General features: G+C 70.5%; 53 protein-coding genes, 2 tRNA genes and 1 riboswitch (2 of these 56 running past the window's edge). Of the genes, 22 read left to right on the forward strand and 33 right to left on the reverse strand.

The window, feature by feature from the left end; all coding sequences use genetic code 11:
• From ALI22I_RS26355 to mfd, 4 genes are all read right to left on the reverse strand, one after another.
• Positions 1–162, reverse strand: the 5' portion of a protein-coding gene (locus ALI22I_RS26355) for a S41 family peptidase (RefSeq protein ID WP_077008207.1). It extends 3,015 nt beyond the left edge of the window; the window shows 162 of its 3,177 coding nt (coding positions 1–162); the start codon lies at positions 160–162; the stop codon falls past the left edge of the window.
• Positions 163–381: 219 nt separating this feature from the next.
• Positions 382–1,296 carry a MazG family protein gene (locus ALI22I_RS26360; RefSeq protein ID WP_077008208.1) on the reverse strand — a complete coding sequence of 305 codons (915 nt, stop codon included), beginning with the start codon at positions 1,294–1,296 and terminating at the stop codon, positions 382–384.
• Complete coding sequence (locus ALI22I_RS26365; RefSeq protein WP_077008209.1) at positions 1,293–2,237, reverse strand: SurA N-terminal domain-containing protein; 945 nt, start codon at positions 2,235–2,237, stop codon at positions 1,293–1,295. Before ALI22I_RS26365 ends, ALI22I_RS26360 begins: the two co-directional genes overlap by 4 nt.
• A 13-nt stretch (positions 2,238–2,250) precedes the next feature.
• Positions 2,251–5,814 (reverse strand): transcription-repair coupling factor, encoded by a 3,564-nt coding sequence (gene mfd / locus ALI22I_RS26370; RefSeq protein ID WP_077008210.1) that lies wholly within the window; start codon positions 5,812–5,814, stop codon positions 2,251–2,253.
• Positions 5,815–6,093: 279 nt separating this feature from the next.
• Between mfd and ALI22I_RS26375 the strand changes: the two genes are divergently transcribed.
• On the forward strand, positions 6,094–7,224 hold the full coding sequence (locus ALI22I_RS26375; protein WP_077008328.1) for a PQQ-dependent sugar dehydrogenase: 1,131 nt from the start codon (positions 6,094–6,096) through the stop codon (positions 7,222–7,224).
• 7 nt (positions 7,225–7,231) lie between these two features.
• Here the strand turns inward: ALI22I_RS26375 and ALI22I_RS26380 are convergent, their stop codons facing one another.
• Both ALI22I_RS26380 and ALI22I_RS26385 read right to left on the reverse strand, forming a co-directional pair.
• Positions 7,232–7,825 carry a TetR/AcrR family transcriptional regulator gene (locus ALI22I_RS26380; protein WP_033441238.1) on the reverse strand — a complete coding sequence of 198 codons (594 nt, stop codon included), beginning with the start codon at positions 7,823–7,825 and terminating at the stop codon, positions 7,232–7,234.
• 112 nt (positions 7,826–7,937) lie between these two features.
• Positions 7,938–8,900, reverse strand: coding sequence for an acyl-CoA desaturase (locus ALI22I_RS26385; protein WP_077008211.1), 963 nt, complete (start codon positions 8,898–8,900; stop codon positions 7,938–7,940).
• 155 nt (positions 8,901–9,055) lie between these two features.
• Between ALI22I_RS26385 and ALI22I_RS26390 the strand changes: the two genes are divergently transcribed.
• The 8 genes from ALI22I_RS26390 (at position 9,056) to pth (ending at position 17,000) form a co-directional block, all read left to right on the forward strand.
• Positions 9,056–10,201, forward strand: coding sequence for an alpha/beta hydrolase family protein (locus ALI22I_RS26390; RefSeq protein WP_077008212.1), 1,146 nt, complete (start codon positions 9,056–9,058; stop codon positions 10,199–10,201).
• Between the two features lie 287 nt (positions 10,202–10,488).
• A tRNA-Gln gene (locus ALI22I_RS26395) sits at positions 10,489–10,559 on the forward strand.
• Between the two features lie 95 nt (positions 10,560–10,654).
• The gene (locus tag ALI22I_RS26400; RefSeq protein ID WP_443216965.1) at positions 10,655–12,298 is read left to right on the forward strand and encodes a GGDEF domain-containing protein; all 1,644 of its coding nucleotides are present in this window, start codon (positions 10,655–10,657) and stop codon (positions 12,296–12,298) included.
• 69 nt (positions 12,299–12,367) lie between these two features.
• A complete protein-coding gene (gene glmU, locus ALI22I_RS26405; RefSeq protein WP_077008214.1) occupies positions 12,368–13,864 on the forward strand; it encodes a bifunctional UDP-N-acetylglucosamine diphosphorylase/glucosamine-1-phosphate N-acetyltransferase GlmU in 1,497 nt (498 codons plus the stop codon).
• Between the two features lie 44 nt (positions 13,865–13,908).
• Positions 13,909–14,880: a ribose-phosphate diphosphokinase gene (locus tag ALI22I_RS26410; protein WP_077008329.1), complete on the forward strand. Its 972-nt coding sequence runs from the start codon at positions 13,909–13,911 to the stop codon at positions 14,878–14,880.
• 384 nt (positions 14,881–15,264) lie between these two features.
• On the forward strand, positions 15,265–15,870 hold the full coding sequence (locus ALI22I_RS26415; RefSeq protein ID WP_077008215.1) for a 50S ribosomal protein L25/general stress protein Ctc: 606 nt from the start codon (positions 15,265–15,267) through the stop codon (positions 15,868–15,870).
• Positions 15,871–15,928: 58 nt separating this feature from the next.
• Entirely contained in the window at positions 15,929–16,441 is a 513-nt protein-coding gene (locus tag ALI22I_RS26420; protein ID WP_077008216.1) for a DivIVA domain-containing protein, read from the forward strand.
• On the forward strand, positions 16,431–17,000 hold the full coding sequence (pth, locus tag ALI22I_RS26425; RefSeq protein WP_077008217.1) for an aminoacyl-tRNA hydrolase: 570 nt from the start codon (positions 16,431–16,433) through the stop codon (positions 16,998–17,000). The genes ALI22I_RS26420 and pth overlap by 11 nt, the downstream gene beginning before the upstream one ends.
• Before the next feature lie 22 nt (positions 17,001–17,022).
• Here the strand turns inward: pth and ALI22I_RS26430 are convergent, their stop codons facing one another.
• Together ALI22I_RS26430 and ALI22I_RS26435 are read right to left on the reverse strand one after the other, a co-directional pair.
• Positions 17,023–17,832 carry a DUF3626 domain-containing protein gene (locus tag ALI22I_RS26430; protein ID WP_077008218.1) on the reverse strand — a complete coding sequence of 270 codons (810 nt, stop codon included), beginning with the start codon at positions 17,830–17,832 and terminating at the stop codon, positions 17,023–17,025.
• Position 17,833: 1 nt separating this feature from the next.
• Positions 17,834–19,492, reverse strand: a complete 1,659-nt coding sequence (locus ALI22I_RS26435; protein ID WP_077008219.1) for a fatty acyl-AMP ligase — start codon at positions 19,490–19,492, stop codon at positions 17,834–17,836.
• 106 nt (positions 19,493–19,598) lie between these two features.
• Between ALI22I_RS26435 and ALI22I_RS54815 the strand changes: the two genes are divergently transcribed.
• A complete protein-coding gene (locus ALI22I_RS54815; RefSeq protein ID WP_077008220.1) occupies positions 19,599–20,861 on the forward strand; it encodes a DivIVA domain-containing protein in 1,263 nt (420 codons plus the stop codon).
• Between the two features lie 194 nt (positions 20,862–21,055).
• On the opposite strand, the gene ALI22I_RS26445 is transcribed toward ALI22I_RS54815, so the two are convergent.
• On the reverse strand, positions 21,056–22,825 hold the full coding sequence (locus tag ALI22I_RS26445; protein ID WP_077008221.1) for an ABC-F family ATP-binding cassette domain-containing protein: 1,770 nt from the start codon (positions 22,823–22,825) through the stop codon (positions 21,056–21,058).
• 142 nt (positions 22,826–22,967) lie between these two features.
• Between ALI22I_RS26445 and ALI22I_RS53950 the strand changes: the two genes are divergently transcribed.
• Complete coding sequence (locus tag ALI22I_RS53950) at positions 22,968–23,357, forward strand: PASTA domain-containing protein (RefSeq protein ID WP_238598575.1); 390 nt, start codon at positions 22,968–22,970, stop codon at positions 23,355–23,357.
• A 41-nt stretch (positions 23,358–23,398) separates the two neighbouring features.
• Here ALI22I_RS53950 and ALI22I_RS26455 read toward each other — a convergent pair whose 3' ends face one another.
• The 11 genes from ALI22I_RS26455 to rsmI all read right to left on the reverse strand — a co-directional run bounded on the left by ALI22I_RS26455 (position 23,399) and on the right by rsmI (position 36,084).
• Positions 23,399–24,364 carry a 4-(cytidine 5'-diphospho)-2-C-methyl-D-erythritol kinase gene (locus tag ALI22I_RS26455; protein ID WP_077008222.1) on the reverse strand — a complete coding sequence of 322 codons (966 nt, stop codon included), beginning with the start codon at positions 24,362–24,364 and terminating at the stop codon, positions 23,399–23,401.
• Positions 24,365–24,619: 255 nt separating this feature from the next.
• Positions 24,620–25,426 (reverse strand): MetQ/NlpA family ABC transporter substrate-binding protein, encoded by an 807-nt coding sequence (locus ALI22I_RS26460; RefSeq protein WP_077008223.1) that lies wholly within the window; start codon positions 25,424–25,426, stop codon positions 24,620–24,622.
• A gap of 48 nt (positions 25,427–25,474) precedes the next feature.
• Positions 25,475–26,158 (reverse strand): methionine ABC transporter permease, encoded by a 684-nt coding sequence (locus ALI22I_RS26465; protein ID WP_077008224.1) that lies wholly within the window; start codon positions 26,156–26,158, stop codon positions 25,475–25,477.
• The gene (locus tag ALI22I_RS26470) at positions 26,155–27,165 is read right to left on the reverse strand and encodes a methionine ABC transporter ATP-binding protein (RefSeq protein WP_077008225.1); all 1,011 of its coding nucleotides are present in this window, start codon (positions 27,163–27,165) and stop codon (positions 26,155–26,157) included. The genes ALI22I_RS26465 and ALI22I_RS26470 overlap by 4 nt, the downstream gene beginning before the upstream one ends.
• A 233-nt stretch (positions 27,166–27,398) precedes the next feature.
• Positions 27,399–27,491: riboswitch (SAM riboswitch) on the reverse strand.
• 86 nt (positions 27,492–27,577) lie between these two features.
• Entirely contained in the window at positions 27,578–28,456 is an 879-nt protein-coding gene (rsmA, locus tag ALI22I_RS26475; RefSeq protein WP_238598576.1) for a 16S rRNA (adenine(1518)-N(6)/adenine(1519)-N(6))-dimethyltransferase RsmA, read from the reverse strand.
• 358 nt (positions 28,457–28,814) lie between these two features.
• A complete protein-coding gene (locus ALI22I_RS26480) occupies positions 28,815–30,248 on the reverse strand; it encodes a resuscitation-promoting factor (RefSeq protein WP_077008226.1) in 1,434 nt (477 codons plus the stop codon).
• A 278-nt stretch (positions 30,249–30,526) separates the two neighbouring features.
• Positions 30,527–31,363: a TatD family hydrolase gene (locus tag ALI22I_RS26485; protein ID WP_077008332.1), complete on the reverse strand. Its 837-nt coding sequence runs from the start codon at positions 31,361–31,363 to the stop codon at positions 30,527–30,529.
• Positions 31,364–31,376: 13 nt separating this feature from the next.
• On the reverse strand, positions 31,377–33,167 hold the full coding sequence (gene metG / locus ALI22I_RS26490) for a methionine--tRNA ligase (protein ID WP_077008227.1): 1,791 nt from the start codon (positions 33,165–33,167) through the stop codon (positions 31,377–31,379).
• Between the two features lie 61 nt (positions 33,168–33,228).
• Complete coding sequence (locus tag ALI22I_RS26495) at positions 33,229–33,993, reverse strand: HEAT repeat domain-containing protein (RefSeq protein ID WP_143532437.1); 765 nt, start codon at positions 33,991–33,993, stop codon at positions 33,229–33,231.
• Between the two features lie 28 nt (positions 33,994–34,021).
• Positions 34,022–35,242, reverse strand: a complete 1,221-nt coding sequence (locus ALI22I_RS26500; RefSeq protein ID WP_077008229.1) for an MFS transporter — start codon at positions 35,240–35,242, stop codon at positions 34,022–34,024.
• A complete protein-coding gene (rsmI, locus tag ALI22I_RS26505; RefSeq protein WP_077008230.1) occupies positions 35,239–36,084 on the reverse strand; it encodes a 16S rRNA (cytidine(1402)-2'-O)-methyltransferase in 846 nt (281 codons plus the stop codon). Before rsmI ends, ALI22I_RS26500 begins: the two co-directional genes overlap by 4 nt.
• 24 nt (positions 36,085–36,108) lie before the next feature.
• Between rsmI and ALI22I_RS26510 the strand changes: the two genes are divergently transcribed.
• On the forward strand, positions 36,109–37,680 hold the full coding sequence (locus ALI22I_RS26510; RefSeq protein ID WP_077008231.1) for a dolichyl-phosphate-mannose--protein mannosyltransferase: 1,572 nt from the start codon (positions 36,109–36,111) through the stop codon (positions 37,678–37,680).
• Between the two features lie 9 nt (positions 37,681–37,689).
• Here ALI22I_RS26510 and ALI22I_RS26515 read toward each other — a convergent pair whose 3' ends face one another.
• Positions 37,690–38,148 carry an Lrp/AsnC family transcriptional regulator gene (locus tag ALI22I_RS26515; protein WP_077008232.1) on the reverse strand — a complete coding sequence of 153 codons (459 nt, stop codon included), beginning with the start codon at positions 38,146–38,148 and terminating at the stop codon, positions 37,690–37,692.
• A 103-nt stretch (positions 38,149–38,251) separates the two neighbouring features.
• On the opposite strand from ALI22I_RS26515, the gene ALI22I_RS26520 reads away from it, so the two are divergent.
• Positions 38,252–38,644, forward strand: coding sequence for a DUF2000 domain-containing protein (locus ALI22I_RS26520; RefSeq protein ID WP_202971076.1), 393 nt, complete (start codon positions 38,252–38,254; stop codon positions 38,642–38,644).
• A gap of 55 nt (positions 38,645–38,699) precedes the next feature.
• Here ALI22I_RS26520 and ALI22I_RS26525 read toward each other — a convergent pair whose 3' ends face one another.
• Both ALI22I_RS26525 and ALI22I_RS26530 read right to left on the reverse strand, forming a co-directional pair.
• Positions 38,700–40,649 carry a serine/threonine-protein kinase gene (locus tag ALI22I_RS26525; protein WP_077008233.1) on the reverse strand — a complete coding sequence of 650 codons (1,950 nt, stop codon included), beginning with the start codon at positions 40,647–40,649 and terminating at the stop codon, positions 38,700–38,702.
• A 169-nt stretch (positions 40,650–40,818) separates the two neighbouring features.
• Positions 40,819–43,791, reverse strand: a complete 2,973-nt coding sequence (locus ALI22I_RS26530; RefSeq protein WP_077008234.1) for a UvrD-helicase domain-containing protein — start codon at positions 43,789–43,791, stop codon at positions 40,819–40,821.
• Positions 43,792–43,926: 135 nt separating this feature from the next.
• On the opposite strand from ALI22I_RS26530, the gene ALI22I_RS47945 reads away from it, so the two are divergent.
• Positions 43,927–44,640: a response regulator gene (locus ALI22I_RS47945; protein ID WP_238598577.1), complete on the forward strand. Its 714-nt coding sequence runs from the start codon at positions 43,927–43,929 to the stop codon at positions 44,638–44,640.
• A 595-nt stretch (positions 44,641–45,235) separates the two neighbouring features.
• Here the strand turns inward: ALI22I_RS47945 and ALI22I_RS26540 are convergent.
• From ALI22I_RS26540 to ALI22I_RS26560, 5 genes are all read right to left on the reverse strand, one after another.
• Positions 45,236–45,308, reverse strand: a tRNA-Ala gene (locus ALI22I_RS26540).
• 72 nt (positions 45,309–45,380) lie between these two features.
• On the reverse strand, positions 45,381–46,070 hold the full coding sequence (sepX, locus tag ALI22I_RS26545) for a divisome protein SepX/GlpR (protein ID WP_077008235.1): 690 nt from the start codon (positions 46,068–46,070) through the stop codon (positions 45,381–45,383).
• A 158-nt stretch (positions 46,071–46,228) separates the two neighbouring features.
• Positions 46,229–46,885, reverse strand: coding sequence for a GNAT family N-acetyltransferase (locus ALI22I_RS26550; RefSeq protein ID WP_077008236.1), 657 nt, complete (start codon positions 46,883–46,885; stop codon positions 46,229–46,231).
• A 34-nt stretch (positions 46,886–46,919) separates the two neighbouring features.
• Complete coding sequence (gene glp / locus ALI22I_RS26555; RefSeq protein WP_077008237.1) at positions 46,920–48,158, reverse strand: molybdotransferase-like divisome protein Glp; 1,239 nt, start codon at positions 48,156–48,158, stop codon at positions 46,920–46,922.
• 14 nt (positions 48,159–48,172) lie between these two features.
• Positions 48,173–49,054 carry a UTP--glucose-1-phosphate uridylyltransferase gene (locus tag ALI22I_RS26560; protein ID WP_077008238.1) on the reverse strand — a complete coding sequence of 294 codons (882 nt, stop codon included), beginning with the start codon at positions 49,052–49,054 and terminating at the stop codon, positions 48,173–48,175.
• 38 nt (positions 49,055–49,092) lie between these two features.
• On the opposite strand from ALI22I_RS26560, the gene ALI22I_RS26565 reads away from it, so the two are divergent.
• The 5 genes from ALI22I_RS26565 (at position 49,093) to ALI22I_RS26585 (ending at position 51,490) form a co-directional block, all read left to right on the forward strand.
• Positions 49,093–49,656, forward strand: coding sequence for a 5-formyltetrahydrofolate cyclo-ligase (locus ALI22I_RS26565; RefSeq protein ID WP_077008239.1), 564 nt, complete (start codon positions 49,093–49,095; stop codon positions 49,654–49,656).
• A gap of 104 nt (positions 49,657–49,760) precedes the next feature.
• On the forward strand, positions 49,761–50,063 hold the full coding sequence (locus ALI22I_RS26570; protein WP_077008240.1) for an FmdB family zinc ribbon protein: 303 nt from the start codon (positions 49,761–49,763) through the stop codon (positions 50,061–50,063).
• 88 nt (positions 50,064–50,151) lie between these two features.
• On the forward strand, positions 50,152–50,661 hold the full coding sequence (locus tag ALI22I_RS26575) for an SAF domain-containing protein (protein ID WP_077008241.1): 510 nt from the start codon (positions 50,152–50,154) through the stop codon (positions 50,659–50,661).
• Between the two features lie 76 nt (positions 50,662–50,737).
• Positions 50,738–51,130: a large conductance mechanosensitive channel protein MscL gene (gene mscL, locus ALI22I_RS26580; RefSeq protein ID WP_077008242.1), complete on the forward strand. Its 393-nt coding sequence runs from the start codon at positions 50,738–50,740 to the stop codon at positions 51,128–51,130.
• Positions 51,131–51,256: 126 nt separating this feature from the next.
• Entirely contained in the window at positions 51,257–51,490 is a 234-nt protein-coding gene (locus ALI22I_RS26585; protein WP_077008243.1) for a hypothetical protein, read from the forward strand.
• A gap of 19 nt (positions 51,491–51,509) precedes the next feature.
• On the opposite strand, the gene ALI22I_RS26590 is transcribed toward ALI22I_RS26585, so the two are convergent.
• Complete coding sequence (locus tag ALI22I_RS26590; RefSeq protein ID WP_077008244.1) at positions 51,510–51,698, reverse strand: hypothetical protein; 189 nt, start codon at positions 51,696–51,698, stop codon at positions 51,510–51,512.
• The gene (locus ALI22I_RS26595; protein ID WP_077008245.1) at positions 51,695–52,195 is read right to left on the reverse strand and encodes a MogA/MoaB family molybdenum cofactor biosynthesis protein; all 501 of its coding nucleotides are present in this window, start codon (positions 52,193–52,195) and stop codon (positions 51,695–51,697) included. The genes ALI22I_RS26590 and ALI22I_RS26595 overlap by 4 nt, the downstream gene beginning before the upstream one ends.
• 95 nt (positions 52,196–52,290) lie before the next feature.
• Here ALI22I_RS26595 and ALI22I_RS26600 point away from each other — a divergent pair, with 95 nt between their 5' ends.
• Positions 52,291–53,310 (forward strand): NAD-dependent epimerase/dehydratase family protein, encoded by a 1,020-nt coding sequence (locus ALI22I_RS26600; RefSeq protein WP_077008246.1) that lies wholly within the window; start codon positions 52,291–52,293, stop codon positions 53,308–53,310.
• Here the strand turns inward: ALI22I_RS26600 and ALI22I_RS26605 are convergent.
• The 3 genes from ALI22I_RS26605 to ALI22I_RS26615 are packed head-to-tail and all read right to left on the reverse strand — an operon-like array spanning position 53,279 to position 56,254.
• Positions 53,279–54,298 (reverse strand): sensor histidine kinase, encoded by a 1,020-nt coding sequence (locus ALI22I_RS26605; RefSeq protein WP_077008247.1) that lies wholly within the window; start codon positions 54,296–54,298, stop codon positions 53,279–53,281. The genes ALI22I_RS26600 and ALI22I_RS26605 overlap by 32 nt on opposite strands.
• Positions 54,298–55,023 (reverse strand): response regulator transcription factor, encoded by a 726-nt coding sequence (locus ALI22I_RS26610; protein WP_238598578.1) that lies wholly within the window; start codon positions 55,021–55,023, stop codon positions 54,298–54,300. The genes ALI22I_RS26605 and ALI22I_RS26610 overlap by 1 nt, the downstream gene beginning before the upstream one ends.
• Positions 55,024–55,030: 7 nt before the next feature.
• Positions 55,031–56,254 (reverse strand): hypothetical protein, encoded by a 1,224-nt coding sequence (locus ALI22I_RS26615; RefSeq protein WP_143532438.1) that lies wholly within the window; start codon positions 56,252–56,254, stop codon positions 55,031–55,033.
• A 152-nt stretch (positions 56,255–56,406) separates the two neighbouring features.
• Here ALI22I_RS26615 and ALI22I_RS26620 point away from each other — a divergent pair, with 152 nt between their 5' ends.
• On the forward strand, positions 56,407–57,042 hold the full coding sequence (locus ALI22I_RS26620) for a glycosyltransferase family 2 protein (protein ID WP_238598583.1): 636 nt from the start codon (positions 56,407–56,409) through the stop codon (positions 57,040–57,042).
• Positions 57,039–57,671: the 5' portion of a TIGR04282 family arsenosugar biosynthesis glycosyltransferase gene (locus ALI22I_RS26625; RefSeq protein WP_077008249.1), read on the forward strand. It continues 57 nt past the right edge of the window; 633 of the gene's 690 nt are visible here — the first part of the coding sequence; its start codon is at positions 57,039–57,041; its stop codon lies off the right edge, out of view. Before ALI22I_RS26620 ends, ALI22I_RS26625 begins: the two co-directional genes overlap by 4 nt.

The raw sequence follows: 57,671 nt of genomic DNA on the forward strand, positions 1-57,671 counted from the left end.
GGTTCCGGTCGGGTCGAAGCGGGGGAACGACACCGGCACCTGGTCGGCGGTCACCCGCCAGGCCCGGCCGCCGTCGAGGGGGGCGAGCCACACGTCGTCCTCGGCCACGAACGTCACGAGGTTGCCGTGCAGGTGCGGGAAGCGGAGGTAGGCCTCGGTCACCCTCTCGACGTTAGCGTCCCGATCATCCCCGGTTGACCCACCCCGGGAACCTCGCTGCGGCATCGAGACCAAAGGCCGACACCGGCCCGCGCCGATTCTCCGATCGCCGTACCGCCACCCCAGGGCCGTGCGATGTACGCGCTGGTGGTGCGACGTGCGCGCCGAACCGGAAGAGGTCCGGGCAGGAAGGTCCAGGCGGGACGGCTCAGGCGGGACGGTTCAGGCGGGCCAGTGGGCGCGCCAGTCCGCCGCGGTGAGGGTGGTGAGCCCGGCCGCGCGGGCGGATCGCTCGGCGGCGCGCACGTTGGCCTCGAACCGGCGGGCCACCGCGCGCAGCTCGGTCTCCGGGTCCTCGCCGGCCAGCTTCGCCAGTGCCGCCACCGCGAACAACGTGGTGCCGGTGTCGTCGCCCTCCGGGAACAGGTCCACCGGGAACCCGGCCCGCGCGACCCGCTGCGCCAGCTTCCCGGCCAACGCCACCGCGGGCTGCCCGCCGGCCACGCCGTCCACGCTGGACTCGCGTTTCTTCTCGACCTGCTTCAGCTCTTCCCAGCGGTGCTGCTGGGACGTCGCGTCGTGCACGGCCGGGTCGTGACCCTCGAACACGTGCGGGTGGCGGCCGACGAGTTTGGCCACCAGGTCACCGGCCACCTCGTCGATGCCGAACGGGTCCTCGGCGTCCTCCGCGGCGATCCGGGCGTGGAACAGGACCTGCAGCAGCACGTCGCCGAGTTCTTCCCGCAACGCCGCGCGGTCGCCGTCCTCGATGGCTTCCAGCAGCTCGTAGGTCTCCTCGACCAGGTACTGGCGCAGCGACTTGTGGTCCTGCTCGGCGTCCCACGGGCACCCGCCGGGCGAACGGAGGCGGTCCATCACGGCCGCCGCGTCCAGCAGCGGCACGGCCGGGGTGTGGATCACCGGCGAGCCCGCCGAGATCAGCGCGCGGGCGGCGGGTTCGTTCAGGTTCGTGGTGAGCAGGACGACCGAGGGGCCGGGCGTGAAAGCGGAGATCGGCTCGGCCGACCACGCGGAAGCGTCCACGCCCTCCCCCGCGTACACCGCCGCCGCGCCCCGCAGAGCGGGTAGCGCGGCGGCGGGCAGAACCGGGGTGGTGCCGACGAGGACGACGGTCACGAGGACGTCTGCCGCGCGGTCGCCTGGTAGCCGGTCAGTTCGCCCTCGCTGGGCGCCAACGCGATCGCCGTGCCGTCCCACAGGCCGTAACGCGGGTTGATCTGGATCTCCGGGTCACCGGCGAGCATCCGCACGAGCCGCAGCCCGATCTGCTCCAGCATCTGGGGCGTCAACTGCTCGGTGGCCGACTCGCCGGACGACCGCACGTCGGTCTTGCGGTCGGTGATGTAGGCGACCATCCACTGCGCGCTGCTCGGGTCCGGCGCGAACGCCACCACGGTGCCGGGCGCGACGCCGAACAGCGGCCACTGGGCGGTCTGCGGCGACTCGGCCGAATGCACCCGCTGACCCTGCTTGCCCAGCGTCTGGCCCTCGTTGCCCTGCGGCGCGTCGGCGACGAACTCGGCCATCCTCGCCGGGTCCGCGGCCACCTGCTTCGCCTTCTCGAAGGCGTCGGTGTTGTCCTTGGTCAGGAAGTAGTCGAACGTGACTTCCATCCGGTCCACGTACTTGCGCGCCAGCTCGACCATCAGCAGCTGGTCCTTGGCCCGCTCCCGGAACGTCGCCGCGTCGTACACGGTGTTCTGCGAGGCCAGGTCCGCGCCGCCGGCCTGGTCGACCGCCTCGGTCACCGCCTCCTCGGACACCGTCACGCCCTCGCGCCGGGCAGCCAGCTCGACCAGTTCGTGCTGCACGCCGAGCGTCACCAGCTGACGCGCGACCTGGTCGAGTTTGCGCTGGTCGTGCAGCTTCTGGGCCTCGGGCTCCTTCTTGAGCACGATGTCCAGCCGCTGCTGCACCTGCTCCAGCGGCAGCACGGTGTCGCCGACGATCGCGGCCGAGCCGACGTGGCCGGGGCCGGTGCCGCAGCCCGCCACCAGCAGTGCCACCGTCGCCACAGCCGCGCCGATCAGGGTGAAGCGCCTCTGCACAGTCCTCACGACCAGTACCTTCTCACGACCTCGTGACGCCGCTCACGGGAGTCCCCGCCAACGACGCCAGGAATTGCGCGCACCAATCCAGCAGCTCCTGGTCGCGCAGCTGGGGTGCGCCCATCCGGCCGCCGGCCGCGCCCTCGGTCGGCCTAGGCACGCTCACCGTGCCGTTGGCCTGCTTGTAGAGCGCCTTGGGGAACAGCCGGCGCAGCCGTACCAGCTGGCTGTCCTTGAGCTCCAGCGGCGCGAAGCGGATCGTCGCGCCCTGGGTGGCGACCTCGGTGACGCCGTGCGCGCGGCACGTCTGCCGGAACCGCGCCACGGCCAGCAGCCGTTCGACGGGCAGCGGCGGGGTGCCGTAGCGGTCCTTGAGCTCGTCCCACACGGACTGGAGCGACTCGGCGTCCCCGGCGGCGGCGATCTTGCGGTACGCCTCCAGCCGGAGCCGTTCGCCGGGCACGTAGTCGTGCGGGATGTGGGCGTCCACCGGCAGGTCGACTCGGACCTCGGCCAGGTCCTCCTCCAGCTCGCCGTCCGCGCCCGCGTGCTTGCGGAACGCCTCCACGGCCTCGCCGACCAGCCGCACGTAGAGGTCGAAGCCGACGCCCGCGATGTGGCCGGACTGCTCGGCGCCGAGGATGTTGCCCGCGCCGCGGATCTCCAGGTCCTTCATGGCCACCGCCATGCCCGCGCCGAGCTCGGTGTTCTGGGCGATGGTGGCCAGCCGGTCGTGCGCGGTCTCGGTGAGCGGCGCCTCGGGCGGGTAGAGGAAGTAGGCGTAGCCGCGTTCCCGGCCGCGGCCGACGCGTCCGCGCAGCTGGTGCAGCTGGGCCAGGCCGAGCAGGTCGCCGCGTTCCACGATGAGGGTGTTGGCGTTGGAGATGTCCAGGCCGGTCTCGACGATCGTGGTGCAGACGAGCACGTCGTACTCGTTCTCCCAGAACCCCTGGATGATCTTCTCCAGCTTGTCCTCGTTCATCTGGCCGTGCGCGGTGATCACGCGGGCCTCGGGGACGAGTTCGCGGATGTGCCGGGCGGCGCGTTCGATCGAGGACACGCGGTTGTGCACGTAGAAGACCTGGCCGTCGCGCAGCAGCTCGCGGCGGATGGCCGCGCCGACCTGCTTGTCGTCGTAGCCGCCGACGTAGGTGAGGATCGGGTGCCGTTCCTCGGGCGGGGTGAGGATGGTGGACATCTCGCGGATGCCCGCCAGCGACATCTCCAGGGTGCGCGGGATCGGGGTCGCGGACATCGTGAGCACGTCCACGTGCGTGCGGAGCGCCTTGATGTGCTCCTTGTGCTCGACGCCGAAGCGCTGCTCCTCGTCCACGATGACCAGGCCGAGGTCCTTGTAGCGCAGGCTCTTCTGGAGCAGGCGGTGCGTGCCGATGACGATGTCCACGTCACCTTCGGCCAGGCCGGTGATGGTCTGCTCGGCCTCCAGCGCGTCGGTGAACCGGGACAGGCCCTTGATGTTCACCGGGAACGCGCGCATCCGTTCGGTGAACGTGTTGAGGTGCTGCTGGGCGAGCAGGGTCGTCGGCACCAGCACGACGACCTGCTTGCCGTCCTGCACCGCCTTGAACGCCGCCCGCACCGCGATCTCGGTCTTGCCGTAGCCGACGTCGCCGCAGATCACCCGGTCCATCGGGACCGTGCGCTCCATGTCGGACTTGACCTCGTCGATCGCCGCCATCTGGTCGATCGTCTCGGTGAACGGGAAGGCGTCCTCCAGCTCCCGCTGCCACGGGGTGTCCGACGCGAACGCGTGACCGGGGGCGGCCTGGCGGGCGGCGTAGAGCTGGACCAGCTCGGCGGCGATCTGCTTGACCGCCTTCTTCGCCTTGGCCTTGGTGTTCTTCCAGTCGCTGCCGCCCAGCTTGTTCAGCGTGGGCAGCTCGCCGCCGACGTAGCGGGACACCTCGTCGAGCTGGTCGGTCGGCACGAACAGCCGGTCGCCGGGCTGGCCGCGTTTGCTGGAGCCGTATTCCAGGACCAGGTACTCGCGGGTCGCGCCGGCCACGGTGCGCTGCACCATCTCGACGTACTTGCCGATGCCGTGCTGCTCGTGGACGACGTAGTCGCCGGCTTTGAGGGCGAGCGGGTCCACCGCGTTGCGGCGGCGGCTGGGCATGCGGCGCATGTCCTTGGTGCTGGTGCCGTGCCGCCCGCCGGTGAGGTCGGTCTCGGTGAGCACGACCAGGGCCAGCTCGGGCAGCGAGAAGCCGTCCTCCAGCGCGCCCCGGACGACCGTGACGGCACCCGGTTTGGGGGCGGTGTCGAGGGTGTCCCGGAGGACGACGTTGACGTCCGCTTCGCGCAGCTGCTCGGTGGCGCGCTGGGCGGTGCCCGCACCGGGGACGACGAGGACCGCCGTGCCGCCGGAGACGGTGTGCGCGCGCAGGTCGGCGAACGCCCGGTCGATATCGCCCTGGTAGGCCTCGACGTGCTTGAGCTCCAGCCGGATGACGTCGCCGCCCTCGGTGGTGAGCTGGCTGAGCGTCCACCAGGGGCGGTTCTTCGCCTTCGCGGCGCGGGCCACGTCGGCGAGGCTGTGGTAGGCGCTGGAGTCCAGGTCGATGGGGCTCTGGCCGCCGCCGGCCGCGGCCATCCAGGACGCTTCCAGGAACTCCTGGCCGGTGCGCACCAGGTCCTGGGCGCGGGCCCGGATCTTCTCCGGGTCGTTGAGGACGACGTGCGTGCCCTCGGGGACGACGTCGGTGAGGAGCTGGAGTTCGCCTTCGCACAGCGCCGGGATGAGAGCTTCCATGCCTTCGGCCGGGATGCCGTTGGCGATCTTGTCCAGCAGTTCGTGCAGGTGGGCGTCGGCCGCGTGCTCTTCGGCCAGGACGGCGGCCTTGCCCTTGACCGACTCGGTCAGCAGGAGTTCGCGGCACGGCGGCGCGATGAACTCGCTGATCTCCTGCGGCAGGGAGCGCTGGTCGGCGACGGCGAAGGGCCGGATCTCGCTGACCTCGTCACCCCAGAACTCGACCCGCAGCGGGTGCTCCGCGGTCGGCGGGAACACGTCGAGGATGCCGCCGCGGACCGCGAACTCGCCGCGCTTCTCGACCATGTCGACCCGGGTGTAGGCGATCTCGGTGAGGTTGACCAGGAGCGCTTCGAAATCGTGCTCGCCGCCCACGGTCAGGTGGACCGGCTTGAGGTCGCCGAGGCCGGGCGCCATCGGCTGGATCAGGCTGCGGACGGTGGTGATGACGACCTTGAGCGGGTGACCGTCGGGGTGGGCCAGGCGGCGCAGGACCTCCAGGCGCGCGCCCACCGTGTCGGCTCTCGGGGACAGCCGCTCGTGCGGCAGCGTCTCCCAGGACGGGAACAGCGCGACCTGCTCGGGGCCGATGAGGTCGCACAGCACGGCCTTCAGGTCGTCGGCCTCACGGCCGGTGGCCGTGACCGCGAGCACGGGCGCGCTGTTCGCGAGGGCCGCGGCGACCAGTGGTCGGGCCGCCGGCGGGCCTTCCAGTTCGAGGTCGGGCACGCCGACCGAGTCGGCGAGGGCGCGCAGCGCCTTGTCGGGCAGGACAGCGGTCAGCAGGCCGGACAACGGGCCGGGCTGGGGCATTGCGATGGCTCCCCGAGTTAAACGCGGACAGACCCCTGCCCGGGACTGAACGGCCACGGGAGGGGTTCGTGACTCCCAGCGTACGGGCCTGCCGGGCGGGGTGCCCTCCGATTACCGGTTGACCGGATCCTGAACGTTCAACTCGGGTGTTCCGAACGTTGGACACGCGCGGTCTGAACGTTGGACACGCGCGTTCTGAACGTTGGACACGCGCGTTCTGAACGTTGGACACGCGTGGGGGAACGGGGAGCACACACGGGAATTGACATGCTGAGCGGCATGCGTCGGGTTGTCGGGTTGGCTGCCGTGGCCATGTCGGCCGGGACCGTGTTGGCCGGGTGTTCGGCGGAGGGTGCCGGGGGTAGTGCGCCCGGCACGACCGCGCCCGAGGGGATCAAGGTCGAAGTGGTGGTGGCCGGGTTGAGCCACCCCTGGGACGTGGGGTTCCTGCCCGACGGGCGGATGCTCGTGCCGCAGCGGCCGGGGCGGATCGCGTTGGTCTCCGACGGTCGGGCGACCGACGTTCAGGCCGATCTGGGTGACGTCGCGGCGCGCGGCGAGGGCGGGTTGATGAGCCTGGTCGTGCACCCGGACTTCGCCACCAGCAAGCGGTTCACCACGTGCTTCAACACCGCTTCGGACGTGCGGCTGGTGACGTGGGAACTGGACGGCACCAAGGCGACCAGGGTGAAGAACCCGCTGGTGTCGGGCCTGCCGACGAACCCGAGCGGTCGGCACTCGGGATGCCGGATGGCGCTGGACCGGGAGGGCAACCTGCTCGTCGGCACCGGGGACACCGCGCGGGGCAACGTCTCGCAGGACAAGTCCAACCTCGGCGGCAAGGTGCTGCGGATCGACCTCGACACCGGTGAGGGCGTGCCCGGCAACCCGTTCGGCGACCGGATCTACACCTACGGCCACCGCAACATCCAGGGCGTCGCGGTCCGCCAGGACGGCATGGTCTTCACCGCCGAGCACGGCCCCGACGTCGACGACGAGGTCAACGTGCTCAAGGCCGGCGCCAACTACGGCTGGGACCCGTCGCAGGGCGGCACGGTCGGCGGCTACGACGAGGACGTGCCGATGACCGACCTCGAACGGTTCCCGGACGCCGTGCCGGCGGTGTGGTCGTCCGGTGATTCGACGGAGGCGATCTGCGACGCCGCGTTCCTCGCCGGCGAGCAGTGGGGCGATCTGAACGGTGTGCTCGCCGTGACCGCCCTCAAGGGCGCCAAGGTGCTGCTGTTCACCGTCACCCAGGAGGGTGGCGTCCACTCCGTGGCCATCCCACCGGAACTGGACGGCACGCACGGCCGCCTCCGGGGCGCCGAACTCGGCCCCGACGGCGCCCTCTACGTGACCACGTCGAACGGCACCGACGACAAGATCCTCAAAGTCACCACCGGCTGACCCAGGGTCAGCGGGTGCGCAGGCGGGGCTTGTGGTCCATGTGGGAGAGGCCCTTCCAGGCCAGGTTGACCAGGTGCGCGGCCACCTCGTCCTTCTTCGGCTTGCGCACCTCCAGCCACCACTGGCCGGTCAACGCCACCATGCCCACCAGGGCCTGGCTGTAGAGGGCCGCCAGTTTGCGGTCGTAGCCCTGGCGGGAGAAGTGCAGGCCCAGGATCGACTCGACCTGGGACGCTATGTCGTTCAACAACGACGAGAACGTGCCGGTGGACGACGCCACGGGCGAGTCGCGCACCAGGATGCGGAAACCGTCCGTCGATCCCTCGATGTAGTCCAGCAGCGCACAAGCCGCCTGTTCCAGCAGCTCACGCGGGTGTCCCCCGGACAACGCGTTCACGATGTGGTCCATCAGGTACTGCATCTCGCGGTCCACCACGACCGCGTAGATGCCTTCCTTGCCACCGAAGTGCTCGTACACGACCGGCTTGGACACGCCCGCCCGGTGCGCGATCTCCTCGACGGAAGTGACCTCGAAGCCCTTTTCGGCGAACAACGCCCGAGCCACGTCGAGCAACTGCTCGCGCCGCTCCTTGCCGGTCATCCGCACGCGCGGCACCGGTGTCTCGTCGCGCCGTCTCCCCGCCACCCAGACCACCCTAAACACCTGCCCCCCGCGTGAACCGCGAGGGGCAGGTGGTCGATTACCCCTACGGCTACTGCTTCTTGGCGCTGATGCGGGCCAGGCGCTGCTCGTTCGGCCAGCGCACGTTGGTCGCCCAGCCGAACTTCTCGAACATCCAGATCACCCTGGCCGAGGTGTCGATCTGACCGCGCTTGACGCCGTGCCGGGCGCACGTCGGGTCGGCGTGGTGCAGGTTGTGCCAGGACTCGCCGAAGCTCAGGATCGCCAGCGCCCAGACGTTGGCGGAGCGGTCACGGGCGGCGAACGGGCGGTCGCCGACCATGTGGCAGATCGAGTTGACCGACCACGTCACGTGGTGCAGGAACGCCACCCGGACGAAACCGGCCCAGAAGAACGCGCTGAGCGCGCCCATCCACGACATGGTGATCAGGCCACCGAGCACGGCGGGGGCGAGCAGGCTGATCGCGGTCCACAGCGGGAACAGCTTGTCGACGCGGACCAGGTCCTCGTCGGCCAGCAGGTCGGGCGCGAAGCGCTGCGCGTTGGTCTTGTCGCGGTCGAACAGCCAGCCCATGTGCGCGTGCCAGAAGCCCTTGGCCAGCGCGACCGGGCCGCTGCCGAACAGCCACGGCGAGTGCGGGTCGCCCTCGCGGTCGGAGAAGGCGTGGTGGCGGCGGTGGTCGGCGACCCAGACGATGACCGGGCCCTGCAACGCCATCATGCCCGCGATGGCGAGGCCGATCTTGAGCGCGCGGTTGGCCTTGAACGAGCCGTGCGTGAAGTAACGGTGGAAGCCGACCGTCACGCCGAGGCCGGCCACGTAGTAGAAGGCCACGAACAGCGCGACGTCCACCCAGCCCAGCCCCCAGCCCCAGGCGAGCGGAACGGCCGCGAGCAGAGCCAGGAAGGGCACGATGACGAACACGTACACGCCGAACTGCTCAGCGTGCCCGCGCCGTCCTTCGATGATCGGCTTGGGTCCGCGATCCTCGGGACCTTGCGGCGTGGACCTGCTCTCCAGGGTGCTGGTCATACATCTACCTCGTTGTGAGTTCGGGGCTACCTACGGAACCGTAACTTACGGAAGCGTAAGTTAGCGGAAGCTGGTCCCGCCATAGCCGGGGCCAAAGTCATGGCGTGTTCTCAGGAAGTCGGGCGTGTCGATCAACGCCGGTGCATCATTCGGTGATGGGGTCACCGAAGGTCCGCGGGCGTCGCCGGCTGCGGATCGCTCTCGTCACGTTCGCGGTGTTGTTGTTGCTGATCACCGCCGGTCTACTGGGCTTCGGCTGGTACTACAGCGGCCAGCTCCTCGAACCGGAGAACGCCCGTCCCGGCTACCGCGACACGGTCACCTCGTCGGCGTCGGGGACCGTCTCGCTGGCGGAGTCCAGGGTCACAGTGCTTCCGGGCACGTGGGGTCTCGTATGGCCGGGCGGCGGCGCGAAGGTCGGCCCGGTGACCCAGCGGTCGGAGGGCACGGTGGTGCGCGAGTTGCAGGGCACGGCGCCCCCGGACGGCACGCCGGTGCGACTGGAGACGTCGGTGTGGAGCACGGACCCCGACACCGCGCACGATCTGGACTACACGGAAGTGCGGATTCCCACCGAATTGGGTGACGCGCCGGCATGGCTGGTTCCCGCGACCTCGTCCACGTGGGTCGTCGCGGTACACGGTCGGGGCGGTACCAGGGCCGAGGCCCTGCGGGTCATTCCTGCGCTGCACGGGTTGGGACTACCCGTTCTGGCGGTGACCTATCGCAACGACGAGGGCGCGCCGCGCTCCCCGGACGGCCTCTACCACCTGGGTGACACCGAGTGGCGGGACCTGGAGGCGGCCGTCCGGTACGCCGAGGAGCACGGCGCGCACAACGTCGTGCTGTACGGGTGGTCGATGGGCGGCGCGATCGTCGGCCAGTTCCTGGCGCGCTCGGCGGAGGCGGACGACGTGGCCGCCGTCGTGCTCGACGCGCCCGTGGTGAACTGGACGAAGACGCTGGAGCTGCAGTCGCGCAACCGGGGTGTGCCCGAGCAGTTGGTGCCGGTCGCCGAGCTGGTCTCGGACTGGCGGGTGGACCTGGAGTTCAGCCGCTTCGACCTGCTCGCCAACCCGCCCGCGCGCAAGCCGCCGACCCTGCTGTTCCACGGCGGCGCGGACGGCACCGTGCCGGTGCAGGCGTCCCGGGAGCTGGCCTCGGCGGCGGACCGGCTCGACTGGCCGCTGCGGTACGTCGAGGTGCCCGCGGCGGAGCACACGGCGGCGTGGAACGTCGATCCGGAGGACTACGAAAGCACCGTCAAGGATTTCCTCGACTCGGTCGAGGTCATCCGTTAGTACTTGCCCGACTACACGAAGTAGTTAACCGGGTGATTGTCATGTACGAAATCGTGTGAGATGACCGACCCGAGAACCCCCGGAGGAACCACTCAGCGTCGACACGCGGCCGAGAACAGTTCACCCACCCGTGACGTGGGCCATCTCACGCGCTCACTTGACCTGGGACAACACGTAGTGTCATGATCGAATTACCCTGGGGTTGCCGCCACTTGAGTGGCGGTGCTGACCTCCGGGGGAGACTCGTGACAACATGTGTTCGCGCGGTCGGGGCGAGCCCCGACCGTTCCGCCATGGTGTAAAGGCAGCACCTCGGATTTTGGTTCCGATGGTCCAGGTTCGAATCCTGGTGGCGGAGCGAGAAGGTCGGGCCACACGGGTCCCGGCCGCCCTGCGTCTGCATGGGGGTGTGGGTCGCTGCACGAGGAAGCGGTCGACGAGCAGGACAACGTGGTGCCGGCGCTCCACGAGATGTCCGACGCGTGGCTGGTCGGCCGCGCGAGTGAGCTCGTGGCCGTGGCCCAGAGCAGTCACCTCTCCGACCAGCTCGACGCGGCGCACGAGGTCGACGAGATCCTGGCCGAGGCACAGGGCCGCGGCGAGCCGCGGATCGTCGGCCAGCTCCTGCGCGCGGCGGCCGTGGTCCGGATCGTCACGCCCGGCCTGGTCGACCTGTCCGATTCGGTCCTGGACGAGATGCTGGCGCACTGCCGCCGGCACGGCCTGCTGGTGCTGGAGGCGGAGGCGCACGCCCTGCGCGGCCGCCGCTACCTGCACGGCGGGTTCGAGGACAAGGCGTTGACCGAGGTCGCGGCCGGCCTGGCGATGCTGGAGGAGGACCTCACCCCCGACCCGATGCTGGACAAGCGCACGTGGGACCGGCTGCTCGCCTCCGCGTTGCAGTCGACCGGCCTGGTGCTCACCCAACTGGGTGTCTACGAGATGGCGGACGAGGTGCTGGCGCGGGCGCACAACGCGATCCGGGACAGCGCCAACCCGCACCAGATCTACGTCCACTTGGTCAACCGGGCCCGGATGCTCATCGGCTGGGGCCTGCGGCTGGAGCGGGTGGACAACTTCGAGGAGGCCTCCGAGCGGTTCGCCACCGCGTCGGCCATCTCCACCGCCGTCGAGGGGCCGTTCCGCGAGTCGCTGCACCCCGGCCGGCGGGACCGCACCGCCGCCGAGCAGGTGCCGGTGATCGGCGCGGCGCACGCGCTGGCCAAGCCGGGCGCGGAGCACATCGCGCGGCTGTGGACGCTGCGCGAGCTGGCCATGTACGCCCGCGAGCTGATCATCGTGTCCATAGCGCTGGCCCGCTGCCTGGAGATGGAGGAGCTGCCGCAGCAGGCGTTGCAGGTGCTGCACGACGCCCGGGACCGGCTGGAGCACGACAGCTCCGAACCCACCCTGATGCTGTGCCTGACCCGCGAGTACGCCCGGATGTCCGGCCCGCACGGCGAGCGCACGATCTCGGCGCTGCAGACCTACGCCACCGCGCTGGAGGTGGAGCTGTGGATGATGCAGGAGGCCCGCACCGCCACCCTGCTCACCCGGCGCGATCACGAACGGCTGACGCGGGCGCACGGCGCGGTCGCGCAGCAGGCGATGCAGGACCCGCTGACCGGCCTGCCGAACCGGCGCGCGCTGGACGACCGGCTGGCCACGCTGATCAACGCGCAGACCCACCCGATGGCCGTCGCCCTGGTGGACCTCGACGGGTTCAAGGTGGTGAACGACAAGCACTCGCACGCCGAAGGTGACGATGTCCTGCGCGTGATTGCGAGCACACTGCGGCAGGCCCTGCGGGGTGACGACCTGGTGGCCCGGTACGGCGGCGACGAGTTCGTCGTGCTGCTGCCCGGCGCGCCCCTGTACGCCGCCGAGGCGGCCCTCGGCCGGGCCGTGGACGCCGTCGCAGACCTGCCCCCGGACCTGTCCAGGGGGGTCACCCTGTCGGTCGGCGTGATCTCGGTGCGCCCACGTGAGGCCGCCCACGCCGCGCTGTCCCGTGCCGACTCGGCGATGTACGTTGCGAAGCGCCGAGGTGGCTGCCAGGTTGCGGCGGTGGAAGTCGAGCCGTCCTCGGAGGCTTAGTATCAGCACCTGGCGGGAAGCCAGGCCCCTCCCGCTGTTGAAGCACGTACACAGCTAGGGAGAGCGCTGATGCTCGAGGGTGTACCCACCCCAGTCAGCACGATCGTCCTCGCGGCGGGTGAAGGCACCCGCATGCGCTCAGCCACTCCGAAGGTGCTGCACCGCATCGCCGGCCGTTCCCTGGTGGAACACGCCGTGCGCGCCGCCGCCGGAACCGGACCCGACCACCTCGCCGTCGTGATCGGCCACGGCCGCGCGGCGGTCGCCGGACACCTCGACAGCCTGTCCACCGCGCTGGACCGCAAGGTCACCGTGGCGGTGCAGGAGGAGCAGAAGGGCACCGGGCACGCGGTCGGCTGCGGGCTGGCGGAACTGCCCGCCGACCTGACCGGCACGGTCGTGGTGACCTACGGCGACGTGCCGCTGCTGGACTCCGACACGTTGCGCGGGCTGCTGGTCGAGCACGGCGAGCGGGGCAACGCGGTGACCGTGCTGACGGCCGTGGTGTCCGACCCCACCGGGTACGGGCGGATCGTGCGGTCCGCGGACGGCTCGGTCGAGGCGATCGTCGAGCAGAAGGACGCCACGCCGGAACAGCGGGACATCACCGAGATCAACTCCGGTGTGTACGCGTTCGACGCGGGCGTGCTGCGCGACGGACTGTCCCGACTTTCGACCGACAACGCGCAGGGCGAGCTGTACCTGACCGACGTGCTGACCATCGCGCGCGGTGACGGACGCCGCGTGGGCGCGCTGGTCACGTCGGACCAGTGGCTGGTCGAGGGCGTGAACGACCGGGTGCAGCTGGCCCGGCTCGGCGCGGAGATGAACCGCCGGATCGTGGAGCGGGCGATGCGCTCGGGCGTGACCGTGATCGACCCGGCCACTACCTGGCTGGACGACGACGTGCAGCTCGGGCGGGACGCGCTGATCGAGCCGAACGTGCAGCTGCGCGCGGGCACCACCGTCGGCGAGGGCGCGGTCGTCGGACCGGACACCACGCTGTCGGGGTGCACGATCGGGGCGGGCGCGTCCGTGGTGCGCACGCACGGCTCCGGCGCGGAGATCGGCACGGGCGCGTCCGTCGGCCCGTTCGCCTACCTGCGGCCGGGCACCCGGCTCGGCGCGGACGGCAAGATCGGCACGTTCGTCGAGGTCAAGAACTCGGAGATCGGCACCGGCAGCAAGGTGCCGCACCTGAGCTACATCGGTGACACGACCATCGGGGAGCGCACCAACATCGGTGCGGCCAGCGTCACGGTGAACTACGACGGCGTGAACAAGCACCGGACCGTGATCGGGTCCCACTGCCGAACCGGCTCGGACAACATGTTCGTCGCGCCGGTCACCGTGGGGGACGGCGCGTACACCGGCGCCGGCACCGTGGTGCGGCGCGACGTGCCGCCCGGCGCGCTGGCCGTGTCCGGCGGGCCACAGCGGAACCTCGAAGGCTGGGTGGTCTCGCGGAGGCCGGGCACGGCCGCCGCCGAAGCGGCGGAACGGGCCCAGAAGGCCGGAAATGCCCTGACGCCCGAGAATGCAGGCACAACCGAAGAAGGGCGCTGACCGTGAAGCCCACGATCGCCGGGACCTCCAGCATGAACCCCATGATGGCCGGGACCCCCAAGAAGAACCTGATGCTCTTCGGGGGGCGCGCGTATCCCGAGCTGACCGAGCAGGTGGCCAAGCACCTGAACGTCTCGGTCACCCCGCAGTCGGCGTACGACTTCGCCAACGGCGAGATCTTCGTGCGCTTCGAGGAGAGCGTGCGCGGCTGCGACGCGTTCGTCATCCAGTCGCACTGCGCGCCGATCAACCAGTGGCTGATGGAGCAGCTGATCATGGTGGACGCGCTCAAGCGCGCCTCCGCGAAGCGGATCACCGTGATCATGCCGTTCTACCCGTACGCGCGGCAGGACAAGAAGCACCGCGGGCGTGAGCCGATCTCGGCGCGCCTGGTGGCGGACATGTTCAAGACCGCGGGCGCGGACCGGCTGGTGTCCGTGGACCTGCACACCTCGCAGATCCAGGGATTCTTCGACGGCCCGGTCGACCACCTGTGGGCCATGCCGCTGCTGGCCGAGCACATCCGGGGCAAGTACGCGGGCCGTGAGCTGACGGTCGTGTCGCCGGACGCGGGCCGCACCAAGCTGGCCGAGAAGTGGGCGGACACGCTGGGCGGCACGCCGATCGCGTTCATCCACAAGACCCGCGACCCGCTGCGGCCCAACGAGGTCGTCGCCAACCGGGTCGTCGGCCAGGTCGAGGGCCGGCTGTGCGTCGTCATCGACGACATGATCGACACCGGCGGCACCATCACCAAGGCCGTGGACCAGCTGCTCGCCGAGGGCGCGTCCGACGTGGTCATCGCCGCCACCCACCCGGTCCTGTCCGGCCCCGCCGTGCAGCGCCTCCAGTCCTGCGGCGCCCGTGAGGTCGTCTTCACCGACACGCTCCCCATCCCGGCCGAGAAGCGCTTCGACGCCATGACCGTCCTCCCCATCGCCCCCCTCCTGGCCCGCGTCATCCAGGAAGTCTTCGAAGACGGCTCCGTCACGTCCCTCTTCGACGGCAACGCCTGACCGGAACGCTCAACTCGCCTGTTCCGAACGTTGGACACGCCTGACCGGAACGTTGGACACGCCCACGTGCCCAACACCCAGACCGCGCGTGTCCAACGCTCGGAACGCGCGTGTCCAACGTTCGGAACGCGCGTGTCCTACGTTCGGGACACCCGAATTGAGCGTTCGGGACACCCGATTAGGCCCAGTCCAGCGGGTCGGCATACACTGTTCAGGTTGCCTCGGCGAGGGCGAGCATCACGCTCGGCGTGATCGACGCGGCGGTTGTGATGCCGCGCGTGTTCACCCTCCGCGCCGCCCGCCGCCGCAGGCCAACCCCCGCTTCGCCCCGCCCGACGTACCCGCCGACGTTTACTCAGGCCAGACCGTTAGGAGAGCCCCACCGTGTCCGAGGTCCGTCTCGCCGCAGAGCAGCGCACCGAGTTCGGCAAGGGCGCCGCCCGCCGCACCCGGCGCGCCGGCAAGATCCCCGCGGTGCTCTACGGCCACGGTTCCGACCCGAAGCACCTGGCCCTGCCGGCGCTCGAGTTCGCCCGTGTTGTCCGCGAGCACGGTCAGAACGCAGTTCTCACGCTGGACATCGAGTCCTCCACCGAGCTGGCACTGACCAAGACCGTCACCACGCACCCCATCAAGAACTACATCGAGCACGTCGACCTGCTGCTGGTGCAGCGGGGCGAGAAGGTCACCGTCGAGGTGCCGCTGGTTCTCACCGGCGAAGCCGCCGCGGCGACCCTGCTCACGCAGGACCTCACCACCATCCTGGTGGAGGCCGACGCGCTCAGCATTCCCGAGCAGGTCGAGTTCTCCATCGCGGGTCTGGAGGCCGGCACCCAGGTGCACGCCTCCGACCTGGTGCTGCCCGCCGGCACCACCCTGGCGACCGACGGCGATGCGATGGTCCTCGCGATCAACGCCGCGCCGACCGCCGCCGAAGTGGCCGGCGACACCGGTGAGGCCACCGAGGCCGAGGCCTCCGAAGAAGGCTGAGCCCATCACGTCGGGCAACTCGAACGGCACGCCTCCCCCGCCACACGGCTGGGGCGGCGTGCCGTTCCCGTTTCTGAGCCCGGCGCAGGTGCGGGCCACCAGGTTCCCCCGCAAAAGAGGCAAGGGTTACGACCCGGCGCAGGTGGACGCGTTCCTGCTGCGCATCGCCGACGCCCTCGCCGGACGCACCGAGCTGCACCCCGACCAGGTGCGGACGATCGTGTTCACCGAGATCGCCGGCGGGTACGACCAGCGGGGCGTGGACGACTTCCTGGCCGCCCTGGAGCACCAGCTCAGATCCGGTCACGTGCCGCCGACCACGCTCCAGACGGGTGACTCCCTGCTGGCGGTGAAGCTGCCGCGATCCCCGAACGGCTACGATCGCGGCGAAGTCGACGCGTTCCTCGGCCGGGCCGCCGCGGCGCTGGACGGCCAGGGGCGGATGACCGCGAGCGAGGTCCGCCACACCAGGTTCAGCACCACGTCGGGTCTGCGGCGCGGGTACCAGGTGCGCGCGGTGGACGCCCTGTTGGACGAGCTTGAGCAGGAGTTGCGGTTCCGTGGTCGATGACGTGAGCCTGGTCGTCGGGCTGGGCAACTCCGGCCCCAAGTACGAGGGCAACCGCCACAACGTCGGCTTCCTCGTGCTGGACGTGCTCGCTTCGCGCGTCGGTGGGAAGTTCAAGGCGCACAAGGGCGGCGCGGAGGTGCTCGAAGGCCGGTTGGCCGGGCGCCGGGTCGTGCTGGCGAAGCCACGCGGCTACATGAACAACTCAGGCGGCCCGGTGGCGGGCACGGCGAACTTCTACAAGGTGCCGCCGGCGTCGATCATCGTCGTGCACGACGAGCTGGACCTGCCGTTCGGGACGGTGCGGCTCAAGCTCGGCGGTGGTGACAACGGGCACAACGGGCTGCGGTCGATCACCAAGTCGCTGGGCACCAAGGACTACCACCGGGTGCGGTTCGGCGTGGACCGACCGCCCGGTCGGATGGACCCGGCCGACTACGTGCTGCGCGACTTCTCGCTGGTGGAGCGCAAGGAACTGGCCTTCGAACTGGACCGGACGGCGGACGCCGTGGAGGCGTTGCTGGAACTGGGCCTGGAAGCCGCCCAGAACAAGTTCCACTAGCCCCGCCGGACGTGCCGGAACTTCAGGGTCGGCCGAAGCGGGCCAGCAGGTGCCAGACCTTCTTCAGGTCCTGCTGGTCGTAGCGGTCGCGGACGTCGCCGATGATCTTCGGGGTGAGGACGCCGTCCACGGCGATCTCCAGGCCCAGGTCGACGTACTGCGGCCCGCGGAAGTCGGGGTGGCGGCGCAGTTCGTCCACCGACAGGCGGAAGCCCGGGTGCCACTCGACCGCGCAAGGCAGGCGTGACGCCTCCTCCTCCACCGCCGTGCCCCGGTAGCTCGGGTCGAGCACCAGCGCCTCCGCGTCCGCCTCCACCGACACCGGGCCGTGGACGTGCGCCTCGATGTAGTCGTCCAGCAGGTCCCGGTCGTCGGCGAGTGCGATCTCGATCAACGCCATGCGGTCCGCCGTGCCGAGGTTCTCGGGCTCCAGGAAGCTGTCCGGGTAGCAGAACGTGGTGCGGGACAGGGTGTCGGCGGTCAACCGGAGGTGTGCCGAGCCGAACCGCGGTGACGCGCCGTACGGGCTGAGGCGGAAGTTCAGGCCGCCGTACACCGGTCTGTCGTATGCGGAAGCCCGGTCGTAGACGCCGCCGAACATCCGGCTCTCCCACCGCCACCGGTCGCCACCGGCGAATGCGGTCAGTCCGCCGTTGCTCGTACCGGTGACGAACTGCGACACGTAACGCCCCGTGTCGGCGAGGGCGGCGACCACCCGTTCGGGATGGAAGTTGAGCGTGACGCGCAAGGCGCGGTCGAGCGGTGAGCCGGTCGACCGCGCCTCGACGTGACGGAGCGCATGCTCGGCCCCGGATAACTCGGGCCCGGACATCTCAGCCCGTCGGCACCAGGGACGCGGCGGCGGAGCGGCGGAGCTTGCCGGACGGCGTCTTGGGCAGGCTGCCGGGCTTGAGCACGACCACCGAGAACGGCCGCAGACCCACCGCGTCCACGACCCGTGAGCTGATCTCCTTGCTCAACGCCCGCACCGCGTCGTCCTCACCGGCCAGCTTCGACTCGACCACCACGGCGAACCTCTCGCGCCGCGTGCCCGCGTCCAGCCGCACGGCCACCGCGTTGCCCGCGCGCACACCCTCCACGGCCGTCGCAGCGCGCTCGATGTCCGTGGGGTAGATGTTGCGCCCACCCATGATGATCACGTCCTTGCGCCGCCCGCAGACGACGACCTGGCCGTCCACCAAGTAACCCTCGTCGCCGGTGTCCAGCCAGCCCTCGGCGTCCTGGGTGGCCTTCGGGCCGTCGACGGTGAGGTAGCCGGGCGTCACGGCCTCGCCGCGCACCCGCAACTGCCCGACCTCGCGCTCACCGAGCACCGCGCCCGATTCGTCCACGACCTGGACCTCCAGCCCCGGCAACGGCGGCCCGAGCAGCGGGAACGCCCGCGCGTTGGGGGCGTCCGGCGACACCGGCACGGCGCGGTGGCCCGCCTCCAGCTCCTCGGGGTCGACCACGTCCACCGAGAGACCGGTGAACACCGGCGCGAACGCCACTCCCAGGGTCGTTTCGGCCATGCCGTAGGCGCAGAGGATGGACTCCGGCCGCAGCCCGAACCGCTCGCCCGCGTCGGTGAACGACTTCACCGCGGCCGGGTCGATGGGCTCGGCGCCGTTCAGCGCGAGCCGCAGCGTGGACAGGTCGAACGCGCCGTCGTCCACGCCCTTCATGCGGCGGGCGGCGATGGCGTAGGCGAAGTTCGGCGCGGCGGTGATCGTGCCCCGGTAGCGGCTGATCAGGTCCGGCCACAGGGTCGGCCGGCCGAGGAAGTCGACGGGGGTGACCTTGACCAGGTCGATGCCGAGCAGCATGGGCACGGTCAGGAAGCCGACCATCCCCATGTCGTGGAACAGCGGCAGCCAGGAGACCATCCGGTCGGTCTCCGGGTCGAGTTCGGCGGCGATCTCCATGGCCTTGGCGTTGGACCACAGGTTGCCGTGCGTGATCCGGACGGCCTTCGGGTCGGCGGTGGAACCGCTGGTGAGCTGGAGCAGCGCGGGCATGTCCTCGTCGACGTCGACGGGCGCCGCCAGCGGCTCGCCGGCCAGCTCGGTCAGCTCGGCCAGCTTGCGGTAGGCGACGCCGTGCTCGTCCAGGACGCCCGACAGCGCGTCGAACGGCGCGCCGAGCAGCACGAGCTTCGCGCCGATCATGCTCAGCACCCGGAGGGTGTCCTCGGCCCACTCGGCCAGGTCGGTGCGGGCCGTCGGCTGGTGCAGCATGGTCGTGCTGCCGCCGGCCAGCCACACCGCCTGCACGGCGGGCGCGATCTCGGCCGGGTCGCCCGCGAGGACCGCGATCGACTCGCCCCTGGCGATCCCACCGGCCACGAGCGCGCCGGCCATGCGGGTGGCCTGCTCGTGCACCTCCGCCCACGACCGCCGGGTCGGAGCGCTCGGCTCCCCCGTGGTCATGCCCCGCGCCCGTCCCCCGGCCCCCGTAGCGGTTGCCACCATCGTGTCCACGAACCGGCTCATGCACGCAAGGGTAGAGCGATCTTCTGACGCATTGAGCCAATAGGGCGAAACAATCGCACCACCCTGCGGCGATACTCCCCGGTACACCACACGAAGGAGGTATTGCGTGGCCGGGTTCGACGCGCGCCAGCACATGCCGGCACATCCGGCGCCGCTGTTGGGCGCGCAGGATCTGCGGCAGGTCGCCTTCCACCGCCCCCCGCCCGGCCAACCCGGGTACGACGAAGGCCAGGTGGACGCCTTCCTCGACCGCATCGAGGAGACCTTGCTGGGCCGGGACGACGTGACAGAGCAGGACGTCCGCCAGGTGCGGTTCAGACCCGGCCGGCCCGGTTACTACGCGATCGAGGTCGACGCGTTCATGGACCTCGCAGCCGAGACGCTCGGTTCCACGCCGCAAAGACACCAGGCCGCCGCACCCGCGCAGGGCGCGCACGCCACGTCGACCGGGATGCGCCCCGCGGCTGGTCTGACACCGCAGGACGTGCGGGGTGTGCGGTTCCACAAGCCCAGACCGGGCAACCGCGGCTACCACGAGGGCGAGATCGACACGTTCCTCGACCGGATCGAGAACACCCTGGCGGGGCGGGACGACCTGACCGCGCAGGAAGTGCAGGACTTCGAGTTCAGCTACGCCCCACCGGGGCAGGCGGGCTACGACGAGGACGACGTGGACACGTTCCTCGACCTGGTCGTGGTGACGTTGGAGCGCATGCCCACCCCGCCTCCTCTCACCCGTTCCACTCCTCCCCCTCCTTCGGCTTCCCCCGCTCCCTTCGCACCTCCCTCGCCTCCCTCGCCTCCCGTCCGACCGCGTCCGGGCCCCGGCACCCGCCCGTTGACCGCCCGTGACGTCCGCACCGCCGCCTTCGGCAAGCCGCCACGCGGCCGGCGCGGCTACCAGGAGTCGCAGGTCGACAAGTTCCTGGACCGGATCGAGAACACCCTGCTCGGACAGGACGACCTGACCGCCCAGGAGGTCCGCGAAGTCCGCTTCAGCCGGCCCATGTTCGGCCGGCGCGGGTACGACGAGAACGAGGTCGACGCGTTCCTGGCCCGGATCGAGAAGCAGCTGGGCGACGGACCGCTGCGGCCCGGCGCGCTCCCACCGATCACATCGTGGAAGCAGCTGCGCCTGATCAAGATCCCGCTGGCGGGGCCGGCGGAGCGCGGCTACCGCGTATCCCAGGTGGACCGGGTGCTGGAGGAAATCGGCATCGCCCTAGACGGCATGATCGGCGCGTCGGCCGCCGACGTGGCGAAAACCAAGTTCGCCACGTCCCTGATGGCCGGCCAGGGCTACGACTGCGCGTACGTAGACGAACTGATGCCACTCCTCGTCGCCGAACTCCGCCGCCGAGGCCGCTAGCCGCCGCCGCGTGTCCAACGTCCAGAACGCGCGTGTCCAACGCTCAGAACGCGCGTGTCCAACGTCCAGAACGCGCGTGTCCAACGTCCAGGTACCCCGAGTTGAACGCTCAGGTCGGTCGGCCCGTGTTCTGAGCGTTCAACTCGGGTGTTCTGAACGTTGGACACGCGTGACGCGAACGTTGGACACGCGGGTTAGTTTTCGGAGGTTTCGGCGGCGGCGAGCCACTGGGACTCGACGGTCTCGGCCTCGGCCAGGACGGCTTTCAGTTCGGCGTCCAGGGCCATGAGGCGCTCGGGGTCGGTGGCGGCTTCGGCCAGGGCCGCGTGTAGCTGGGCTTCTTTTTTGTGCAGGGTTTCCAGGCGGCGTTCGAGGCGGGCCAGTTCCTTGCGGGCGGCACGCTGGTCGGCGGCCGAAGAGGGAGCGGTGGCGGACTTCGAGGCCGGCACGGCGTCGGCGTCCTTCTGCTTGTCCCGCCGCCGCAGGTACTCCTCGATCCCACCGGGCAGGTCGGTCAGCCCGCCGTCGCCGAACAACGCCACCACCTGGTCGCACACCCGCTCCACCAGGTACCGGTCGTGCGAGATCACCACCAGCGTCCCCGGCCACGAGTCGAGCAGGTCCTCCAGCTGCTGCAACGTGTCGATGTCCAGGTCGTTGGTGGGCTCGTCCAGCAGCAGCACGTTCGGCTCGGCCATCAGCAACCGGCACAGCTGCAACCGCCGCCGCTCACCGCCGGACAGGTCACCGACCGGCGTCCACTGCTTCTGCGACGAGAACCCGAACCGCTCGGCCAGCTGCGACGCGGACAGCTCCTGCTTGCCCAACACCACCCGCCGCGCGATCTCCTCCACGGCTTCCAGCACCCGCATCGACCCGTCCAGGTCGTGCAGCTCCTGGCTGAGGTGCGCGAGCTTCACCGTCTGCCCCTGGATGCGCTTGCCGGTCTCCAGCTCACGCTCACCCGCCAACGCCCTCAACAGCGTCGTCTTGCCCGACCCGTTCACGCCCACGATCCCGACCCGGTCACCCGGCCCGATCCGCCACGTCAGGTCGCGCACCAGCACCCGGTCGGGCACGGTCAGCGTCGCGTCCTCCAGCTCCAGCACCGTGCGCCCGAGCCGCTTCTTGGCGAACGCCATCAGCTCGACCGAGTCGCGCGGCGGCGGCACGTCGGAGATCAACGCCTCCGCGGCGTCGATGCGGTAGCGGGGCTTGGACGTGCGGGCGGGCGCGCCGCGGCGCAGCCACGCCAGCTCCTTGCGGGCCAGGTTGCGCCGCTTCTCCTCGATCGTGTCGGCCAGCCGGGCACGCTCGGCGCGGGCGAAGATCCAGTCCGCGTAGCCGCCCTCGTACTGCTCGACCCGACCGCCGACGACCTCCCACGTCCGGCTGCACACCGTGTCCAGGAACCACCGGTCGTGTGTCACCACGACGAGTGCCGTGCGGCGGGCCAGCAGGTGCTCGGCCAGCCAGCGCACGCCCTCGACGTCGAGGTGGTTGGTGGGCTCGTCGAGCACGACCAGGTCCAGGTCCTGCACCAACGCCGCCGCCAACGCCACCCGGCGCCGCTCGCCACCGGACATCGTGCCCACCGGCGAGTCCAGCCCGAACCCGGTGATGCCGAGCCCGTCGAGGATCGACCGCACCCGCGCGTCGGCGGCCCACTCGTGCTCGGCGTCGAACCCGAGCGGGTCGATCACGGCGTTGCGGACGGTCGAGCCCTCGGCCAGTTCGGTGCGCTGCGTGACCACCGCCATGCGCAGCCCGCGGTTCTGGCTGACCCGTCCCTCGTCCGGTTCGGCCAGCCCGGCCAGGACCTCCAGCAGCGTCGTCTTGCCGCCGCCGTTGAGGCCGACGACCCCGATGCGGTCTCCTTCGCCGACGCCGAGGGACACGCCGTCGAGCAGCGGACGCACGCCGAACGACTTGGAGACACTCTCCAAGTTGACCAAGTTGGCCATGTACCAGCACCTTCATCGAGATTGTGAGACGAGCGCAGTACGCGCAGCCAGTACGCGCAGTACGCCAGCCTAGCTATCGCGCCGGTAACGACGGTGCGCCCGGACTCGACCTACCGGCTGTAACCGAATCAGGGGGAGTCCGATGTCACAGCCCAAGTGGGTGTGGGTGGTCGGCGCGGTCGCGGCCCTGGTGGTCGTGGGCGCGCTCGTGGACGACGATGACGGGACCGCGCCACCGGCCACCACCGAGACCACTCAGCTCGTCGGCGAGGCGACCGCCGTGCCCCCACCTGCCACCAACGCCGCGAAGACGTGCACCGTCCCGGATGTCGTCGGCATGGTCCACCAGAGCGCGCAGGACACCATGCAGGCCGCCGGCCTGTACCGGCTGCGGGAAGAGGACGCGACCGGCCAGAACCGGGTGCTCGTGCTGGACCGGAACTGGACCACGACGGCGCAGGACGTCGCCGCCGGTCAGGTCGTGCCCTGCGACACGGAGATCACGCTGCTGGCCAAGAAGACGGGCGAATAGGCCCGAACGCACGGCCCGGCTCCATGGCCCGGATACGCATTTCAGGCGTGGACCTCGGGCGGGATCGGACGGGGAGCCTCCTCGGTGCCGACGACGCGGGCGCCGTGCACCGGCCCCTGCGCCACGCGCACCGTCCGGCACACGCCCGCGCCCGCCAGTTCGGCCGCCACGCGCACCGCCGAGTCACCGTCCGTGCACAGGAACGCACAGGTCGGACCCGATCCGGACACCATGCCGGCCAACGCGCCCGCGTTCACGCCCGCGCGCAGCGTGCGGCGCAGGTTCGGCCGCAGTGAAACCGCGGCGGCCTGGAGGTCGTTGCCCAGCAGCAGCGCGAGCTGACGCGGGTCACCGGACGCCAGGCCCTCCAGCACGGCCTCCGCCTCGCCCACGCGGGGCGGGTCGCCGTCCGTGCGCAGCCGGTCCAGTTCGTCGAACACCTCGGGCGTGGACAGGCCGCGCCGGTCGAACGCCAGCACCCAGTGGAACGTGTGCCGCGCCAGCACCGGCACGATCCGGTCACCCCGGTCGGTGCCGAGCGCCGTGCCGCCGTAGATGGCGAACGGGACGTCCGCGCCGATCTTGCCCGCCAGGCCGGCCAGCTCGTCCCGGCTGATCTCCAGCCGCCACAGCGAGGCCAGGCCGACGAGTGTCGCCGCCGCGTCCGCGCTGCCGCCCGCCATGCCGCCGGCGACCGGGATGGCCTTGCGGATCGCCACCCGGACCTTCGGGTCGTCCGGGTCGCGGCCGACGTGCTGGGCCAGGACGCGCACCGCCCGCCAGGCCAGGTTGGACGGCCCGGTGGGCACCGCGTCGGCGCCCTCGCCGTGCACCTCGACACCGGGGTCGTCGGCGATGGCGACGGTCACCTCGTCGGTCAGCGACAAGGCTTGGAAGATCGTCACCAGGTCGTGGTAACCGTCCGCGCGTGGATCCCCCACGGCCAGGTGCAGATTGACCTTGGCCGGGACGCGGACGGTGACCGGGGGCGGGACGACAGCGAGCACGCCATGAAGCCTACGGGCGTTTCCGGGGTGCCCGCTCCCACCGACCGCTGACCTGCGGCAGAACACACCTCCCGAACACCCGCTCCGGGAGTTGTCCACAGGCTGGAGGCGAACGGCCTCGCGTTGTCGGACCCAGCCGGCAAGATCAAAGCAGGGGTCCCCTTGGCGGGGACCCCTGCGAAAGCGCGTTCTCGCGTCCACCCAGCCACGTGAGTGGCAGCGGGTGGACGGCGGCTGGGTGCGGCGGGTGGGTTGTCAGACGGCGAGCACGGAGCCGGAGAAGGTTTCCTTGATGTAGTCCTTGACCTGCTGTGACTGGAGGAGGTCAAGGAGGTCCTTGATGCGCTTGTCGTCCTTCAGCTCAAGGCGGGTGACGAGGCCGTTCGCGTTCGGGTTGCCCTCGGCCTTCTCCAGGGCCAACGCGTCGGACTCGGGCTTGAGACCGGCGTCGATGGCGTAGTTGCCGTTCACCACGGACGCGTCGGTGTCGTCCAGGGAGCGGGGCAGCTGGGCGGCCTCCAGCTCGACGAACTCCAGGTTCTTCGGGTTCTCCGCGATGTCCCGGATGGTCGCCGTCTTCTCGGTGCCCGGCTCGACCTTGATCAGGCCGTTGTCCTGGAGCAGCTTCAGGCCGCGTGCCTCGTTCGTCGCGTCGTTGGCCACCGCCACGCGCGCGCCGGACGGGAGGTCGGCCAGCGACTTGTGCTTCTTCGAGTACACGCCCAGCGGCTCGATGTGCACCGGGCCGATCCACTCCAGCGGCGCGCCGCTCTCCGCCTTGAACGTGTCCAGGTACGGCACGGTCTGGAAGTAGTTCGCGTCCAGCGACCCGTCCACCAGCGCCGTGTTCGGCTGCACGTAGTCGGTGAACTCCACGACCTCGATCTTCAGCCCCTTCGACGCGGCCAGGTTGTCCGCCACGTACCGCAGCACCTGGGCGTGCGGGACGGGGCTCACGCCGATTTTCAAAGCCGCGTTCGGGTCCGAAGCGGCGCCGGTGTCGCCACTACCGCAGCCCACTGCGGTCAGCAGCACGGCCAGCAGGGCAGCACGAATACGCATGTCATTCCTTCTGGGAGAGGACAGCTTCCGAGGAGAGGAGAGGACGGATCAGATGGACGTGGTGCGGCGGCGGTCGACGCCGCGGGCCACGCGGTTGGTGACGAGCTGGATCGCGGTGGCGATGATCGCCAGCACCACGACCGTGCTCCACAGGAAGCGGTCGTTGAACCGCTGATAACCCATGCGCACGGCGAGGTCCCCCAGACCGCCGCCGCCGACCACACCGGCCATCGCCGAGTAGCCCAGCAGGGCGATCGCGGTCACGCCGATGGCGTTGATCAGCGCGGGCAGCGACTCGCGGAGCAGCACGCTGCGCACGATCCGCAACGTGGACGACCCGGTCGTGACGGCGGCCTCGACCACCGCCACGTTCACCTCGGACAGCACGTTCTGGACCAGCCTGCCGACGAACGGGATCGCGCCGACCGACAGCGGCACGATCGCCGCCGTGGGCCCGATGGTGCTGGTGAGCAGCAGTCTGGTCAGCGAGGTGAGGACCACCAGCAGGACCAGGAAAGGCATGGAACGGCCCAGGTCCACCACGAACCCGAGGACCTTGTGCAGCACCGGGCGGGGATTCAGCCCACCGGGAGCGGTGAGCTGAAGCCAGATGCCGACGGGCGTGCCGAGCAGAACCGCGATGAGGGTCGAGACCACCACCATGTACAACGTCTCACCGGTGGCGACGAGCAGTTGGTCGAAGACCTCCGACCAGGGTGTTGCAGACCTCACGCAGCTACTCCCTGGGGACCCGCGAGGGTCCGGCGCACCGAGCCGCCTGCCTCCGAGATCCACTCCAACGCCGAGTCCGCGCGCTCACCCTTCAGGCCCACGCGGAACCGAGCGACCGGGGTCTCCCCCAGCCGGGTCAGGCCGCCGCCCAACAGGTTCAGCTCGACGCCGAACCGGCTGGTCGCCTCGGGCAGCAACGCGCCGACGGCGGCGAAGCCGATCAGCACGATGTCCGCGACCCGGTCGAACGCGCCTTCCGCGGCCGGGTTCTGGTCCACGGCGGGCAGCAGCGACGCGGCCGTGCGGCTGGCGGCGTCGGACACCAGGTCGAGCACCTTGCCGTGCTCCACGACCCGGCCGCCCTCCAGCACCGCGACGTCGTCGCAGATCTTCCGGACCACGCCCATGTCGTGCGTGACCACGAGCACCGTCACGCCGAGTTCGGCACGCGCCCGGTCCAGCACGGTCAGCACGGAACCGGTGGTGTCGGGGTCGAGCGCGGACGTCGGCTCGTCGGCCAGCAGCACCGACGGCGACGCGGCGAGCGCCCGCGCGACCGCGATCCGCTGGCGCTGGCCACCGGAGAGCTGGTCGGGGTACGAGCCCGCCTTGTCGGTCAGGCCGACCAGGTCGAGGAGTTCGGCGACGCGGTTGCGGCGCTGCGGACCGGCCACGCCCGCGGCTTCCAGCGGCAGCGCGACGTTGCCCGCGGCGGTGCGCTGGCGCAGCAGGGAATCCCCTTGCGGCACAACGCCGATCTGCCGGCGGGCGGCGCGCAGCGCGGTACCGTCGAGGGACACGAGGTCGGTGCCGTCGACGCGGATCGCACCGCTGTCGGGGCGCTCCAGGAGCGCGACGCACCGGGCCAGGGTGGACTTGCCCGCGCCGCTGGGGCCGACGACGCCGAGGACGGTGCCCGCGGCGACGTCCAGGTTCACGCCGTCCAGCGCGCGAACCTGCCCGGTACTCCCGGGGAAGGTCTTGGTGAGGTTTTCGACAGTGATCACGTTTCGCTCCACGACTGCATGCGGCAGCACACGCTCATGGCGTGCGAGACCGGCGGCTCAGCTCAGAGGGTGGCCTGACAATGTCCCGACAGGTGCGGGAAGTCCCGGCGGAAGCGGGACGGCGAGGATTCGAAGGCGCCTGGGCCGCTAGAAGCTGCGACAGGCCGACGACGTGCGGCGGCCGTGGTCGACGACCCGCCTGCGGGTGAGCATTCGCATCCTGGGCACGTGATCCTCCATCGATCCTGGCTGAAGCACCTGCCCCCGTGGGGGGGTGGTTGCTGCGGCGTCGTAGAGCCAGGTCTCTCAGCCGCTCGGGATGGCAGTACGAGTAGACCTGACCAGCCCCTGCCGACGCAAGCCTGAAGCGCGATCGTCCGGCAAATCACACTTTTGGCCGAAAGATCATCGACTATCGGCTGGACGCAACCTCGGCTATCCGGACGAAGTCACTGACGCCCAGTTGTTCGCCGCGGACGGCCGGGTCTACGCCGGCGGCGACGAGGAGGCGTTCGGCTTCGGCGGCTGAGCCGGCCCAACCGGAGAGTGCGCCGCGCAGCATCTTGCGGCGTTGGGCGAAGGCGGCGTCCACCAAGGAGAAGAGCTGTCTCTGGTCCACTGTGGATAGTGGGGGGTGGCGCTCGAAGGCGACCAGGGCCGAATCGACGTTGGGGATCGGCCAGAAGACCGAGCGGGGGACTGGGCCGGCTCGGCGTGCGTCGGCGTACCAGGCGAGTTTGACGCTGGGGACGCCGTAGACCTTGCTGCCCGGGCCGGCGGCCATTCGGTCGGCTACCTCGGATTGGACCATGACCAGGCCGGTGCGCAGTGATGGCAGCTCGGCCAGCAGGTGCAGGACTACGGGGACGGCGATGTTGTACGGGAGGTTCGCGACGAGGGCGGTGGGTGGTACTGGCATTTGGGCTGCTGTTACGCGCATCGCATCGGCGTGGACCACGGATAGCCGGTTTGCGAGGTCGGGGGCGCGTTCGGCGACGGTCAGCGGGAGGCGGTTCGCCAGGACTTCGTCGATCTCCACGGCTACCAGGGCTCGGCACGACGGCAGCAGCGCCAGCGTGAGGGAGCCCAGGCCGGGGCCGACTTCGAGCACTACGTCGTCGGGGCGTAGGTCGGCTGCCGAGACGATGCGGCGGACCGTGTTGGGGTCGTGCACGAAGTTCTGCCCCAGTTTTTTGGTGGGGCGGATGTCCAGCTCGGCTGCCAGCCGACGGACGTCGGCCGGCCCTAGGAGGTGGCTCCCCGGGCTGGTCGACGTCGAATCCTCAGTCACGGGGGCCATTCTCCAACACGGTTCGTGGATCATGGCGGCGGTGCCCGACCGTCGGTCCACGATCGTCGTCCACGGGTGTTGGTGCTCACGGGTGTTGGTGCTCACGGGCACCGGGTTGGGTCCGGCTCCCCGGCGGTGTTGGTGTGGGGCGCGGAGATTTTCGTGGCCTCGTCGGCCCACCCACGGGCCATCGGGGGCGGGTTGGCCTGGTGGCCAACCCCCGCCGCGAGGTCGCGTCGATCGTTCGCACCTGTTTTTCCGGCGATCACGCTTTTCGATCGCCGGAAAAACAGGCGCGAACGATCGACTTCCCGGGCGACCGAGCCCGCGACGCCGGAGGCGGCGCAATCCAACACAGTTACGGCAGGCCTAGCTTTTGCTGGCAGTGGGGCCATGCGGAGTAGCCGCCGCGGGCGTCGCGGAGTTTGGTGGCTACGGCGATCTGCTGTTCGCGGGTGGCCTGGTGGGGGTAGGCGGCGTACTGGGCGCCGCCGTAGGCGTCCCAGGTGCCCTTGTTGAACTGGAGGCCGCCGTAGTAGCCGTTACCGGTGTTGATGGCCCAGTTGCCGGTGGCCTCGCACTGCGCGAGGGAGTCCCAGACCGCGCCGTCGGGCGGGAGCTTGGTGCCGACCTTGACCTTCTTGGCCGTCGGCTCCTTGGTGACCTTCGCGCCCAGCTTCTCGCGACCGGTCTCGACGCCGTTCTTCACGGTGACGCGGTAGGTGACGATCTGCTCGCCGGGGACGCCCGCGTCCAGGACCTCTTTCTGGCCCTTCATCATCGTGTCGTCGGGGATCTCCTCGACGGGGGGCGTGATGGCCTCCGTCGCGTTGATCACCGAGACGCCGGTGCGGGTGATGTGGACCTCGGCGCCGTTGGTGACCTTGAGGTCGATCGCCGTTTCGAGCTTGTCCTCGGGACCCAGTGACAGGTTCTCGGCCTTCAGCAGCTCGTCGACGGTGACCGCCGTCGTCTGGAGCTGCCGGGGCGCGTTGCCGCCGTCGTAGAGCGTGATGGTCTTGAGGCTCTTGACCTCCAGCGCGAGGCCGTTGAGGGGCACGTCCATGCCGCGGTCGTGGGAGAGCCAGGCGCCCTCGTCGTTGACCTGCAACTGGTTCAGTGCCTCGTCGACGGTGACCGAGCGGACCCAGCCCTCGCGTTGTTCGCCGTCCACCGTCATCTTCACCAGGCGGCCGCGGTCCAGCGAGATCTTTCCGCCGTCGCTGACCTTCGCCTGGGGGGACGGGCTCAGGGCGTCGTGCTCGCCGACCTGGATGCCCTCGTCGGCCAGGATCTCGCCGACGGTGGACTCGTAGGTGCGGACGGTCTTGGCTTCGCCGTCGACGTCGACCGTGACGGACTTGTCCATCGCGATCGCGGTGGCGCCGCCACCGGAGATGGTCACCAGCACGGTGGCGACCGCGGCCTTCAGGAAGCGCCGCTTCCACTTCCCCGCGGCTTCGACCAGTGCGGCGGGCGGGGCGCTCGGCTGTTCAATCGCCAGGCTGCCCGCGACCCGGTCCTGGGAGACCTCGTCGGGGATGATGATCGGGGGGAGGAGCGTGGTCTCGGCGTTGATGAGCCGGATCAGCTCGTCGACGTCGACGTTGGCGCCGGCCAGTAGTTCGTCGGCGTCCGGTCCGAGGACTTCCAGGACGTCGTCCGGCGTGATGGTGAACACCGTGGTGTCCCATTCGGACGGCGGGCCCGGTCTGTCCAGGACGTCCACACCGGTCATCGGTGCGACCTGTACGGGCGTAAACCAGTCGGTGTCCTCGTTGAACGAGTTCACGGGGTGCGATACCTCCTGAAGGCGCGAAGTCCGGCGACGCGCACGTTCGGTGTCGGTGGTCAGCTAGTGATCTCCGGCAACTCCCGTACGGCTCGGCTTCTCGCTTCTGGCTGTCTACGTGACCCGCCCCGACTGCGGGTGTGCCCCGTCCTAAACGTGGGGCACGGTCACGGGACCGTAACGGGTGCACGGGGGTTGTGCAAACACCCCCACATCCCTTGTGAGGTCAGTCACTCCGTTAGAGGAGCAAGACTGTCCTCCATTCGTCGTAAAGAGCATTACGACTGCGCCACGTCACCAAGATCGAAGATGCGTTCGGCGTTTCGGGTGATCTTCGAGGCCAACTCGTCGAGTGGTACGTCACGCAACGTTGCTATGTCACGGAGTGTGTAGTTCGCGCAATAGGGCTCGTTCGGGCGACCCCGGTACGGGTGAGGCGTGAGGAACGGCGCGTCCGTCTCGACGAGCATGTGGTCCTCAGGGACCCAGCGGGCGGCTTCCCTGAGGGCATGGGCGTTGCGGAACGTCGTGGTGCCCGCGAAGGAGAGGACGAAACCGCGTTCCACGCACGCGCGGGCGAAGGCGAGGTCACCGGAGAAGCAGTGGAAGACCACTGCGGACGGCGCGCCCTCGGTGTCGAGGACCTTGAGGATGTCGTCGTGCGCGTCCCGGTCGTGGATCATCAACGGCTTGGCCAGGCGCTTGGCCAGGTCGATGTGCCAGCGGAAGGCCTCGTGCTGGGCGCTTTTCGGGGCGTAGTCCCAGTAGTAGTCCAGGCCGGTCTCGCCGATCGCGACGACCCTGGGGTGCTCGGCCAGCTTCGCGAGTTCGGTCTGCTCCGGCTCACCGAAGGTGGACGTGCGGGTGGGGTGCAGGGCGACGGCGGCGAAGACCCGGTTGTCCCAGGTCGCGGCTTCGGCGGCCCAGCGGGCGGCTTTGAGGTCGTCGGCGACGGTGATCACGCGGTCCACGCCTGCTCGGGTGGCGCGATCCAGCATTTCGCGGACCTGTTCGGGGGTTTCGGCGCCGCACGCGTCGAGGTGGGTGTGGGCGTCGACCACCGGTGCCGGAAGGGGTTCCGGGACCGGTGGTCGTTCGCCGCGACGTTTGGTCACGTCGGACACTGTGTCACTTGAGGATGGGCGCCCATTCGGGGCCGGTCTCACCCAGCTCGGGGTCGAGCTTCGCGAACAGCGGTGCGGGCTTGGCCAGTGGGCGGCCCACCTCGATGGGCGTGGACGCCCACGTTGCCTGCTCTGCGGCGTAATCGCCGGTCAGCACGGGGTACTCGCGGTCCGGGACGTCCAGGTCGGTGACTTCGGTGATCTCCGGCTGGGCCGCCCACACGCCGGTGCCGCCCAGTGCCTCGTGCACCTTCTGGGCCGAGTGCGGCAGGAACGGCGTCAGCAGGGCGTTCGCGTCCTGCACGACCTGCAACGCGGTGTGCAGCACGGTGTCGCGGCGCTCGGGGTCGTCCTTGAGCTTCCACGGCTCCTGGTCGGACAGGTAGCGGTTGGCCGCGCCGACGACCTTCATGGCTTCGGAGGACGCCTGCTTGAACCGGGAGCGGCGCAGGTTCGCGCCGACCACGTCGAAGGCCTTGCGGCTCAGTTCGAGCAGGTCGTGATCGGCCTGGGTGGGGCTGGTCGGCTTGGGTACGGCGCCGACGTTCTTGTGCGCCATCGAGATCGACCGGTTGACCAGGTTGCCCCACTCGTTGGCCAGCTCGAAGTTCGTCCGGCGGACGAACTCCTCCCAGGTGAAGTCGGTGTCCTGGTTCTCGGGGCCGGCGACGGAGATGAAGTAGCGCAGGGCGTCCGGGCCGAACTGCTTGAGGAAGTCCGTGACGTAGATCACCGTGCCGCGCGAGGTGGAGAACTTCGACCCGCTCATGGTCAGGAACTCGCTGGAGACCACTTCGGTGGGCAGGTTCAGCCTGCCGAACGCGCCGGGCTCGCCGCCCTTCGCGCCCTGGCCGTTCTGGCCCAGGAGCAGGGAGGGCCAGATCAGCGAGTGGAAGACGATGTTGTCCTTGCCCATGAAGTAGTAGCCCTGGGCGTCGCCGGTCCAGAACTCCTTCCAGGCGTCCTTGTCGCCGCTGCGGCGGGCCCATTCGACGCTGGCGCTGAGGTAGCCGATCACCGCGTCGAACCACACGTAGAAGCGCTTCATCGGCTGCTCGCGCCAGCCGTCGAGCGGGATCGGGATGCCCCAGTCCAGGTCGCGGGTGATGGCGCGCGGGCGCAGGTCGCCGATGAGGTTCTGGCTGAACTTGAGCACGTTCGGGCGCCACTCGGTGCGGGTCTGGAGCCAGCCGCCGAGCGCGTCGATGAACTGCGGTAGGTCGAGGAACAGGTGCTCGGTCTCGACGAACTTGGGCGTTTCGCCGTTGATGCGGGAGCGCGGGTTCTTCAGGTCGATGGGGTCGAGCTGGTTGCCGCAGTTGTCGCACTGGTCGCCACGGGCGCCGTCGTAGCCGCAGATGGGGCAGGTGCCCTCGATGTAGCGGTCGGGCAGCGTGCGGCCGGTGGAGGGGCTGATCGCGCCCATCTCGGTCTTCGGGACGACGTAGCCGTTGCGCCAGAGGGACAGGAACAGCTCCTGGACCACCTGGTAGTGGTTGCCGGTGGTGGTCCGGGTGAACAGGTCGTAGGACAGGCCGAGGCCGTGCAGGTCGTTCGCGATCACGCGGTGGTACTTGTCCACGAGCTCGCGGGTGGACAGCCCCTCCTTCTCGGCCTGGACCGAGATCGGCGTGCCGTGCTCGTCCGAACCGGAGACCATCAGCACCCGGTTGCCCGACATGCGCATGTAGCGGGAGAACACGTCGGAAGGGACACCGAAACCGGAGACGTGACCGATGTGGCGGGGGCCGTTGGCATAGGGCCACGCCACCGCGGTCAACACGGAGGCACTCATGGGACAAGCCTACGGACGTCCTCCCAGCGGGTTTTGCCGGGATGGGCAGGTCAGCGTCGGGCTATTCCCCGTCGACCGATTCGATGTCGCCCTCCCAGATGGGGTGCAACGGGGGCACCTTGCCTTCCAGCGCCGCGTCGACGATCGCCGCCGTCCTCGGCTTCAGCCGGGACGACCGCCGTTCATGCGCCAACCGGTCACGGAAGATGGGGATGGATAACGCGGCAGCCGCGTGCTCCACCAACTTCGGTCTGAGGCTCCTCAGGCATGCGACCAGCGCGTCGGCCACCGAGTCCGCCGCCTCGGGGGCCACGGCGCCGTCCCGGGCGAGCCGTCGAATAGCGATGGCGGCGTCCGCGCGGATCCACCACTTCCTGTCCCGCAGCGCCTTCACCACGAGCGGCACCGCGGCGGGATCCGCCGTGTCGCTGAGGGACAGCACCGCGTTGAACCGGCGGATCACCATCCAACTCGACAGGTCCCGCCGGTAGTGCTCGATCGGAGACGCGCGCCGAAGCCTCGGAATCCCGTAACCCAGCCCCAGAGGGCTGCGGTAGGCCTGCCGGCGCATCCACGCGTCGACCATCCCCGGTTTTCCACTGGATCGAGCGAAGAGGTCGAGCGCGTACGAGGGATCCCGATCCGGGTCGCGCTCCGCCAGGATGCGGCACAGCACCGACGCGACCAGGGGCCGTTGGCCTGTGATCAGGGTCAGGATCTTGTCGTCCAGCCCTTCCTCCGTGCTGTCGATCAGAGACCGGATATGGGCACGCCGATCCGGCGAGTCCACGTCCAGGACGGCGGCAAGTGCGGCATCGGTTGACAACGACTTCCCCTTGGATTGGCAGTCGGGACTAATTTCCGTGCCGGCGGCGTTCCGCGTCGACGAGGTCGCGCTCGGTCATGGTCATCCGCAGCGGGATGATCAACAGGGTCATGGCGATGCCGGCGGCGGTGAAGACGGTCGGTGGTCCCCAGAGTGCCACCGCCCCGCCGCCGGCCGCCGCGCCGAGCGGGGTGGCGCCGTGGGTCGCGGTCCGGTAGGCGCCGCTCACCCGGCCGAGGCGGGATCGGGGGACGACGGTCTGCCGGACGGACAGGGCCATGACCGCCCACATGCCGCCCAGGACGCTCCCCAGCGCGGCCACCGCCAAGAGCGGCGTGTACTCGCCCGTCAGCGGGGCCAGGAAGACCGCCGCCCAGCCGACTCGCGACAGCCACAGCACGTGCTGGCGTCCGACCAGGGCTTCCAGCCGTGCGGTGAGCAGCGAACCGACCGTTGCACCCAGCCCGATCGCACCTACGACGACGCCGTATTGGGTGGTGGTCAGGTTGAGCGGGCCGGGTGGTACCGCGTACAGCACCAGGGCGGTCAGGAAGGCGGCGTTGGCGAACGTCGTGGCGCCGCTCACCAGGGCGAGTCCGCGCAGGACGGGGTCGCGGAGGATGTCGCCCATTCCCGCTGTCACGCGAGCACGAATGGGTGTCGGTCGCGGTGTCGGTTGGGGTGTCGGTTGGGCGTGGCCGATGAGCACCGCGAGGGCGGCCGCCCCGCACACGGCGCCGGCGACGAGTGACGGCACGGACGCGCCCAGGGCGAGCAGAGTGCCGGCGAACACCGGTCCGGCGAACTGGTTGGTGATCCGCGTGGCCACGGTCAGGGCGCCGTTCGCGCGGGTCCGGTCGGGGGCGGCCACCAGCGCGGGCACCGACGCTTCGGCGCAGGTGTCGACCACGACCTGCAACAAGCCGACGACGAACACCGCCGCCAACAGCACCGCCAACGTGGGCGCACCGGTTGCCGTCACCGCCGCGAGGCCCGCCATCGCGACGGCCCGGCAGGTGTTGGCGGCCACCATCAGGCGACGCCGGTCGAACGCGTCCGCCAGCACCCCCACCGGCACGCCCGCGAGCAGCCACGGCAGACCGGCCGCCACGCCGACCGCCGACACCGCGCCCGGGTCCGCCGACGTGGTGGCCGCGACGAGCACCGCCGCGGTCGCGAAGATGCCGCCCGCCGCGTCCGAGCACGCCGTCGCGGCGAGGAGAACGCCGAAGCCGTAAGAGCGGCTCAACTTCCGCTGATCACGGCGTCGTAGAGGGCCTTCTTGCTCACGCCCGCCGCCTCGGCGACCTCGGCCGCCGCCGTCTTCGTCCGCTCGCCGTCGGCCACCCGTTGCTTCACCTCGGCGACCAGGGTCTCCATCGGCGGTGTCTCGCGCGCGTCGGCGGGGGCCAGCACCACGGTGATCTCGCCCCGGACGCCCTCGGCGGCCCACTCGGCCAGTTCACCGAGGCCACCCCGCTTGACTTCCTCGTACGTCTTGGTCAACTCACGGCACACGGCGGCGCGGCGGTCGTTGCCCAACACCAGAGCGGCGTCGGCGAGGGTGTCCGCCAGCCGATGGGGCGATTCGAAGAAAACACACGTCCGTGGCTCCTGGGCCAACGCCGCGAACCACTTCTGCCGCTCCCCCTGCTTGCGCGGCGGGAAGCCGTCGAAGCAGAAGCGGTCCGAAGGCAGGCCCGAGACGGCCAGCGCGGTCGTCACGGCGGACGGTCCGGGCAGGCACGTGACCTGGATGTCCTCCGCCACGCACGCGGCCACCAGGCGGTAGCCGGGGTCGGACACGCTGGGCATGCCGGCGTCCGTCACCAGCACCACGGTCTGACCGTCGTGGAGGGCTTCGAGCAGCTTGGGCAGCCGGGCCGTCTCGACCTGGTCGTAGAAGCTGACGACCCGTCCGGACAGGGTCACGTCGAGGGCCGACGCGAGGGACCGAAGTCTTCTCGTGTCCTCCGCCGCGATCACCTCCGCCGTGCCCAATGCCTCGACCAGGCGCGGTGAAGCGTCCCGGACGTCGCCGAGCGGAGTAGCCGCCAGCACCAAACGGCCTGATCCAGATACAGGTCTCACGCCTCTCACCCTACGATCGGGCCCGTGAGCCTGATCGCACCGCAGTCCGCAGACGACGTGGTCGAGGCCGGCGAGGTCCCGCCGGCCAGCCCGCCACCGGGCAACGACCGCGAGGAGCGGGCCCGCCAGCTCGAACCCGGCCCGATGAGCACCGCCCTGAGGGGCTGGCTCGTCACGTTGACCGTGGCGCTGATCGGCGGCGTGGTGCGGTTCTGGAACCTCGGGTTCCCGACCGACAAGGGCACGCCGATCTTCGACGAGAAGCACTACGTGCCGCAGGGCGCGCAGGTGCTGCGCAACGGCGGGTACGAGGACAACCCCGGCTACGAGCTGATCGTCCACCCGCCGCTGGGCAAGCAGCTCATCGCGCTCGGCGAGTGGCTGTTCGGCTACGACGGCGTGGGCTGGCGGTTCGCGTCGGCGGTCGCCGGGACGTTGATGATCCTGCTGGTCGTGCGGATCGCCCGGCGGATGACGCGGTCGGACCTGATCGGCGCGATCGCCGGTGTGCTGCTGATCGCGGACGGCGTGAGCCACGTGCAGTCGCGGATGGGGATGCTGGACATCTTCCTGGCGTTCTTCGTGGTGGTGGCGTTCGCCTGCCTGGTGGTGGACCGGGACCAGGTGCGGTCACGGCTGGCCGTCGCGGTGCGCGAGGGCTGGGTGAACAACTCGCCGTTCGGCCCGTGGCTGGGTTTCCGCTGGTGGCGGTTCGCCGGGGGCATCGCCCTGGGGTTGGCGTGCGGCGTGAAGTGGTCCGGGCTGTGGTTCATCGCGTTCTTCGGCGTGCTGTCGGTGGTCTGGAGCGCCACCGCGCGCCGTGCCGCCGGGGTGGAGCGGCCGTGGCTGGGTTCGATCGCGAAGGACCTGCTGCCGTCGCTGTTCGCGCTGCTGGTCATCCCGATGCTGGCGTACCTGGCGACGTGGTGGGCGTGGTTCGCGTCGGAGACGGCCATCGACCGGCACGTCGCGGGGGTGAAGATCCCCGAGGACGGCTGGATCCCGGAGCCGCTGCGGGCGCTCTGGTACTACAGCAGCAACGTGCTGGACTTCCACACCAAGCTGGTGACGTCGGAGACCAACCGGCACCCGTGGGAGTCCAAGCCGTGGACGTGGCCGATGGGGCTGCGGCCGATGCTCTACTACTTCGAGGGCGCCGTCCAGGGCTGCGGCGGGCCGAGCTGCGTGGGCGCGATCATGCTGATCGGGACGCCCGCGATGTGGTGGCTGGCGTTCCCGATGCTGGCGTGGGCGATGTGGCAGTCGATCGCCAGGCTGGACTGGCGGTACGCGGCGGTGCTGGTCGGGTACGGCGCGGGCTTCCTGCCGTGGTTCCTCAACGTCGACCGGCAGATGTACTTCTTCTACGTCACGCCGATGGCGCCGTTCCTGGTGTTGGGCATCGCGCTGGCGTTGGGCGAGGTCCTCGGGCGGCGCACGGACGGCAAGGAACGCCGCGGCACCGGCCTGCTCGCCGTGGCGCTGTACGTCGGCCTGGTGGTGGCCAACTTCGTGTGGCTGTGGCCCATCCTCAACGGCATACCGATCACCCCGGAGATGTGGGACGCCCAGAAATGGCTCCCGTCCTGGAATTGATCCGGGAGGTCAGCGCGGCAGTTCGGTGAGCACGGGGTTGTGGATGCTTTCGTAGATCACCGAGCTGCGGAAGCTGATTACTTCTCGGCGTTGGCTCAGGCGGTCGATCAGGAATGCGTGCAGGTGTTCCAGGTCCTGCACGGCCAGGTGGATGAGGAAGTCGTCGTCGCCGGTGACCACGTACATCGCGGTCACCTCGGGCAGAACGCCGATGGCGGATTTGAAGTTGTCGATCACGGCGCGGCTGGTGGGGCGCAGGCGGGCGGCTACGAAGGCTTGCACGCGGCGGTTGAGGGCGCCCAGGTCCACGTCGGCGTGGTAGCCCTTGATCACGCCGCGTTCACGTAGTGCGCGGACGCGTTCGAGGCAGGTCGAGGGTGCGACGCCCAGACGTCTGGCCAGTTCGCGGTTGGTCAGCCGCGCATCCAGTTGCAGATTCCGGATGATCGCCGAATCAAGTTCGTCCACGGGCGGATCTTGTCACACGCTGCCGAATTACGTTCGGGACGGCTGGACGTGGGCGTTCAGGTGGATAGGTTTGATCTCAATCCACCGAACGAACGGACCAGACGTGCTGCCCACCAAACTCGCCCTGATCCTGCGCGACGACCTGCCGCCGAACCTCGCCGCCAACGCCGCCGTCGTCCTCGGCCTGAGCCTCGGTGCCCGCCTCCCCGAACTGCTCGGCGACGACGGCAAGGACGCCGACGGCAGCGTTCACCAGGGCCTCAACAACCACCCGGTACCGGTGCTGACCGCGTCCGGCGACCACCTCAAGACCCTGCACCGGGCCGAGGGTGTGCTGAAGATCGGTTTCACCGAGGTCGCCCGGCGGTCCCGCGCCTACGCCGAGTACCTCGAAGCCCTCGCCGAGACCGAGGACCCGGAGTTCGTCGCGGTCGCCCTCTACGGTCCCCGCGCCGAGGTCACCAAGCTGACCCGCAAGCTCCCGTTGATGGCGTGAGGCGTTCCGATCGCGGTAACGGCGGCGGGATCGGCCGCCGTCACAACGGCCTTGGTCAGCGCACGGGTCGAGTCGGCGGTTCCGGTCGGTCGATCATCTTCGTGACCGGGCCTTCCTTGCTCAGCCCGGCCTGCGACAGCCAGGTGCTCAGCTCGGACCGGATGGCCGCCAGCGACGGCCGGCGGGCCGGGTCGGCGTCGAGGGCGTTGGTGAGCAGCCGGTGGTGCGCGCTGCGCTGGGGCAGCTTCACGCACGGCTCGCCCTGGGCGGCGGCCATCAGCGACGAGATCGGGTTCTCCCGCGACCCGCGCGGCGGGTGGCCGGTGAGCGCGTAGCTGACCGTCGCGGCCAACTGCCAGGCGTCCGACGCGGGGCTGGCGGCCTCACCCCGGGCGGTCTCCGGGGCCAGGAAGTCGGGCGTGCCGACCATCATCCCGGTGGCGGTGAGGGTGCTGTCGCCCTTCGACCGGGCGATGCCGAAGTCGATCAGGTGCGCGGTGCCCTGGGTGTCCACGATGACGTTGGACGGCTTCACGTCCCGGTGCAGCACGCCCTGGTCGTGCGCGGCGGCCAGCGCGTCCGCCATGTTCACCCACAGGCGGGCGGCGAGCGTGTCGGCGAGCAGACCGCTCTTGAGCACGACGTCGGACAGCGGCTGGCCGTCGATGTACTCCATGATGATCGCCAGGCCGTCGGGGTCCTGCACGATGTCGAACACGCGCACGCAGTTCGGGTGCCGCACGGCGGCCAGAGCGCGCGCTTCACGCACCATGCGCTGCTCGGTGTCGTTGTCCGGCGCGTGCGCGAGCTTCACCGCGACCGTGCGGGCCAGCTGCTCGTCCACGGCCAGCCACACGGTGCCGAACCCGCCGCGTCCCAGCTGCCGGATGCGCCGGAACCGGCCACCCGCCGGGTTCCACACCTTGCCGGAGTCCGACACGGGCGACGACGGCGCGCTGTTCGCGCTGCTGCCGGGGCCGAACGGGAGCGGACCGGGGGTGTCGGCCAGCGGCGCCGGCTGGTCCGCGCGGATCGGCTTCGACTGTTCCACCCGGGTCGGCTTCGGCGGCTCGACGGGCACCTCGGCGATCCGCGTCGGCGGGTAGTGCCGCGGCGGCGGGGTCGGCCGGTAGGGCGGCACCGGCTGGTACGGCGGGATCTGGGCGGGCTGGTAGGGCGGCGGCTTCTCCACCTGGTACGGCGGCGGCTTCTGGGACGGCTGGTTCTGGGACGGCCCCTGCGGCTGCTGGGCCTGCGGCTTTTGCGGCTTTTGCGGCTGCTGGGGCGGCGGTGGCGTTCTCGACACCGCAGGTTGCGGGCTCGGGTTCCCGCGATCGCGACCGGGGCGGTTCAGCATGGCGGTAGTCAACCCGAAAACCCGCACAACGAGGGAGCCCAGCAGCGCGATCGGGAAAAACCCGAGCAGCAGGTGACCGACCAGCGTGACCGGCAGCTGGGACGTGGACAGCAGCAGGACCAGGAACGGCGGCCAGAACACCCGGCGCGGCCAGTTCGGGCCCAGCCGGAACGCCGAGCCCGCCTGGAGCATCACGAACAGCAGGCACAGCAGCGCCAGGACCGCCGTCACGCAGGCCGCGATCAGGTACGTCACGCCCTCCCGGCCGGTGATCGAATCGATGAACGGCGGCGCCAACAGGTACTCGCCCTGGGTGAACGCCACGCACGGCGTCTCGCTCAGCGACTCCATGCCCGGCAGGGCCCGGCCGCGCAACAGCTTGAACGTCGCCGAGAACGCCACCCACGGCAGCACCAGCGTGCTCACCACGCCGAGCACCGCGAAGATCGCGCCGGTGAACGGGCCGTAGGAGTTGCCGACGACGCGGCGGACGGTGATCGCCAGGAGTGCGGCGACCGTCGGCAGCACGCCGATCAGCGCGCCGAACGCGGTGGCGGTCCAAGCCCAGTCACCGGGGCAGACGGGCACCCCCGCCCAGCCGTGCAGCCATGCCAGCAGCGACTCGGCCAGCTCCACGACCCGCACCACCCCTTCTCGTCGTCTCTCAGAGTACGGGTGCGAGCCACATCGGCAGCGCAGTCAGGCAGTGCCGTTACACCGTCGTGCACTCGTAGCGGGTCGTTGCAGATCGGAGCGCGGGTCGAAAAGGCATTGACGACCGACGCGTCAGGCGCGGCAGGCTCCGAGTCCGACGATTTCAGAGAAGGCTCAGTTGGGTGCCTTTGCGTTTGCGGCGAGGCTGCGCGTCGCCCAATTGGTCGAATGCCTTGAGCGCCCCCAGGAAAGGTGACTTGGGGCGTCCTGCCGAATGGCTGAGGAACAGGTGTCGCTGCGCCCTGGTCATTCCCACGAACAGCAGGCGGCGTTCCTCGTCCACGGCCTCCTGGTCATCCGTGCCCGGCCAGCGCATCGGCAGCAGACCGTCCTCGCACCCGACGATGAACACGACCGGGAATTCCAAGCCCTTCGACGCGTGGAGGGTGAGCAGGGAAATGCTGTCCGCTCTCGGGTCCCACGTGTCGACCTCCACCCCCAACGCGAGGGTGGTGTGGAAGCGCTCGAAATCCGTGTCGCAGGCGACGGCCAGGGGTTTGAGCAGTTCGTAGGCGGTGTGGTCGTCGCCCGCCACGGCACGCACGCGGTCCAGGACGGTGTTGCCGGTGGCGAATTTCAGGTCGTTGGCGATCCGCGCGACGCCGGGGCGGTCTGCCAGGCGGTCGTGCGAGCGCTTCTGGAACGGCAGGCCGGACTGGGTCAGGGCCTCGACCAGCGCCCGCGACTGCCGGTCGGTCCGGTACAGCACGGCGAAGTCGGAGAAGCCCAGGTTCTGCGTGCCGTCGGACACCACCCGGCCGCTGTCGAACGCGTGGAACGACGCCCCGCCCAGCACCTGCTCGATCGTCCGCGCCACGAACGCCGCCTCGGCGGACTCCGACGACGCGTGGTGCACACCGATGGGCGCGGACCCGTGGTCCACCATCGGGCGCAGTTCGCGGCCGGGGACGAGCGACGACGGCGCGATCACCTCCAAAGCACCCGTCACGACCGGCGTCGACGACCGGTAGTTCCTGGTCAGGTGCACGGTCCGGGCGGCGGGGAAGTCCTCCTGGAACCGCAGGAAGAACCCGACGTCGGCACCGCGGAACCGGTAGATCGCCTGGTCCGGGTCGCCGATCGCGGTCAGGTTGCCGTCCGGCGGGGCGAGCAGCCGCAGCAACCGGTACTGCTGCTCGTCGACGTCCTGGTACTCGTCCACCGACACCCACCGCCACCGCGAACGGTAGGCGGTGACCAGGGCGGGCGAGTCCTCCAGCAGGGACAGCGGCAGCGAGATCAGGTCGTCGAAGTCCACCAGGTCCTGCGCCCGCAACGCCTTCTTGTACCGGTCGTCACCGGCCGCGATGAGCCCCCGCGCCTCCTTCTCGTCCGCGACGACGGACAGCGCCACCGCCAACTGCCGATCCGGGTCCGCGACACCGAACGACGCCGACAACCCCACCGACGCGTAGTGCTCACGCAGGATCAGCACACCGAGCGCGTGGAACGTCGCAACGGTCACCGCCGACGCGTGCGCGGGCGCGAGGGCGGCCAGGCGTTCGGCCATCTCCTCCGCCGCACGCCGGGTGAACGTGATCGCCAGGCACTCGGCGGCCGGCACACCTCGTGACGTCACCAGGTCCGCGATCCGGTGCGTCAACGTCCGCGTCTTCCCCGTCCCCGGCCCGGCGATGATCAGCAACGGCCCGCCGTCCACCTCGGCCGCCGCCCGCTGCTCCGGGTCCAGACCGTCCAGCAGCGAGGACCCGACCGCCTTCGGAACAGCAGCGACCGGAACGGCGGCGGGCACCGGGGCCGGGCGCGGACGCTCCACCGCGGGCGTAACCGGCGCGGCGTAGTCGAAGAGCGAGAACGCCGCACGCCGCCGCTCCAACTCCCCCGGCTCGAACACCGTGATCACGCCGTACTCGCCGTCGTACCCCGAGTCGCGCACCACCTCACCGCGCCGCAACCGGGTCACCGCCTCGGCCAGCAACGTCGAGTGCACGGCGATGTCGTCCACCGGGACGTCCTGGAGGATCACCAGCTCCGGCCCCAACGCGGCCGTCAGCTTGTCGATCTCCGCCAGCACCTTCTTGCTCTTCGGCCCGGTGCCCACGATCTCGCTCACGATCTCCGGCAACGGCACCAGGCTGGTGAACCCGGCCGCACCCTCGGGCCGCGACCCGGACGGCCGGTCGGCCAACTCCTCCACCCGGCTGAGCACCCCGACCGTCAACGGTTTGCCGCACTCGGGGCAGATCCCGTTGTGCGCCAACGTCTCCTCGGGCTCCATCCGCACACCGCACTTGCGGTGCCCGTCGACGTGGTACTTCCCCTCCTCGGGGAAGAACTCCAACGACCCGGCGAACCCGTCCCCGGTCTCCAACGCCGCCCGCACCGAGTAGTAGTCCAACTCGGTGTCGAACACCGTCGCCTCGCGCCCCAGCACCGGCGGCGAGTGCGCGTCCGAGTTGCTGACCAGCCGGTACTTGTCCAGCCCGGAGACCCGCCAGTTCATGTCGGGGTCCGAGGACAACCCGGTCTCCACCGCGAAGATGTGCGACGCCAGGTCGACGTAGCAGTCCTCGATCGCGTCGAACCCGGACTTCGACCCGAGCACCGCGAACCACGGCGTCCACACGTGCGCGGGCACCAGGTAGCCGCCGCACTCCAGCGTGATCTCCAGCAGGTCGCGCGAGTCCAACCCGAGGATCGGCCGCCCGTCGGACCCCAGGTTCCCGATCTTGGCCAGCCGGGCGTTGAACCGCGCCGCCGACGACAGGTCCGGCATGTAGATGAGGTGGTGCACCTTGCGCGTGCGGTCACCGCGCTTGTAGATCGTCGAGATCTCCACCGACAACATGAACCGCACCGGCGCCGTGGCCAGCGACGGCGGCAGCCTGCGGTCGATATCGCGGTCCAGGTCCTCGCGCAGCCGGAACAGGCCGGGCGAGGCCTCGACCAGGTTCTCGCTCAGGTGGTCGTACCAGGCGGGGTGGGTGAAGTCGCCGGTGCCCACCAGCGAAATCCCCTTGCGCCGGGCCCACCAGGTCAGGTGTTCGAGATCGCAGTCACGGCTACACGCCCGCGAGTACTTGGAGTGGATGTGGAGATCCGCCACAAAGCGCACCGGCCCGATCGTAGTGATCGACCGACAACCCCCCGGCGCACGGGCGTCTTCACACGCGATCCACAGGACCGCGCGCCACACTGCCGCCATGCCCGCCCGGATCCTCATCGCCGAAGACGACCCGAGCAGGCGGACGTGCTGCGGCGCTACCTCGAACGCGACGGCCACGTCACCGCGATAGCGCACGACGGCCGCACCGCCATCGAGATGGCCCGGCGCCGGTCGCCGGACCTGCTGGTGCTGGACCTGGTGCTGCCGGTGGTGGACGGCCTGGACGTCTGCCGCGTGCTGCGGGCCGAGAACGGCGTCCCGGTCATCATGCTCACCGCCCGCACCAGCGAGGACGACCTGCTGCTCGGCCTGGCCGTCGGCGCGGACGACCCGTTCACGGTCACGCCCACCGGCGAGCGGGTGGACGTCGTGGATGCGAAAGGGCGGTACCCGGTGGACCCCTCGAACCACCGGGCACCGCTCTTCTCACGCGGCGGGTTCGGCCACCCTCCCCTCGCCGCGGAACTGGGCCGCGAGCCGTTCGATCTCATCGTCCAACTCGCGTTCGCGCTGGTACTGCGCTTGCCGGCGGGCTTCCTCCTCCAGCGCGATGACCACCTCACGCAGCACGAAGTCCGCCAACAGCCAGGCCTTCGGCACCACGGCTCCGATGAGGAGCGTCGCGCTGTCACCGTCCACCCGGAGGTAGGACGACTCGGCGGCCGGGTAGGCCGAGTGCTCGGTCGCCCGGTCCACGACGGCCCGCAGCGCACGGTCCAGACAAACCTGCCGATCCCGCCCGCCGGCGCTGGAACCCACGATGTCCAACCGCAGCACGCTGCGGTCCAGTGCGAGTGATGAAGGTGTCACGACGTCTTCACCGTCGCCGAACTGCGCCACAAACCGGCCATCCCCACGGACCTCTCGACTGAATTCCACTGGGACGGGAAACCCGCCCGCGGCCAAACGTGAAAAACTATTCGAATTCCACTCGGGGTAGACATGCGGCCAAACCGCGCGGACCGACGCCAGTGCCGATCCCCGCACGTCAACCACGCCGGGTTTCACTCGATAGAGTGAAACCTTGCCGGGCGGGCGACACAATTTCCAGTTACCGAGACGTAAGGTGCCCACGTGTCGCCGAACGGCAATCGAATTTTAGCCGGCACGAACTGCCGGGCAGGTCACCCGAACCACAACACACATCGGAACACAAAACCCGACAACCGCAATTCTGCGCACAGCAAGTCCTCGCGCAGGACGAACAAGCGGCATTCTCCGGGCCATTCGGCGCACCAAACACCCGCACGGGTGATCACCACCAACCCGACCACCTACGAATGGGGGTCCGGGGGCAAAGCCCACCGGGCGGGGTCTGGGGTTGCACCCCCGGAAAACACGAAGGGGCGAGCCGACCTGCGCTTTCCGCAGATACAACTCGCCCCGAGAACCGTGGAGCTGAGGGGAATCGAACCCCTGACCTACTCGATGCGAACGAGTCGCGCTACCAACTGCGCTACAGCCCCGTGTTCTGTTGTCGTTCCGTTCGTGCGGGAGCAAGCATATCAGTAGCCGGGGGGTGGTTTTGCCACCCCCCTCTACTCGCCTGCCGCGCGTCGGTACGGGAGGGCCTCGGGGCCGTCCAGCTCCACGAACACCGGGTCCTCGTCGTCGGCCTCGACCACGACGGTGCCGGGGCGGATGTGGTGCTGGAACCTCGGTTGCGGGGCCAAGCCGGCCTGGTCACGGGTCGTCTCGGTGTCGTGCGAGGGTGCGGACGGCGTGCCGACGGCGTGCGGTTGCGCCTCGGTCGTCTGCCGCCCGGGGCGGCGTCGGGTCTGGCGGGCCAGGCGGCGGGCGCGGATGTCCTCCTCGATCCGCACCTGGCGGCGCAGGTACACGAGGTAGGAGACGAGCGTCACGTCCACGGCCGCGTGGCCCCACCAGGCCAGCGGGTAGAACACGCCCGCGACGACGCCGGTGACGAGGGCCGTCAGCAGCAGGGTCCCGACGACGCGGCGGCGGAAGGCGTACTTCGCCTGGGCCACGATCGCCGCGGTCTCCGGGTCGTAGCCGCCGCGGCCGGGGCGGAACGGCCGGTGGACGTAGTCGTCGTCCGGCTCGTCGTAGTCGTCGTAGTCCTCGAACTCCGCGTCGGCCTCGGGCATGGCGTCGTACTCCTCCTCCATGCTGCCGCGCGACGCGTCGGCGCGCTTGCGCGCGACCAACGGCACGAGGACGACCAACCAGGCTACGACCAGTCCCACGACGATCAGCGAGCTCGGCATCCCCGTCACCTCCCCCTACCCCGCGGCGCGCTCGGTGCACACGCCACGCTAGTCACAACAGTCACACCTGTCTCGGAGGCACGCCGACCGGCGTACGTACCAAAGTGTGGTCTATCACCCACTTTCGGGTGATCCGAATAAGCCACACGGCCCTCGGATCAGGCTGTTCGGGCGTATCCCTGTGCGACCAATCGGCGCACCAATCCCTCCGGTGACGTCTCTTCGGCGGTCATCGCGAAACACAGGTGGTCCCGCCAGTCACCCGCCACGTCGAGGTACCGCTGGAACAGCCCTTCCTCCCGGAAACCGGCCTTGGCGAGCACCCGCAGGCTGGCCTGGTTCTCCGGCCGGACGGTCGCCTCCAGCCGGTGCAGGCCGCCCTCGCCGAAGCAGTGGTCCACGACGAGCGCCAGCGCCGCCGTGGCCACGCCGCCGCGCGCCCGGTCGGCCGCCACCCAGTAGCCGACCCACGCCGACCGCAGCGAGCCGCGCACGATGTTGCCGACGGTGATCTGCCCGGCCAGCGCGCCGTCCACGGTGATCACGAACGGCAGCGCCTGGCCGCGCCGGGCCAGGGATTTCAGCGACGACCACTGCGGCGGCCAGGACAGCGCGGCGTTGCGCTCGTGCCAGCCCTCGACCGCGGTGGGTTCCCAGTCCTCCAGGTACGCCTGATCACGCAGCCTGACCCGCGACCACGCGGACGCGTCGAACAGCTTCGGCGGGCGCAGCGCCACCAGACCGGCCGCCACCCGCAGCGGTCCCAGCCGCGCGGGCCAGCCGGGGTGTCGACCGCCTTCCCACGCGAGACTCATCCGTCCCCACCGAGTTTCAATCCTTCTTGGGTTTTCATCCTCTTTGGGCGAGGAAGCTGACCAGGACCTCTTCGCCGACCGACACGTCCGTCACGTCCTCGTCGACCATGATCAGGCAGTTCGCCTCGGCCAACGACGCCAGCAGGTGCGACCCGGACGTACCCAGCGGCTGCACCAGGTACTCGCCGTTGTCCGCGTCGCGCAGCAACTGGCCGCGCAGGAAGCCGCGCCGACCCTTGGTCGAGGTCAGCGGCGACAGCAGCCGCGCGCTGACCGCCCGCCGGTACGGGTTGCGCTTGCCCAGCGCGGCCCGGATCAGCGGACGCACCAGCACTTCGAAAACGACGAGCGCGCTCATCGGGTTCGCGGGCAGCAGGAACGTCGGCACCGCGTCCGGCCCGAGCCGGCCGAAGCCCTGCACCGAGCCGGGGTGCATGGCCACCCGGGTCACGTCGACGTCGCCGAGATCGGCCAGTGCCGCCCGCACCTCGTCACCGATGACGCCCCCGACGCCACCCGCGACGACCACGATCTCGGACAGCAGCAGCCGGCCTTCGACGACCTCGCGCAGCCGGCGTGGGTCGGAGGTCAGGATGCCGACCCGGCTGACCTCGGCGCCCGCGTCGCGTGCGGCGGCGGCCAGCGCGTAGGAGTTGACGTCGTAGACCTGCCCCTGGCCGGGGGTGCGGTCTATGTCGACCAGCTCCTCGCCGATCGAGATCACCGACACCCGCGGCCGGGGGTGGACCAGCACCTTGTTCCGGCCGACGGCGGCGAGCAGGCCGACCTGGGCGGCGCCGATGGACGCGCCGCGGCGCACCGCGACGTCACCGGTCTGCACGTCCTCGCCGGTGCGCCGCACGTACGCGGCGGACGGCACCGAGCGCTGCACGGTCACCTTCGCCGGGTGCGCGTCGGTGTCGCCCCGATCGGTGTAGGCCAGGGGCACCACGGCGTCGGCCAGGGTGGGCAGCGGCGCGCCGGTCGCGACCCGGACCGCCTGGCCCGGCTGCAACCGTCTGGGCTGGCGTGATCCCGCGGGGATCTCACCGACCACGGGGAGCGTCACCGGTTCCTCGTTGGCGGCCTGCACGTCGACGCTGCGCACCGCGTAGCCGTCGACCGCGGCCTGGTCGAAACCGGGCAACGCGCGCTCGGCGACGACCTCCTCGGCGCAGAGCAGACCCTGCGACTCGGAGATCGCCACCCGCACGGGGGCGGGCCGCACGGCGGCGGCGACCACCCTGGCGAGCTGCTCGTCCACTGACCTCATAAGTTGACCCTCGTTCAGGAGTTGCCGAGGCGTTCCCGCAACCACTCCCCCAGCTCGGGCCCGTAGTCGGGGTGCTCGAGTGCGAAGTCAACCGCAGCTTTGAGGAATCCTCCCGGATTGCCCAGGTCGTGTCGCCCGCCGCGGTGGACGACGACGTGCACCGGGTGCCCCTCGTTGATCAGCAGCGCGATGGCGTCGGTGAGCTGGAGCTCGCCGCCCGCGCCCGGCGTGATGCGCTTGAGCGCGTCGAAGATCGCCCGGTCGAGGAGGTAGCGGCCGGCCGCGGCGAACGTGGACGGCGCGTCCTCGGGCCTCGGCTTCTCGACCATGCCGACGACCCGCTTGACGTCGTCGTCACCGGTGTCCCTGACGTCGAAGACGCCGTAGGCGGAGATCTGGTCCCTGGGGATGTCGAACGCGCACAGCACGCTGCCGCCGTGCTTCTCGCGGACCGCGGCCATCGTCTTGAGCACGCCGGTGGGCAGCACCAGGTCGTCGGGCAGGAGGACGGCGACGGCGTCGTCCGCGCCGGTCAGGTTGCCCTCGGCGCAGCCGACCGCGTGGCCCAGGCCCAGGGCCTTGTCCTGGATCGCGGTCTCCACGGTGAGCAGGTTCGAGGCGCGGCGCACCTTGGCGACCAGGTCGGTCTTGCCGCGCGCTTCCAGCGTCGCCTCCAACTCCGGCTGCGGGCGGAAGTACTCCGCCACCGCGTCCTTGCCGGGGGAGGTCACGATGATGAGCCTGGTCGCGCCCGCTTCGGCGGCTTCGGTCGCGACGAGTTCGATACCGGGGGTGTCTACGACGGGGAGCAGTTCCTTGGGCACCGCTTTGGTGGCCGGGAGGAAGCGCGTGCCCAGGCCTGCCGCCGGCACGATTGCTGTCTGGAAGGCGCTCATGAGCTGCGAGCGTAACGGCGCGCTTAGGGTGACCAGCCATGACGTCCGGTGAACGTGATCGGAAGACAACTCTGCGCACACGGCTGCGGGCCGCGCGGCGTAGCGGTGACGTGCCGGGGATGGCGGCCGAAGTGCTGCTCGCCGTTGCTGCTTTCGGCGTTTCTGCTGGTGAGACTGTGTGTGCGTATGTCGCTTCGGTGTCGGAGCCGGGGTCGGTGGAGATGCTGGAGGCGCTGCGGTCGCACGGGCTGCGGGTGCTGCTGCCGGTCGTGGTCGGGGAGGCGTTGGACTGGGCGGTGTACGAGGGGGAGTTGCGTCCGGGCGCGTTCGGGTTGGGGGAGCCGGTGGGGCCGCTGCTGGGTGCGGAGGCGGTCGGGTCGGCGGCGTTGGTGCTGGTACCGGCGTTGGCGGTGGATCATTCGGGGGTGCGGCTGGGCAAGGGCGGGGGCTACTACGACCGGGCGTTGCCGTTGTCCACAGGTCCGCTGGTGGCCCTTGTGCGGGACGAGGAGTTCGTGCCGTCGTTGCCCGCCGAACCGCACGATGTCCGGATGGATGCGGTGTTGACGCCCGGATTGGGCTTGGTTCGACTGCCGTTGTGACGTTGACCTGTGATGTTTGCGCCATCCATGCCGGGTGACGCATCATCGTGGTTGGCACTCGTGACGGCGGAGTGCCAACTTCAGGACTCTGTGGAGGGCCCACCGTGCCGACTTACCAGTACGCCTGCACCGAGTGCGAACACCGGTTCGACGCGGTGCAGTCCTTCTCGGACTCCGCGCTCACCGAGTGCCCGGAGTGCTCCGGCAAGCTGCGCAAGCTCTACGGCGCGGTCGGGGTCGTGTTCAAGGGCAGCGGCTTCTACCGGACCGACAGCCGGTCCTCGGCCGCCAAGAGCGAGTCTTCCTCGTCTTCTTCGGCTCCGGCCAAGAAGAGCGAGTCTTCTTCCACGAAGAGCGAGTCGTCTTCCTCGTCTTCGTCCTCCGCTCCGGCCGCCGCCGCGTCCTGAGTCGGTAGTTGTCCACAGGCCCCCGAGTTGTCCACAGCTCGGGGGTTTGTGCTGTCCCCGGGCGGGCCCGGTCCCTAGCGTCGAGATCATGCTCCTCCACCTCAGAAGGATCTTGGCGGGCCTGCTGGCCCTGGTCGCCGTCGGTGTGGCCGTGCTGCCGGACAGCCCGACGGTCGACGTGCTCGTGGCCGCGCACGACCTCGCACCGGGCGTGCCGCTGACCGCGGACGACGTGCGGGTGGTCGCCGTGCCGCCCTCCCTGTCGCCTTCGGGGACGGTGTCGCAGGCCGACGCGTTAGGCCGCGGTTTGGTGGGTGCGGCGCGGGCGGGCGAACCACTGACCGATGCCCGCTTGGCGCCGATCGACCCTGGCGTGTCGTCGGTGGCCGTGCGATTGGCCGACGCCGGGGTGGTCGGGTTACTGCGGCCGGGGAGCCGGGTGGACGTCGTCGGCGCGGATTCGCACGTGCTGGCGGCGGACGCCTCGGTGGTCGCGGTGCGGGAGGGCGAGGTGGTGGTGATCTCCGCGGACCGTGCGGCGGCCCACCGGATCGCCGCCGAGTCCCTGGCCAACCCCGTCGCCGTCACCCTCCACTGACCCCACTCGCTCACCGGCGCAGGCCTGAGCCGTTACGCTCCGCCGGCCCCCAATACCCCCGAACGGAGGAGCCGACGTGATCAAAGGCTTCAAGGACTTCCTGATGCGCGGCAACGTGATCGACCTGGCCGTGGCCGTGGTCATCGGCGCGGCGTTCACCGCCATCGTCACCGCGTTCACCACGCACCTGATCAACCCGATCATCGCGGTGTTCGGCGGCAACAACGTCAACGGTCTGGCCGTGCAGCTCGGCAACAACGAGAAGACCGTCATGGACTTCGGCGCGATCATCACCGCGTTCATCAACTTCGCGATCGTGGCGGCGATCGTCTACTTCATCTTCGTGCTGCCGATGAACAAGTTGAAAGAGCGCCGCAAGCGGGGCGAGGAGCCCGGCCCCTCCGAGCCGACCGACGTCGAGCTGCTGAAGGAGATCCGCGACCTGCTCGCCTCCCAGCGCCGGCTGTGACGTCGAAGAACCGACCTTCGGAACTGGCGTAACCAGCCGCGCAAAGGGGTCGTTCGACCGACACGGGCGGTGACCGGGCCTGCCTAGCATCGCCCGGTCACCCGCCGACGGACCCGGAGGTCCTCCATGTCATTCACCCTGCGCAGCGCGGCAGCGGCACTGGCCGTCGCGGCCGGGCTCACGCTCGCCGCCGCGCCCGCCGCCTACGCCGAGATGAGGGTCCTGTACTTCTACGACCACGACCGGTGCCGGGTGGCCCAGCTCAACTACGCCCGCGCCGGCTGGAGGATCGTGCAGGGCTGCACCGCCGACGTCTACTCCAACGGCGTGGCCTCCCGCTGGCGGCTGATGGTCGACTGACCGCCGACCACGAAACCAACTAACCGCCGTGGTGCGGCGGCCGGTTCTCCTCGTACCACCGGTCGTCGCGCCCGGACGGGTGGGGCTCGTCGGACGAGCCCTCCGGCAGCACGTCGCCGAACACCTCGGCCAGCCGACGACGCCGGGCCGCCTCCTCCGCAGCGGCGGCTGGGGTGGGGGCGTCGGCGTCGTCGACCGGGTCAGTCACGACTCATCGAGTCCCGACAACTGCTCGATCACGTACGGGACCAGCGCCGACAGCGTCGCCATGCCGTCACGCACCGCCGACCGCGACCCGGCCAGGTTCACCACGAGGGTGCTGCCGGACACGCCGACCAGCCCCCGCGAGATACCCGCGTCGACCGCGCCCGCGGCCAGCCCCGAGGCCCGGAGCGCCTCGGCGATGCCGCTGATCGGCCGGTCGAGCACGCCCTGTGTGGCATCCGGCGTCACGTCGCGCGGCGACACGCCCGTACCGCCGACGGTCACCACGAGGTCGACACCACCGATCACCGCGGTGTTCAGTGCGGCGCGGATGCCCACGACCTCACCCTCCACCGCGACCGTGCCGTCGACGATGAACCCTGCTTCCTCCAGCAACTCTGTGACCAGCGGTCCCGTGCTGTCGTCGTGCTCACCGTGCGCCAGCCGGTCATCCACGATCACGACAAGGGCGCGTCCCAGGCGCTGCGCGCTGCGTTCCATGCGCGTCACCGTAGCCAATCGGTGGATCTGACGGTTCCGTGACGTCACGCTGTCGCGCCGGGCGATCCCGCCGAACTACCCCTAACTTCGGTGACGTGCGCGTTCTCCTCACCGGCGGGGCCGGGTTCATCGGCTCACACATCGCCGACCGACTGAGCCATGCCGAGCACGACGTGGTCGTGCTCGACGCCTACCTCCCCCAAGCCCACCGGACCCGCCCCGACGGAGCCCACGACGTCACCGACCTCGACACGGTCAAGGTCCTCCTCGACGGCGTGGACGTGGTCTGCCACCAGGCGGCGGTCGTCGGACACGGTCTCGACCCGTCCGACGCGCCGCTCTACGCCCGCAACAACGACCTCGGCACCGCCGTGCTGCTCGCCGCGATGCACGAGAAGGGCGTGAAACACCTGGTCATGGCCTCCTCAATGGTCGTGTACGGGGAGGGCCGCTACGAGTGCGCCGAGCACGGCGTCGTCCGGGCCGCGCCCCGCCGCCAGGCAGACCTCGACGCGGGCCGCTACGAACCGCCCTGCCCGCACTGCGGCAGCCCCCTGGAACCGCGCCTGGTCCCCGAAGACGCCCCGCTGGACCCCCGGAGCACCTACGCGGCCAGCAAGCTCGCCCAGGAGCACTACGCGGCGGCGTGGGCCCGCCAGACGGGCGGCGACGTGTGGGCGCTGAGGTACCACAACGTGTACGGCCCGAGGATGCCCAAGGACACCCCGTACGCGGGCGTGGCGAGCCTCTTCCGTTCAGCGCTGGAACGCGGCGAAGCACCCACCGTCCTCGAAGACGGCCGGCAGCGCCGCGACTTCGTGCACGTCACCGACGTCGCGCGGGCCAACGTCCTGGCCGTCCACCGGCCGGGCGCCCCCGGCACGCTCACCGCGCTCAACATCTGCTCCGGCGAGCCGCACACCGTCGGCGACCTGGCCGCCCACCTCGCGGAGGCCTGCGGCGGCCCCCAGCCGCGGATCGTCGGCGGCGCGCGACCGGCGGACGTCCGGCACGTCGTCGCCGACCCCGCCAAGGCACAGGCACTCCTCGGCTTCCGCGCCGCGACGTCGTTCGCGGCAGGGGTCAAGCAGTTCGCAACGGATCCGCTGCGCTGAGCGGCAGCCGCACCTCGAACCGGCAGCCGCGCCCGTGGTTGTGCGCGTCGATCGTGCCCTGGTGCGCCTCCACCAAGCCGCGCGCGATCGCCAGCCCCAATCCGCCACCGACCGGCTGCCGGTGCGGCGTGCCGCGGAACGCCACGTCGAACACCCGGGGCAGGTCGGCTTCCGGGATGCCGCCGCACCCGTCGTCCACGCGCAGCAGCGCCGACGACCCCTCCACGCCCACCTGCACGGCCACCGTCCCGTCCGGTGGCGTGTGCCGGATCGCGTTGGACAGCAGGTTGCGCACCACCCGCGCCAGCTCGGGATCGCTGCCCAGCACCACCGGCCACGTCACCGCGTCCGCCTTCAGCCGCACGCCCTTGCGCGAGGCGACCGGGCTCTCCGCCGCCACGACCTCGCTCACCACGTCCGCCAACGGCACCTCGGACAACGTCAGCCGCAGCGCGCCCGCCGTGATCCGGGACAGCTCGAACAGGTCGTCCACCATCCCGGACAGCGCCTCCGCCTCGGTGGAGATCCGCCCCGCGTACTGGGCCACCTCGTCCCGCCGCGCCACCACGCCGTCCGCCAGCGCCTCGGCCATCGCCCGGATACCGGCCAACGGCGTGCGCAGGTCGTGGCTGATCCACGCCACCAGCTCACGCCGCGACGCCTCGGCGGCCCGTTCCCGTTCCCGCGCCTCGCTCTCCCACACACTGCGCCGCGCCAGCGCCCGGCCCAGCAGCACCGCCGTCGGCACCGTCACCAACGCCACCAGCAGGCACACCAGCACGGTCGTGGTGAGGATCGGGGTGAACATGAACCCGCTCACCGCCAGCACCCCGCCGATGGTCGCCACCACCGGCACGATCGCCAGCACGGTCAACGCCGTGGTCAGCGACCCCCGCGACAACCGCCGCAGCACCACCGCCCCGAGCAGCGCCAACGGCAGCGAGAACAGCACCGCGTACGGCAGGATGTGGGAAATCTCGATCAGCATCACGCACCACCGTCATATCGGTAGCCGACACCCCACACGGTCGCGATCCGCACCGGGCGGGCCGAATCGACCTCCACCTTCTCCCGCAACCGTCGCACGTGGACGGTCACGGTGGACTGGTCGCCGAACTCCCAGCCCCACACCCGCGACAGCAGCTCGGCCCGGCCGAACGCGGTGCCGCGGTGGGTCAGGAAGAACACCAGCAGGTCGAACTCCCGCGTGGTCAGCGACAGCTCGCGCCCGTCCAGCCACGCCGACCGCGCGCCCACGTCCACCCGCAGCCCGCCGTCCCGCAGCCCGTCGTCCTCTGGCACGGACGCCGACCGTGACGCCGCCACCCGCGACCGGCGCAGCACCGACGACACCCGCAACGCCAGCTCACGCGGGCTGAACGGCTTGGTCACGTAGTCGTCCGCGCCGAGTTGGAGCCCGGCGATCCGGTCCTCCTCCTCGCCCAACGCGGTCAGCATCACCACCGGCACCGCGCTGCGCACCCGCAGCCGACGGCACACCTCCAGCCCGTCCACGCCGGGCAGCATCAGGTCCAGCACCACCACGTCCGGCTCGCGCTCGGCGAACCGGCGCAACGCGCTCTCGCCGTCACCGACCAGCTCGACCTCGTGCCCGGCCAGCTCCAGGTACCGGCGCACCACATCGCGCACGGTCACGTCGTCGTCCACGACGAGGACCCGCCCGGTCACGCCCGCCTGATCATCGACAGCCACAACACCCTCACCAGTTCGTCAGCAGGAGGTGGTTGACCGCGAGTGCGGTCACCGCTTGTGCCGCCAGCCATGGTCGTCGCCGCTCCGGCACGAGCACCACCAGCCACACGGTGAACGGCAGCCAGATCCGCTCCACCTCGGCTTTGCTCAACCCGGACACGTCGGCCACCAGGATGGCCACCGCCGCCGCTGCGGCCAGTGTGAGCGCAGGGCCACGCCACCGTGCGGCGAAAGGCGCGAACCCGCACGCGAGGACGGCGGCGGCCAGGTTCGCCCACACCCAGTAGCCGTAGGAGCGGGACGACGCGATGCCCTGGTAGTACCGCTCAACCACCAGGTGGTAGCCGTCCAGCCACCAGAACCCGAGCGCCGCGAACACCGCCACCACCCCCACGGCGCCCAGCACGGCGACGCCGATCCGCCGCCAATCCCGCCCCAGGTGGTCAGAGCACAGCACGGCCAGCGCCAGCACCCCGATCAGCACCAGCCCGTAGGACAGGAACACGCCGAATCCGAGCACCACGCCACCCGCCAGCGCACGACGGGTCGCCAGCAAGGCGATCCCGCACGCCGTCACGCCCGCGAACAGCCCGTCCGCCGACACCCCGATCCACACCGCGCCGGGGAACAGCGCCACGAACGGCAGCACGGCCCGCGCGTGCTCCTCGGACACCAGCGCCCGCACCGTCACCGGCACCGCGACCGCCGTCAACGCGCCGGTCAGCACCACGAGCGCCGACGCCCACCCACCACCGGACAGCCCGATCCGGTCCAGCCCCACGAACACCAGCAGCGCGCCCGGTGGGTGCCCGGACACGTGCGTGGTCCACGAGTCGGGTTGGAAGTCGAGGATGCGCGACGAGAACTCCCGCAGCACCACGCCCACGTCCGTCACGCCCGGCACCTCGTGCAGGTACTCGTCGGTCGTGGTCAGCCGCCCGGCGAACCCGCGATCCCAGCCGTCCACCAGGGCCAGCGAGAAGATCCACGCCACGGCGGTCGCGTAACCCGCGCCCAACGCCGCCCGCCACGACAGCCGCCCGGCCAGGCTCGGCCCCCACACGGCCACCAGCAGCGCCACCAGCACGGCCAACGGCGTGCCGATGCCGACGTGCGGGAACCAGCCGGCGAACAACGGCGGCGCGCCCGCGAACGTGCGCTCACCGCCCAGGACCACGCCGACGACGGCGGCCGAGGCGACCAGAGCCACGGCGGCCAGGACACGGAGCACACGCCCACCGTAAGCCCTGCCGGGCCTGCGTCGCCCGCCCGCGGAGCCATTCGTCAGCGGTCCGTAAGAACTCGGCACACGTCAGGATTTGGTAAGCGGTACAACGGTTTCCCGTCGTCCACGACGGACCCATGCTGTGGATCGTGGATGAAATCGACGTGGTGCTCCCCTGCCTGGACGAGGCGGCGGCGTTGCCCGGGGTGCTGCGGGCCATGCCCGCCGGCTACCGGGCGCTGGTGGTGGACAACGGATCGCGTGACGGCTCGCCGGACATCGCCCGGTCGCTGGGCGCGGAGGTGGTGCACGAGCCCCGGCCCGGGTACGGCGCGGCGGTGCACACGGGTGTGGAGCACGCGCGCTCGGAGGTGGTGTGCGTGCTCGACGCGGACGGCTCGCTCGACCCGGGTCAGCTGCCCGAGCTGGTGGCGTTGCTCGCGCGGGCCGACCTGGCCGTGGGGCGTCGGGTGCCGGAGGCGGGCAGCTGGCCGTGGCACGCGCGGGCGGGGAACGTGGTGCTGGCCGCGTTGTTGCGGCGCAAGGGGCTGCCGGTGCGGGACATCGCGCCGATGCGGGCGTTCCGCCGGCAGGACCTGCTGGACCTGGCGATCGAGGACCGCGCGTTCGGCTACCCGCTCGAACTGCTGCTGCGCGCGGGTGCGGCCGGGTGGCGGGTGGTCGAGCGCGACGTCCGCTACGGGCCACGTGCGGCGGGCACGAAGTCGAAGGTGTCCGGCTCGGTGCGCGGCACTGTGCGGGCGGTGCGGGACATGGCGGCGGTGCTGCGATGAGCGGCGGCCTGCCGGTGTCCGGTTCGGCGGTGAAGGCGAGTCTGCTGGTGGTGGCCAAGGCGCCTGTGCCGGGCCTGGCGAAGACCCGGCTGTGCCCGCCCGCGACACCCGAGGAGGCGGCCGACGTCGCCGCCGCCGCGCTGCTGGACACCCTCGACGCCGTCCTGGGCACCCCGCACGTGCGGCCGGTCGTGGCGTTGACCGGTGACCTCGGCGAAGCCCGCCGTTCGGCCGAGATCCGTGACGCGCTGCGGCACTTCACGGTTCTCGCGCAACGCGGTGCGTCCTTCGCCGACCGCCTGGCCAACGCGCACACCGACACGCATCGGGCGCACGGCCTGCCGGTGTTCCAGATCGGCATGGACACCCCGCAGGTGACGCCGCTCCTGCTGGCCGAATCCGTCGACCGGCTGGCCGCGCACGACGCCGTTCTGGGTCCGGCGGCCGACGGCGGTTGGTGGGCACTGGGCCTCAACGACCCGACCCTCGCCCGCAACCTCCGCATCGTGCCGATGTCCCGGCCCGACACCGGCGCGCACACGTTGTCGGCCTTGGGGGAACGCGATATCGGCATGCTGCCCGTTCTGTCCGATGTGGACGATATGACCACCGCCCGCGAAGTCGCCGCG

The organism is Saccharothrix sp. ALI-22-I (genome assembly GCF_001984175.1).
Taxonomy (GTDB): Bacteria; Actinomycetota; Actinomycetes; order Mycobacteriales; family Pseudonocardiaceae; genus Actinosynnema.

Excerpts from the sequence above, each read along its gene's own strand:
- mfd (WP_077008210.1), bottom strand. The coding sequence starts at position 5,814 with ATGCCCCAGCCCGGCCCGTTGTCCGGCCTGCTGACCGCTGTCCTGCCC.
- ALI22I_RS26375 (WP_077008328.1), top strand. The coding sequence starts at position 6,094 with ATGCGTCGGGTTGTCGGGTTGGCTGCCGTGGCCATGTCGGCCGGGACC.
- ALI22I_RS26380 (WP_033441238.1), bottom strand. The coding sequence starts at position 7,825 with ATGACCGGCAAGGAGCGGCGCGAGCAGTTGCTCGACGTGGCTCGGGCG.
- ALI22I_RS26385 (WP_077008211.1), bottom strand. The coding sequence starts at position 8,900 with ATGACCAGCACCCTGGAGAGCAGGTCCACGCCGCAAGGTCCCGAGGAT.
- ALI22I_RS26390 (WP_077008212.1), top strand. The coding sequence starts at position 9,056 with ATGGGGTCACCGAAGGTCCGCGGGCGTCGCCGGCTGCGGATCGCTCTC.
- glmU (WP_077008214.1), top strand. The coding sequence starts at position 12,368 with ATGCTCGAGGGTGTACCCACCCCAGTCAGCACGATCGTCCTCGCGGCG.
- ALI22I_RS26410 (WP_077008329.1), top strand. The coding sequence starts at position 13,909 with ATGGCCGGGACCCCCAAGAAGAACCTGATGCTCTTCGGGGGGCGCGCG.
- ALI22I_RS26430 (WP_077008218.1), bottom strand. The coding sequence starts at position 17,832 with ATGTCCGGGCCCGAGTTATCCGGGGCCGAGCATGCGCTCCGTCACGTC.
- ALI22I_RS26435 (WP_077008219.1), bottom strand. The coding sequence starts at position 19,492 with ATGAGCCGGTTCGTGGACACGATGGTGGCAACCGCTACGGGGGCCGGG.
- ALI22I_RS26445 (WP_077008221.1), bottom strand. The coding sequence starts at position 22,825 with ATGGCCAACTTGGTCAACTTGGAGAGTGTCTCCAAGTCGTTCGGCGTG.
- ALI22I_RS53950 (WP_238598575.1), top strand. The coding sequence starts at position 22,968 with ATGTCACAGCCCAAGTGGGTGTGGGTGGTCGGCGCGGTCGCGGCCCTG.
- ALI22I_RS26460 (WP_077008223.1), bottom strand. The coding sequence starts at position 25,426 with ATGCGTATTCGTGCTGCCCTGCTGGCCGTGCTGCTGACCGCAGTGGGC.
- metG (WP_077008227.1), bottom strand. The coding sequence starts at position 33,167 with ATGAGTGCCTCCGTGTTGACCGCGGTGGCGTGGCCCTATGCCAACGGC.
- sepX (WP_077008235.1), bottom strand. The coding sequence starts at position 46,070 with ATGCCGAGCTCGCTGATCGTCGTGGGACTGGTCGTAGCCTGGTTGGTC.
- ALI22I_RS26550 (WP_077008236.1), bottom strand. The coding sequence starts at position 46,885 with ATGAGTCTCGCGTGGGAAGGCGGTCGACACCCCGGCTGGCCCGCGCGG.
- glp (WP_077008237.1), bottom strand. The coding sequence starts at position 48,158 with ATGAGGTCAGTGGACGAGCAGCTCGCCAGGGTGGTCGCCGCCGCCGTG.
- ALI22I_RS26560 (WP_077008238.1), bottom strand. The coding sequence starts at position 49,054 with ATGAGCGCCTTCCAGACAGCAATCGTGCCGGCGGCAGGCCTGGGCACG.
- ALI22I_RS26565 (WP_077008239.1), top strand. The coding sequence starts at position 49,093 with ATGACGTCCGGTGAACGTGATCGGAAGACAACTCTGCGCACACGGCTG.
- ALI22I_RS26575 (WP_077008241.1), top strand. The coding sequence starts at position 50,152 with ATGCTCCTCCACCTCAGAAGGATCTTGGCGGGCCTGCTGGCCCTGGTC.
- ALI22I_RS26585 (WP_077008243.1), top strand. The coding sequence starts at position 51,257 with ATGTCATTCACCCTGCGCAGCGCGGCAGCGGCACTGGCCGTCGCGGCC.
- ALI22I_RS26595 (WP_077008245.1), bottom strand. The coding sequence starts at position 52,195 with ATGGAACGCAGCGCGCAGCGCCTGGGACGCGCCCTTGTCGTGATCGTG.
- ALI22I_RS26605 (WP_077008247.1), bottom strand. The coding sequence starts at position 54,298 with ATGCTGATCGAGATTTCCCACATCCTGCCGTACGCGGTGCTGTTCTCG.